This is a genomic window from Flavobacterium aquidurense (assembly GCF_031458035.1).
Taxonomy (GTDB): Bacteria; Bacteroidota; Bacteroidia; order Flavobacteriales; family Flavobacteriaceae; genus Flavobacterium; species Flavobacterium aquidurense_C.
In genome coordinates this window covers 115,343-157,215 of sequence record NZ_JAVDXR010000011.1, presented here as the reverse complement: position 1 = coordinate 157,215, position 41,873 = coordinate 115,343, and the positions used below count along the sequence as shown (strand labels likewise).

At 35.3% G+C, this 41,873-nt stretch carries 36 protein-coding genes, 2 tRNA genes and 1 pseudogene (1 of these 39 cut by a window edge); 29 read left to right on the top strand and 10 right to left on the bottom strand.

The window, feature by feature from the left end:
- A pseudogene (locus tag J2X17_RS16770) lies at positions 1-5,129 on the bottom strand (DUF11 domain-containing protein); the annotation flags it as partial.
- Positions 5,130-5,611: 482 nt separating this feature from the next.
- On the opposite strand from J2X17_RS16770, the gene J2X17_RS16765 reads away from it, so the two are divergent.
- Positions 5,612-6,385, top strand: a complete 774-nt coding sequence (locus tag J2X17_RS16765; protein ID WP_310300538.1) for a DeoR/GlpR family DNA-binding transcription regulator — start codon at positions 5,612-5,614, stop codon at positions 6,383-6,385.
- Between the two features lie 24 nt (positions 6,386-6,409).
- Positions 6,410-7,177, top strand: a complete 768-nt coding sequence (locus tag J2X17_RS16760; RefSeq protein WP_310300536.1) for a nitrilase family protein — start codon at positions 6,410-6,412, stop codon at positions 7,175-7,177.
- Here the strand turns inward: J2X17_RS16760 and J2X17_RS16755 are convergent.
- Positions 7,174-8,865 (bottom strand): Ig-like domain-containing domain, encoded by a 1,692-nt coding sequence (locus J2X17_RS16755; protein ID WP_310300533.1) that lies wholly within the window; start codon positions 8,863-8,865, stop codon positions 7,174-7,176. The two genes, J2X17_RS16760 and J2X17_RS16755, sit on opposite strands and share 4 nt — an antisense overlap.
- A gap of 191 nt (positions 8,866-9,056) precedes the next feature.
- On the opposite strand from J2X17_RS16755, the gene J2X17_RS16750 reads away from it, so the two are divergent.
- From J2X17_RS16750 to J2X17_RS16730, 5 genes are all read left to right on the top strand, one after another.
- Entirely contained in the window at positions 9,057-10,043 is a 987-nt protein-coding gene (locus tag J2X17_RS16750; protein ID WP_310300531.1) for a hypothetical protein, read from the top strand.
- Entirely contained in the window at positions 10,003-12,357 is a 2,355-nt protein-coding gene (locus J2X17_RS16745) for a hypothetical protein (RefSeq protein ID WP_310300529.1), read from the top strand. The genes J2X17_RS16750 and J2X17_RS16745 overlap by 41 nt, the downstream gene beginning before the upstream one ends.
- 36 nt (positions 12,358-12,393) lie before the next feature.
- A complete protein-coding gene (gene mce / locus J2X17_RS16740; RefSeq protein ID WP_310300525.1) occupies positions 12,394-12,798 on the top strand; it encodes a methylmalonyl-CoA epimerase in 405 nt (134 codons plus the stop codon).
- Between the two features lie 147 nt (positions 12,799-12,945).
- A tRNA-Ile gene (locus tag J2X17_RS16735) sits at positions 12,946-13,019 on the top strand.
- A 165-nt stretch (positions 13,020-13,184) separates the two neighbouring features.
- Positions 13,185-13,400 (top strand): hypothetical protein, encoded by a 216-nt coding sequence (locus tag J2X17_RS16730; RefSeq protein WP_310300522.1) that lies wholly within the window; start codon positions 13,185-13,187, stop codon positions 13,398-13,400.
- A 33-nt stretch (positions 13,401-13,433) separates the two neighbouring features.
- On the opposite strand, the gene J2X17_RS16725 is transcribed toward J2X17_RS16730, so the two are convergent.
- Positions 13,434-14,024 carry a riboflavin synthase gene (locus J2X17_RS16725; protein ID WP_310300519.1) on the bottom strand — a complete coding sequence of 197 codons (591 nt, stop codon included), beginning with the start codon at positions 14,022-14,024 and terminating at the stop codon, positions 13,434-13,436.
- Positions 14,025-14,081: 57 nt separating this feature from the next.
- On the opposite strand from J2X17_RS16725, the gene pdxA reads away from it, so the two are divergent.
- The 12 genes from pdxA (at position 14,082) to J2X17_RS16665 (ending at position 22,498) form a co-directional block, all read left to right on the top strand.
- A complete protein-coding gene (pdxA, locus tag J2X17_RS16720) occupies positions 14,082-15,131 on the top strand; it encodes a 4-hydroxythreonine-4-phosphate dehydrogenase PdxA (protein ID WP_310300517.1) in 1,050 nt (349 codons plus the stop codon).
- Positions 15,132-15,237: 106 nt separating this feature from the next.
- Positions 15,238-15,789, top strand: coding sequence for a YceD family protein (locus J2X17_RS16715; RefSeq protein ID WP_074660790.1), 552 nt, complete (start codon positions 15,238-15,240; stop codon positions 15,787-15,789).
- A 9-nt stretch (positions 15,790-15,798) separates the two neighbouring features.
- Positions 15,799-15,993, top strand: a complete 195-nt coding sequence (rpmF, locus tag J2X17_RS16710) for a 50S ribosomal protein L32 (RefSeq protein WP_007137315.1) — start codon at positions 15,799-15,801, stop codon at positions 15,991-15,993.
- A gap of 173 nt (positions 15,994-16,166) precedes the next feature.
- On the top strand, positions 16,167-17,165 hold the full coding sequence (locus tag J2X17_RS16705) for a beta-ketoacyl-ACP synthase III (RefSeq protein WP_310300514.1): 999 nt from the start codon (positions 16,167-16,169) through the stop codon (positions 17,163-17,165).
- Positions 17,166-17,188: 23 nt separating this feature from the next.
- Positions 17,189-17,674: an acetyl-CoA carboxylase biotin carboxyl carrier protein gene (gene accB / locus J2X17_RS16700; protein ID WP_310300511.1), complete on the top strand. Its 486-nt coding sequence runs from the start codon at positions 17,189-17,191 to the stop codon at positions 17,672-17,674.
- A gap of 99 nt (positions 17,675-17,773) precedes the next feature.
- Positions 17,774-19,120 carry an acetyl-CoA carboxylase biotin carboxylase subunit gene (accC, locus tag J2X17_RS16695; RefSeq protein ID WP_072969753.1) on the top strand — a complete coding sequence of 449 codons (1,347 nt, stop codon included), beginning with the start codon at positions 17,774-17,776 and terminating at the stop codon, positions 19,118-19,120.
- Positions 19,121-19,413: 293 nt separating this feature from the next.
- Positions 19,414-19,710 carry a hypothetical protein gene (locus tag J2X17_RS16690; RefSeq protein WP_310300508.1) on the top strand — a complete coding sequence of 99 codons (297 nt, stop codon included), beginning with the start codon at positions 19,414-19,416 and terminating at the stop codon, positions 19,708-19,710.
- A gap of 56 nt (positions 19,711-19,766) precedes the next feature.
- Positions 19,767-20,063 carry a hypothetical protein gene (locus tag J2X17_RS16685; RefSeq protein ID WP_310300505.1) on the top strand — a complete coding sequence of 99 codons (297 nt, stop codon included), beginning with the start codon at positions 19,767-19,769 and terminating at the stop codon, positions 20,061-20,063.
- Between the two features lie 26 nt (positions 20,064-20,089).
- A complete protein-coding gene (locus J2X17_RS16680; RefSeq protein WP_310300503.1) occupies positions 20,090-20,380 on the top strand; it encodes a hypothetical protein in 291 nt (96 codons plus the stop codon).
- A gap of 31 nt (positions 20,381-20,411) precedes the next feature.
- Positions 20,412-20,708, top strand: a complete 297-nt coding sequence (locus tag J2X17_RS16675) for a PepSY-like domain-containing protein (RefSeq protein WP_310300500.1) — start codon at positions 20,412-20,414, stop codon at positions 20,706-20,708.
- A gap of 16 nt (positions 20,709-20,724) precedes the next feature.
- On the top strand, positions 20,725-21,021 hold the full coding sequence (locus tag J2X17_RS16670; protein ID WP_310300497.1) for a hypothetical protein: 297 nt from the start codon (positions 20,725-20,727) through the stop codon (positions 21,019-21,021).
- Between the two features lie 127 nt (positions 21,022-21,148).
- Complete coding sequence (locus J2X17_RS16665; RefSeq protein WP_310300495.1) at positions 21,149-22,498, top strand: sigma-54-dependent transcriptional regulator; 1,350 nt, start codon at positions 21,149-21,151, stop codon at positions 22,496-22,498.
- 29 nt (positions 22,499-22,527) lie between these two features.
- Here the strand turns inward: J2X17_RS16665 and J2X17_RS16660 are convergent, their stop codons facing one another.
- Complete coding sequence (locus J2X17_RS16660) at positions 22,528-24,972, bottom strand: ATP-binding protein (RefSeq protein WP_310300492.1); 2,445 nt, start codon at positions 24,970-24,972, stop codon at positions 22,528-22,530.
- A gap of 352 nt (positions 24,973-25,324) precedes the next feature.
- Entirely contained in the window at positions 25,325-27,226 is a 1,902-nt protein-coding gene (locus J2X17_RS16655; protein ID WP_310300489.1) for a S9 family peptidase, read from the bottom strand.
- A gap of 268 nt (positions 27,227-27,494) precedes the next feature.
- Between J2X17_RS16655 and J2X17_RS16650 the strand changes: the two genes are divergently transcribed.
- The 10 genes from J2X17_RS16650 (at position 27,495) to J2X17_RS16605 (ending at position 37,361) form a co-directional block, all read left to right on the top strand.
- On the top strand, positions 27,495-28,607 hold the full coding sequence (locus J2X17_RS16650) for an NAD(P)/FAD-dependent oxidoreductase (protein ID WP_310300486.1): 1,113 nt from the start codon (positions 27,495-27,497) through the stop codon (positions 28,605-28,607).
- Entirely contained in the window at positions 28,607-29,380 is a 774-nt protein-coding gene (gene mtgA, locus J2X17_RS16645) for a monofunctional biosynthetic peptidoglycan transglycosylase (protein ID WP_310300483.1), read from the top strand. Before J2X17_RS16650 ends, mtgA begins: the two co-directional genes overlap by 1 nt.
- A gap of 13 nt (positions 29,381-29,393) precedes the next feature.
- Positions 29,394-30,317, top strand: coding sequence for a lipid A deacylase LpxR family protein (locus J2X17_RS16640; protein WP_310300481.1), 924 nt, complete (start codon positions 29,394-29,396; stop codon positions 30,315-30,317).
- A 186-nt stretch (positions 30,318-30,503) separates the two neighbouring features.
- Positions 30,504-30,848, top strand: a complete 345-nt coding sequence (locus tag J2X17_RS16635; protein ID WP_310300479.1) for a superinfection immunity protein — start codon at positions 30,504-30,506, stop codon at positions 30,846-30,848.
- Between the two features lie 258 nt (positions 30,849-31,106).
- Complete coding sequence (locus J2X17_RS16630) at positions 31,107-32,057, top strand: HamA C-terminal domain-containing protein (protein ID WP_310300477.1); 951 nt, start codon at positions 31,107-31,109, stop codon at positions 32,055-32,057.
- The gene (locus J2X17_RS16625) at positions 32,054-34,564 is read left to right on the top strand and encodes a DEAD/DEAH box helicase (RefSeq protein WP_310300474.1); all 2,511 of its coding nucleotides are present in this window, start codon (positions 32,054-32,056) and stop codon (positions 34,562-34,564) included. The genes J2X17_RS16630 and J2X17_RS16625 overlap by 4 nt, the downstream gene beginning before the upstream one ends.
- A gap of 398 nt (positions 34,565-34,962) precedes the next feature.
- Positions 34,963-35,036, top strand: a tRNA-Ala gene (locus J2X17_RS16620).
- Positions 35,037-35,145: 109 nt separating this feature from the next.
- On the top strand, positions 35,146-35,910 hold the full coding sequence (locus J2X17_RS16615; protein WP_310300471.1) for an enoyl-CoA hydratase/isomerase family protein: 765 nt from the start codon (positions 35,146-35,148) through the stop codon (positions 35,908-35,910).
- Positions 35,911-36,043: 133 nt separating this feature from the next.
- A complete protein-coding gene (locus J2X17_RS16610) occupies positions 36,044-36,496 on the top strand; it encodes a 6-pyruvoyl trahydropterin synthase family protein (RefSeq protein ID WP_310300468.1) in 453 nt (150 codons plus the stop codon).
- A 121-nt stretch (positions 36,497-36,617) separates the two neighbouring features.
- Positions 36,618-37,361, top strand: coding sequence for a UDP-2,3-diacylglucosamine diphosphatase (locus J2X17_RS16605; RefSeq protein WP_310300465.1), 744 nt, complete (start codon positions 36,618-36,620; stop codon positions 37,359-37,361).
- 5 nt (positions 37,362-37,366) lie between these two features.
- Here the strand turns inward: J2X17_RS16605 and J2X17_RS16600 are convergent, their stop codons facing one another.
- From J2X17_RS16600 to rsmI, 5 genes are all read right to left on the bottom strand, one after another.
- Positions 37,367-37,723 (bottom strand): hypothetical protein, encoded by a 357-nt coding sequence (locus J2X17_RS16600; protein WP_310300462.1) that lies wholly within the window; start codon positions 37,721-37,723, stop codon positions 37,367-37,369.
- A gap of 161 nt (positions 37,724-37,884) precedes the next feature.
- The gene (locus tag J2X17_RS16595) at positions 37,885-39,165 is read right to left on the bottom strand and encodes an MFS transporter (protein WP_310300458.1); all 1,281 of its coding nucleotides are present in this window, start codon (positions 39,163-39,165) and stop codon (positions 37,885-37,887) included.
- On the bottom strand, positions 39,155-40,855 hold the full coding sequence (recJ, locus tag J2X17_RS16590; protein WP_310300455.1) for a single-stranded-DNA-specific exonuclease RecJ: 1,701 nt from the start codon (positions 40,853-40,855) through the stop codon (positions 39,155-39,157). Before recJ ends, J2X17_RS16595 begins: the two co-directional genes overlap by 11 nt.
- Before the next feature lie 82 nt (positions 40,856-40,937).
- On the bottom strand, positions 40,938-41,282 hold the full coding sequence (locus J2X17_RS16585; protein WP_310300452.1) for a HopJ type III effector protein: 345 nt from the start codon (positions 41,280-41,282) through the stop codon (positions 40,938-40,940).
- A gap of 87 nt (positions 41,283-41,369) precedes the next feature.
- On the bottom strand, positions 41,370-41,873 hold the 3' portion of the coding sequence (rsmI, locus tag J2X17_RS16580; RefSeq protein ID WP_310300449.1) for a 16S rRNA (cytidine(1402)-2'-O)-methyltransferase. The gene runs 219 nt beyond the window's last position; the window shows 504 of its 723 coding nt (coding positions 220-723); its start codon lies beyond the right edge, outside the window; it ends in the stop codon at positions 41,370-41,372.

The window sequence follows — 41,873 nt, the reverse complement described above, 5'->3', positions numbered from 1 at the left end:
GACGGGGTAGCGTTATCAACCGTTTTAACAACTCGTAAATCCGTACTTGCCACTGGCACTGGTGTACTTGTAGCGGTATTGTTTGCTGGTGTAGGATCTGGTTCAGTTCCGGTGATTGTAGCCGTGTTGGCATACACTCCGGTAGCTTTAACCGTAGCCACTACCGTTAAGGTTGCGTTGGCTCCGTTTGCCAAACTGCCTATGGTCCAGTTTGGTGATGACCAGGTTCCTTTGCTTGGAGTCGCGCTTACCAATGTATAACCTGATGGCAATGCATCTGCAATGCTTACGCCTGTAGCATCGCTTGGTCCGTTATTGCTGGCTGTTATGGTGAAAGTAACGTTGGTTCCCACTGACGGGGTAGCGTTACTAACAGTTTTCGTAACTCGTAAATCTGCACTTGCTACTGATCCCGGCGTACTTGTACTTGTGTTATTTCCCGGTGTAGGGTCTGGCTCGATTCCCGTGATTGTAGCCGTGTTGGCATACACTCCGGTAGCTTTAACGGTAGCAATCACTGTTAAAGTTGCGTTGGCTCCGTTTGCCAAACTGCCTATGGTCCAGTTTGGTGATGACCAGGTTCCTTTGCTTGGAGTTGCGCTTACTAATGTATATCCTGATGGCAATGCATCTGCAACACTTACTCCCGTGGCATCACTTGGTCCGTTATTGCTTGCTGTTATGGTGAAAGTAACGTTGGTTCCCACTGACGGGGTAGCGTTATCAACCGTTTTAACAACTCGTAAATCCGTACTTGCCACTGGCACTGGTGTACTTGTAGCGGTATTGTTTGCTGGTGTAGGATCTGGTTCAGTTCCGGTGATTGTAGCCGTGTTGGCATACGATCCGGTGGCTTTAACGGTAGCAATCACTGTTAAAGTTGCGTTGGCTCCGTTTGCCAAACTGCCTATGGTCCAGTTTGGTGATGACCAGGTTCCTTTGCTTGGAGTCGCGCTTACCAATGTATATCCTGATGGCAATGCATCGGCAACACTTACTCCAGTGGCATCGCTTGGTCCGTTATTGCTTGCTGTTATGGTGAAAGTAACGTTGGTTCCCACTGATGGGGTAGCGTTACTAACAGTTTTGGTAACTCGTAAATCTGCACTTGCTACTGATCCCGGCGTACTTGTACTTGTGTTATTTCCCGGTGTAGGGTCTGGCTCGATTCCCGTGATTGTAGCCGTGTTGGCATACACTCCGGTGGCTTTAACGGTAGCAATCACTGTTAAAGTTGCGTTGGCTCCGTTTGCCAAACTGCCTATGGTCCAGTTTGGTGATGACCAGGTTCCTTTGCTTGGAGTTGCGCTTACCAATGTATATCCTGATGGCAATGCATCGGCAACACTTACTCCCGTGGCATCACTTGGTCCGTTATTGCTTGCTGTTATGGTGAAAGTAACGTTGGTTCCCACTGACGGGGTAGCATTATCAACCGTTTTAACAACTCGTAAATCCGTACTTGCCACTGGCACTGGTGTACTTGTAGCGGTATTATTTCCCGGTGTAGGGTCTGGCTCGGCTCCCGTGATTGTAGCCGTGTTGGCATACACTCCGGTAGCTTTAACCGTAGCAATCACTGTTAAAGTTGCGTTGGCTCCGTTTGCCAAACTGCCTATGGTCCAGTTTGGTGCACTCCAGGTTCCTTTGTTTGGAATCGCGCTTATCAATGTATATCCTGATGGCAATGCATCGGTAATACTTACTCCCGTGGCATCGCTTGGTCCGTTATTGCTGGCTGTTATGGTGAAAGTAACGTTGGTTCCCACTGACGGGGTAGCGTTATCAACCGTTTTAACAACTCGTAAATCTGCACTTGCCACTGATCCCGGTGTACTTGTACTTGTGTTATTTCCCGGTGTAGGATCTGGCTCTGTCCCCGTGATTGTAGCCGTGTTGGCATACGATCCGGTAGCTTTAACGGTAGCAATCACTGTTAAGGTTGCGTTGGCTCCGTTTGCCAAACTGCCTATGGTCCAGTTTGGTGATGACCAGGTTCCTTTGCTTGGAGTCGCGCTTACTAATGTATATCCTGATGGCAATGCATCGGCAACACTTACTCCCGTGGCATCGCTTGGTCCGTTATTGCTGGCTGTTATGGTGAAAGTAACGTTGGTTCCCACTGACGGGGTAGCGTTATCAACCGTTTTAACAACTCGTAAATCGGTACTTGCCACTGGCACTGGTGTACTTGTACTTGTGTTATTTCCCGGTGTAGGGTCTGGCTCTGTCCCCGTGATTGTAGCCGTGTTGGCATACGATCCGGTGGCTTTAACCGTAGCAACCACTGTTAAAGTTGCGTTTGCTCCGTTTGCCAAACTGCCTATGGTCCAGTTTGGTGCGCTCCAGGTTCCTTTGTTTGGAATCGCGCTTACCAATGTATATCCTGATGGCAATGCATCGGCAATGCTTACTCCCGTGGCATCGCTTGGTCCGTTATTGCTGGCTGTTATGGTAAAAGTAACGTTGGTTCCCACTGATGGGGTAGCGTTATCAACCGTTTTAATAACTCGTAAATCCGTACTTGCCACTGGTACTGGTGTTCTTGTAGCGGTATTGTTTGCTGGTGTAGGATCTGGCTCGGTTCCCGTGATTGTAGCCGTGTTGGCATACGATCCGGTGGCTTTAACCGTAGCCACTACCGTTAAGGTTGCGTTTGTTCCGTTTGCCAAACTGCCTATGGTCCAGTTTGGTGATGACCAGGTTCCTTTGCTTGGAGTTGCGCTTACCAATGTATATCCTGATGGCAATGCATCGGCAACACTTACTCCAGTGGCATCGCTTGGTCCGTTATTGCTTGCCGTTATGGTAAAAGTAACGTTGGTTCCCACTGATGGTGTCGCGTTACTCACAGTTTTGGTAACAGCCAAATCTGTATCCAGTGTACATGTTCCTGTCCCGGCCACAATACCAACTACTGTTGCCGCAGAAACAGGACATGCACCATTAGATGCAGAGTTTACCACTACCGCGTGAGATCCCGGCGACAAATTCGAAAATATATTCGAGCTTTGGAATGATCCTCCATCAATACTATACGTATAATTTGCACTTGGTAACGGATTAGTAACTGTAATAGTACCTTTACCCGTACTGCACGTTGGCTGAACTACTGATAGAACTGGTTCAAGTGGAGATAAATTCTGTACATTAATTGTTACCAGATCAGAACTGCTACAAGGCTCTAAACTCCATTTATAAGTATAAAGTCCAACTTTATCAATACCAGTTAAACCAGTTTTATAATTGTTAGGATCGATTATCGTAGGCGTTGCTGCTCCTGCCGGCATACTTACTAAAGACCATTTTCCTGTACCAAATCCCGGGCTATTTCCTTGTAAGCCAGCAGTAGACGAGCAGGCAAAATTTTGATCTGCACCAGCAGCTGCATTTATTGCTTCTGCAATATGAACCGTAAAAGTAGTTTCTACTGGGGTTGCAATCCCTGAACAGGCATATTCTTGTTGTATTACACCAGCTGCAGCTCCAGTGAGAGTCATTTTAATCTTATAATCTCCCGGTACTGTAAAGTTATTGATTACAGTTGAGGCATCATTTGTGTTAGCAGTAGGAAAAACCAAATCAGCAGCACCTGGAGGATAGGACACTTTAGAAAAATCATAATTTGCGAAAGTGGATTTGTAATAACTAGCATTAACCACTCCTGAAAATACCGCGGGCAGAGTAATAGTAGCAGATGTAGGAATTGACGTAAGACATTTAGAAACATCATCAACTTTAAAAGAAGCTCGCTTCCCGTCAGATATATGTATATAATAAAAAGCATCCACTGGACAACTCGAAGTTACAGTGTTAGTTATCTTAAATCGGTAAGTTCCAATTTTCCAACCGCCTGCCCCTGGGTTTACGGTTACTGTTCTACTCATTGTACCAGCACCCGTTACAGTGATAGTAGGTGTACTTGCTCCAGGAGGAATATCCGTAGCGCTAACGGTACTGATAATTGATGGGGAATCCCCAGTTGCTAAATTAAAATAGAATGATTCCGGAGTAGTCTTATTTTCAAATCCACAGTGAACTTCCTCTCCTGAATTTTCATAACCATCAGTAGTGGTGTCAAATTGTTCAGGTCTGGCATGTCCAGACGGTTCGAATTTAACCCAATTGGCCACGCTTCCTCTATTAACATATGTAACCGGAGGCGTGGTATAACTGCCACAACAAGTGCTTACCGTAATAGTATAAACATACGTTCCTGGAACATCTAATCCGGTCAATTCCAATTCATAACCTCCAAAATCTTCTAGATAAGCTATATCCCCCTTTGCCAAATGACCTCCCACAGGTTGACTAACGACATTAAAAGTCACGGTTGCTCCATATCCCGCAGCTAAAGGATTTGTATTATCAAAAACAGAACCGGTAGTTTGAAGACGCACATAGGTAGAATTACCAGAGATACACTCATCCTTATTAGGTAGGCTTATTTTCGGATCAGGACAAAATTTAATAATAACATCGTCACTGTAAGTACATCCTCCATCTAATGAGGTGATTGTTAACGTAGCTATATAAGCAGGGTCTTCGGTATGGCCAGTCTTTTTAATTAAGGAAAAAACAGGTGTTGCTGAAGTTGTACTACTAAAAGTTGCATTTCCTCCATTCGTATTCTCCGCTATGTTCTTCATCGTCCATTTTCCTGTAAAACCGGACGGTATCACACCTGCCAAAGTAGTTGTTCCAATAGTAGTAGCACATATACCCGTTACATCAGGTCCGGCTGTAAAGCTGGCCGGTTTCGGGTGCGCTGTAATCTTCACTTGAGAGTTTGAAGTTCCTGAACCACAAGGGTAAGAAAGATTAAAGGTATAAACCCCATCTTGCGTCATTCCGCTAACATTTGTAACCAAAGAAGTTGGAGAACTAATTGTTGGTGTGGCACCAGGCCCTGAGACAAATGTCCATGTAGCTCCGCCAGCCCCTAAAGTTCCGTTTACAGAACCATTTAAGGTTGTTGAACTAACGCAAATTGTTTTATCTCCCCCTGAATTGGCAGTACAGTTCTGGGCACTTACTTCCTTAACGCTAAAAAGAAGTAAAAAGAAAACTAAGCATAGCTTTAGTCTTAATCCACTTCTATTAATAAATTTAAGTAAACATTTTTGCATAATAAATTACGATTTAATTATTTTTATTTTTATCCATTATAGGATCACTTATCGGGTTTGTATTAGCCATATCTACCTCTGTCTTTCTGATTATAAAACTTGAACATAATAATTTGTACTTCTTAAAAATGGTTTGCAATTAATTTCGACCTTAAAATAAATTGGCTCTTTTTAATCTATCTGTATAGATGAAAAGGAAACAAATTTTTGGGGCAAAGTAATTAGAACTCTGCGGGTTAAATTGATATTATAAGCTTAAAAAACACCATAAAAAGACTTTTTTGGTTTAGGCTTAAGAAAGAAGTTGAAAGAATTTAAATCTATAGCTGAGTTTTTTACAGCAATATTTTTTTAGTATATCATTATGATAATGAGGACAAAAGAATTTAGAATGAACAATGTTTTAATTCGAAAAAGGCACATTATGTTTCGGAAAAATATTCCGCTAATTGTTTTACATTTGTGTTTAAAAACGAATTGGAATGGCTGATAATGATCTGATAAATTATACTAAAGAAGAACGGAAAAATCACATCTTAAAAGAGATCAATCTGCATACTCGTGTAAGCTTTGAAACACTTTCTGCTAAGCTTGGAGTTTCAGAGGATACGATAAGACGTGATATTAACGAATTAGAATCTGAATCGTTGTTGATTAAAGTGAAAGGCGGCGCCATGACAAAAGGCTATCATTACGCGTCTTCTAATCAGACTTACGAAATTGAGTCGAAACAGATTATTGCTCAGAAAACTGTCAGTTTATTACATGATGGTATGGTGTTATTGCTGGATGGCGGAACTACCATTAGAGAATTTATCCAGTTAATTCCAAATGATCTGAAACTTACTATTTTTACGATTACAGTGGTAACAGCAGTCCAGCTTCTGGATAAACCAAATATTAAAGTGATCATGATTGGGGGAAGCATATCTTCTTACAGTCAAATGTGTGTGAGCGGCGAAGTATTTCATCATTTAGCGAATATCAAAGCAGATTTACTGATTTTAGGTACAAATGCCCTGGATATCGTCGGAGGTTACTCTGACTCGGATTGGGAAACGGTTCAGGTGAAAAAAGCTATGATACAGGCTTCTAAAAAAACGGCAATTATTACGATTACCGAAAAGTTGAATACGGTCTTAAAAATGAAAATTGCAAACTTATCTGAAGTGAATTATGTAATTACAGAAGTTGAACCTAATAATCAAAAAATACAGCCTTATAAAAAGGCTTTCCCGGATTTGGTTCTTATTTAAGTTTTAAACCTATAAATTTAAAAGATGAAAATCGCAGTTGTTCAATCAGACCTTTATTGGGAAAAACCTTCTGAAAACAGAAAGAGTTTTGAGGCGAAGATTAATCAAATTGATTCAGAAGTTAATTTGATTGTTCTGCCTGAAATGTTTTCTACTGGCTTTACAATGAATGCCTCAGCTGTTGCCGAAACAATGCAAGGCGAAACAATTCTTTGGATGCAGACTATTGCAAAACAAAGGAAATGTGCGATTACAGGAAGTTTGATTGTTACTGAAAATAACCAGTTTTATAACCGAATGTTGTTTGTTTTTCCGTCAGGAGAAATGCAGCATTATGATAAACGCCATTTGTTCTCACTTGCCGGCGAAGATAAAATCTATACGCATGGAAACGAAAAAGTAATTGTTGATTATTTAGGCTGGAAAATTTGCCTGCAGGTTTGTTACGATTTAAGATTTCCGGTTTTTGCAAGAAACGTCGAAAATTATGACCTGCTTTTATATGTTGCCAATTGGCCAAAAGTTCGTACAAATGCCTGGGATATTTTATTAAAAGCACGCGCTGTAGAAAACCTGACTTACGTTGTTGGTGTAAACAGAGTTGGTTTCGATGCGCATAATTATGAACACATCGGACATTCGCAAGTGGTTGATTCCCTTGGAAATTATATTTTAGAGCCACAAGAAACGGAAGGTGTTTTTATTGTTGAACTTGATAAAATTACACTGTTGGAAACTCGAAAAAAGCTTAATTTTTTGAGCGATAAAGATGTTTTTGAAATTAAAATTTAAAACGCAGACTTGTTCTTTTTAGCTTCTTTTTGTTTCTTTATCTTGTCTTCTTTTTTCTCCAGTTCAGGATTGTAAGGGATACTCATATCAATACTTTCATCTACATCCCAATTTGTTCTGACATCAATTTCCTTTTGATAATAGAATACTTCTTCGGCATAGGTTTTCTTTAAGAAATTTCCTGAGTCATAGATTTTGTTTTTATTATCATCGTAAATTATTCTAAGCGTAAAAGTGTGGGGTTCTACTAAATCGAATGTAAGTTTGGTTTCGCCTTCAGAGTATTGGCTTTCAAGTACAACATCTCCTTTTTTATCTGTGATCTCGACTATAATAGGAAAGCGTTTTACATTTTTTAAATTCAAAATTAGATTGCCATAATCGGAATATTCTTTAGTGCTTAACTTATAGATTAGCGTATCGTTTGCTTTGTCGTAAAAATCAGTTAGTGCTCCCGGCAAGAAGGTGAACTTGTATTTTTGTAAAGGTTCTTTTTTGAAATCAATATACATTTTTTGGTCAAATTCATCATATTCGGTCGTAAAATCTACAGCGACAGAATCTTTGTTGATTAGTTTGATTTTTGATTTGTCGAATTTAACCAACGGAGTTGCCGTTTCTAATGTGAATCGGTCTCTGAAATTGAGAATTCCATTTTGTAAAGTGGTAATATTTAGCGTGTCTTTTTTCTGGTCTTTTATTTTAAATGTGAACTTTTTGCTGTAGTTTTCTTTGCTGATTTCCATCGATAAAGAATCGACTTTAATCGGTTTGTACCAAACTTGCAATGAATCCTTTTTAGGAAATCTAGTCACGACCGATTCCAGAATTTCATCCTTGTTTTTAAGGACAATTTTAGGTTTAGAATTGGTAAAGTCCTGCTTGCTGTCAAAGGGAAGAAATAATCTATTCCCTGAAGCTTGTATCGGTTTTAATGCTTTAAAAGATTGGGTTTCTTTGAAAAGTTCTAATTCAAAAAGTGTGTCATTTGGTACCGTAATGTAATGTTTGATGAAACCAATTTTGTCATCTTTAGGATTAAATTTGTTATTACTTCCTTTGTCCTTCAATGCAACCAAAAGATATTTCCCAGCCTTTAAGTTCTCTAATTTAAAAGTTTGTAAACTATCTAAAGTGTTTGTAATGTACCTAGGGAATTCCTTATAAACAACAGAATCGTTGAATTTATCATTCACTTCATAAAGCATAACCGAAACAAAATTGTCGACATTTTTTTCATACGCATCTTTTATGCTTCCGCCAATAGAAAGCGAATCGATATAAGACCCTGTCGAAAAAACATATTTGAATTGATTTAACGGGTTACCTTCATTATTATCGGCAATACTCTGCCCAAAATTCATGCTATAAGTAGTATTTGGCTGTAAAGTGTCAATGATTTTTATGGTAATTTCTTTACTTGCAGTTGTTGGCAAAATAACCGGTTCGTGCTTCATTGGCGGCGAAATGATCAATTGCTTGTTGGTGTTTTTAAGCTTTACATATTCATCAAATGTCAAAATAATTTCATTTGCTTTAAAATCGGTGCTGTAATTTTTAGGAGAACTATATTTTAAAACAGGAGCCAGAGTGTCTTTTAACCCGCCGGTAATGCTTCCTCTTTTAGCACAGCTCATCATTAAAAATACCAGTAAAAATGAAATATATTTTAAGTTGTTTTTCAACATAACAGTTTTTGAATTTTATTGCACAAAATAACGATTATATTTGCTTTAATTGAAATTTTTTAGCCATTTATTAGAATGTAGTGCTTTTAAGTTTTTTCTTATTTTGTTAGTCCGGAATTTTAAATTCGATATAATTTCTTACTTTTGAGGTTAAAATATAATTTCTCCTTGTTTTGATAAAAAAATCTTTTTTGGGCATTCTGTTTTTTTTGCTGATTTCCTGCAGTAAAAATGAAAAGCCAATTATTGCTTTTTATTATTGGAAAACAATCTTTAAGCTATCTGAAACCGAGAAGGAGGTTTTAAAAGATAATAACGTTAGTAAGCTTTATATCAGATACTTTGATATTGGTTTAAATGCAAACACTACAGAACCAATTCCAGTTAGTCCAATACATTTTCAGGAGAATATAAATGAATTTGAAATTGTTCCGGTCATTTTTATCCAAAATAAAGTGATGCTGAAGTCTAATCTTGATGTTGATGATCTGGCTGAAAAAACGATTCATTTAGTGAATGAAATTAATAGTGAAAACAAAATAAAATCAAACGAAATTCAAATTGATTGCGATTGGTCGCTTGCCAGTAAAGACAATTATTTGAAATTTATTGAACAATTTAAGAAACTTTCCCATAGAAAACTCTCAGCAACAATTCGACTGCATCAGGTTAAGTATTTTAAAAAAACTAAAATTCCAAATGTAGATTCCGGAGTTTTGATGTTTTATAATATGGGAACTATTTCAAATGATTCCCTGAATTCAATTTACGATAAAAAGATTGCCGGGAAATATCTGAAAAGCCTCAATAAATATCCGTTGCATCTTGATTTTGCTTTGCCAGTTTATTCCTGGGCAATTCATATCCGGAATCAAAAAGTGATAGGTTTACGTTCTAAACTCAATGTAAATGAACTTAAAAAAGATAATAACTTTCAGCAGATTAATACTGTTTTTTTTAAAGTTAACAAACCAAATTATAAAAATGGGATTTTCTATGAAGAAGGTGATGTCTTGAAAATTGAAGCAATTTCTGCTGAAAATTTAAAGGAAATGGCGGAGGAATTGAGCGAAAACGTGGCTCAAGCTCCAAACGAAATTATATTTTACGATTTAGATGAATTCAATTTAAGAAATTATGAAAAGAATATTTTTGAACAAGTTGTTTCTTGTTTCTAGTGTTGCTTTATTTGCTGCTTACGGAATAATTTATGCTTGTGCCGGTGGAGATGAATGGGATTTTTTTGGATATAATTCTAATTTCACGCCGGAAACATTCACCGATAAATCGTATGCGCCGCTTTTTTTGTCAGGAGATGTTTTTTACGGAATAGGATTCGACACGCAGCATAATTCGAGATTCAATGAAGAGATAAAATCGGATTGGCAGAATTATTTAAAAACAAAAATGGATACGGCAACGGTAAGCTATTTTTTGATAGGAGATCTTACTACGATGTATTCTGATAAAAGTAAAGCCTTAAAAAATAAAGCTGAAATTACAGATCTTCATGTTTTCTTTAAAACCAAAAAAGTAAACGCAACTTCCTTAAAATGGGGGAAGAAGCTGAATCTTAAGGATGATAAAATTAAAAGTTTTATTGAGTTTTTATATTTGGCTCAAAAAATAGAAACTGTTTCTATTGGTACAGATTATTGGAGTTATGATCCTGTCGTCGCAAAAACTTTCAATGATTTGAAAATGATTCAATCTATTGAAAATGTTTACAATACAACTTCGGATGCATTTCTGAAAAACAGATATTGGTTTTTAACTGCCAAAGCTTATTTCTATAGCACAAATAAACAAAAGGCTGTTGATTTTTTTAATAAAACAGAAAAATCGGTTCCTAAAAATATTTTGTATTACCGTGCGCTCGCTTATGTGGCGGGAATAAAATATCAGCAGAAAAAATATTCGGAATCGAATTATTTGTATGCACAGGTTTTTGATAAATGTACTGAAATGAGGGTTGTGACAGCGTATAGTTTTCATCCTCAAAACGAAACAGATTGGAGCAAATCTCTGGTTATGGCAAAAGATAATAACGAGAAAGCAGCACTTTGGGCAGTTCATGGTTATTATAAAGACGAGTTACAAGCAATCGAAAAAATTTATGGATTAAATCCTAAAAGTGAACACTTGAATTATTTGCTAACCCGATTGGTGAATAGACAAGAACAGGATATCAATAATTCGTTTGAAGAAAGTGCCAAAGAAAATACACCGATAAAGAAGTTATCGGTTGCTGAGAATAAAGAAATCAACAAAAATAAAATCGATCAAAAAGCTTTTGATTTAGTTCTGAAAATTAGCACTTCAGGAAATACGGAAAAACCATATTTATGGAATATTGCTTTGGGGTATTTACAAACTTTGAAAGGAGATTATGCAACTGCCGATACTAATTTTGATAAGGCAGAAAAAATAATGCCTAAAACAGAGTTGGCGAAATATCAATTACGATTGTTGCGCTTTGTAAATAATATGAGCAAAATAGATGTGCTTACAGATAAAAATGAAAAAACAATTCTGACGGATCTGAATTGGTTATATCAGGAACTTCCGAAAACTTATAAAGGACAGGAGTTTAGGTATCAGAATGCTTCTTCCTGGAGCAGAAGTTATTTGTCAGCACTCTATAAAGCAGAAGGAAATGCGGTTATGGCTGAAATATTTGGTGAATCGCGTTACAGTTATTGGAATGATGGCAATGCTTTTTATGATAATGAAAAGAATTTGTTGGGTATAAAAAGTTTTTTGGCAAAGCCGAATAAAAGTGAAATCGAAAAAATTGGCGCCGGAATTTACAGTCTAAAATTGAAAGATATTAATAATTTTCAGGCAGTTCAGGCAACATTTAAAAATAAAATTCCGGAAGCAATTGCTTTTATTAAAGAAACGGATTCGGTTCAATACTATAATTTCCTGGGTAATCCATTCAATGGAAATATCAAAGATTGCCACGATTGCGAACATGCAGCCTATCAAAAAAAGAAATATTCTCAGCTTGAATTCTTAAATACTATAAAAGCAATGCAGGATAAACTCGCTCAAAAAGAGGATGTTTATACGAATAGTTTACTGTTAGGAAATGCATTTTATAATATTACCCATTTTGGAAACGGCAGGACCTTTTACGAAATTGCTATTGTTGGTTATGGATCAAGTCCGTATTCGTTTCGGGATTCGATGAAAAAAATGATTACGAATTGCAATCTCTCAAAAATGTATTATCAAAAAGCATTTGAGGCGGCAACCACGAAAGAGCAGAAGGCAAAATGTATATACTTGTTGTCAAAATGCGAGCGTAATGACTACTATAATAATAAGTATAATAATGTGCGTAGTTGGTGGGAAATTCAGGATGATAAAATTAATTTTATTACCTGGAATGGATTTAAGACTCTGAAAAAAGACTATTCAGACACTAAATATTATCAAGATGTTATAGCGGAATGCGGTTATTTTAAAACTTACATTAACCAATAAGTTGTAATTGTATCTTTGTTTTTATAATTAAATACGATGGTAAATAAAATTGAACATATCGGAATTGCAGTGAAAAACATGAATGATGCCAATATATTATTCGAAAAATTACTGGGAGTTCCGTCCTATAAAGAAGAATCGGTGGAAAGCGAAGGTGTTTTGACTTCCTTTTTTCAGACGGGTACAAATAAAATCGAACTTTTGATGGCAACTAATGCTGAAAGTCCAATTGCAAAGTTTCTCGAAAAGAAAGGAGAAGGAATTCACCATATTGCTTTTGATGTTGAAGATATTCATGCCGAAATAGAACGCTTGAAAAATGAAGGTTTTGTTTTGATAAATGAAGTTCCTAAAAAAGGCGCTGATAATAAATTGGTGGTTTTTTTACATCCAAAAAACACAAATGGAGTTTTAGTGGAACTTTGTCAGGAAATAAAGTAAAAAAATCTCAATTCGGGATTAGAAATAATGCGTTGAAAATCAATTGCGTTTAAGAGTAGTGAGGTTGTAATTTGAAATTAAGTGGAAATCATCTCTTAAAATATTTGCAGTGAATAAAAAATAGTAGTAATATTGCATCCTCAAACCGGTCCTATAGCTCAGCTGGTTAGAGCACCTGACTCATAATCAGGTGGTCCCTGGTTCGAGCCCAGGTGGGACCACAAGTATAAAAAGCTTCATAAATTTTATGAAGCTTTTTTTATGGATATAAGTTGTAATTATGCAAAAAACTTATACATTTGCTACGGAATTCTAATGAAAAGCTTGTTTTTTGTGAGAATTTTCTATTGAAGAATAAATAAATCCCAGTCTTAACAGGCTATTTTATGAAGACAAAAACTATTCTATTAGCATTTTTTGTGACATTGTTAAGTGTTTCAAATATTTTGGCAGATCCACCAAACCCATGTGTTGGTGATGATTGTCCTCCAGATTTAGTAGAGACGTCTATAGATGAAAATATAACGCTATTTGTAGTCGCTGCTTTAGTTTTAGGAATAATATTAATATATAAAAATAAAATAAAAAAAGCTTCAGTTTAACTGAAGCTTTTTTTATGTAAATGGATTCCCTAATTATTTGTTAATAGAATAAAGTCTTGAAATATATTTTCCTACTACATCAAATTCTAAATTTATTTTGGTTCCCACTTTGAAATTTTTGAAATTCGTGTTTTCAAAAGTATACGGAATTATAGATACACTAAATTCATTTGTTTTAGAATTCACAACCGTAAGACTTACACCGTTCACTGTAATGGAGCCTTTTTCTATAGTGATGTTGTTCAGGTTTTTGTCGTATTCAAAAGTATAGTTCCAGCTTCCGTTTGCTTCTTCAATTTTAATACACGTTCCGGTTTGGTCCACGTGTCCTTGCACAATATGTCCGTCAAGACGATCGCCAAGCTTCATTCCTCTTTCTAAATTCACGATATCGCCAACTTCCCAGTCGCCAATATTGGTTTTTAAAATCGTTTCCTGAATTGCCGTAACAGTATAAAATGTATCTTTTATTGCAACGACAGTTAAGCAGATTCCGTTGTGAGAAACGCTTTGGTCAATCTTTAGTTCATGTGTAATTGATGAATCAACTGTTATGTGTAGATTGTTTTGGTCTTTTTTTATTTCGTGAATCCTTCCTAGGGTTTCTATAATTCCTGTGAACATTGTTGTTTTATTTTACTAAATTTGCACATCAAAATTAGTAATAAATAATCTGAGCTCATGAATAAAAAAGCAGAAAATATAATTGTTGGAATTTCGGTTGGAGATTTAAACGGTATTGGAAGCGAAGTTATATTAAAAACATTCGAAGATTCTCGTATGTTAGAAATGTGTACGCCAGTTATTTTTGCGAACGCTAAAATCCTTTCTTTTGTTAAAAAAAGTATGACCTCTACTGTTCAGTTTCACGGAGTGGACAAATTAGATCAGGTTTTGCCTGGAAAAGTTAATGTTTTCAATCTTTGGAAAGAAGGTGTAGATATTAATTTAGGTGCCAACGATGAAAAAATAGGAGAGTATGCAATAAAATCATTTGTTGCGGCTACAAAAGCTTTAAAAGAAGGTGAGATTGATGTTTTAGTTACGGCGCCAATAAATAAGTATAATATTCAATCAGAAGATTTTAAATTTCCGGGACACACAGATTATCTGGATCAGGAATTGGAAGGAAATGCATTAATGATGATGGTTAAGGATAATTTGAGAGTTGGTTTGCTGACGGATCATGTTCCTTTGAATGAAGTTTCTTCGCATTTGACAGAAGAATTAATTACAAGAAAAATTGAAACAATCAGAAAATCTTTAATTCAGGACTTTAGTATTGTAAGACCAAAAATTGCTGTTTTAAGTTTGAATCCACATGCTGGAGACGGAGGCGTAATTGGAAAAGAAGATGATTTGGTTTTAAAACCGGCTTTAAAGAAAATATTTGAATCCGGAACGATGGTTTTTGGTCCATTTCCTGCCGATGGTTTTTTTGGAAGCGGTCAATATGAGAAATATGATGCAATCGTAGCGACATATCACGATCAGGGATTGATTCCGTTCAAGACGTTGTCTTTTGGTAAAGGAGTAAATTACACAGCTGGTTTAAATAGGATAAGGACGTCACCGGATCATGGTACGGCATACGATATTGCTGGAAAAGACATGGCAGATTATAATTCTTTTAAGGAAGCAGTTTACCTCGCGATTGATATTTTTCATTCGCGTAATCAGTATGAGGAGATTAGCCAAAAACCTCTTAAAATAAAAGAAAAACAGTTATAAACAAAAAAAGGTGAATAAGATTATTAGTTTTATAATAATTTTATATCTTTGCACCCCAATTCAGGTATCTGTGTTTTAGATGCCGATTGGTCAAATTGATGTTAAGATGAGCAAATCAAAAGAATTTTTAATTCCTTTTATGGGATTAAAGCTGGGAAAACACCATTTTGAGTATCAAATAAGTAACGCGTTCTTTGAGAACTTTGATTACGACGAATTTCAAAGTTCGGATATCAAAGTGAGTTTAGTTTTAGATAAGAAAAGCAACATGTTAGAGTTGGAATTCAAACACAAAGGAACTGTAAATGTACCTTGTGATCTGACAGGCGAAGATTTCGATCTTCCTATAAAAGGGAAAATGAAATTAATAGTTCGCTTCGGAGATGAATTCAATAACGATAATGAAGAGTTGTTGATCTTGCCGCACGGAGAACATGAAATAGATGTTGCACAATACATTTATGAAATGATTGCCCTTTCGGTACCGCTAAAACGAGTTCATCCAGGTGTAAAAGACGGAAGTTTACAGACTGAAGCCTTAAAAAAACTGAATGAACTGACTGTAAAAGAAGTCAAAGAAGAAAAAGAAGAGAGTAAAAAAGAAGAAGATATTGACCCGCGTTGGGACAAATTAAAGCAACTATTAACGGATAAATAATATAGTAAAATGGCACATCCTAAGAGAAAAATCTCGAAAACAAGAAGAGATAAGAGAAGAACACATTATAAAGCTACTGTAGCTCAAATCGCTACATGTCCTATTACTGGAGAAGCACATTTATACCACAGAGCTTACTGGCATGAAGGTAAAATGTATTACAGAGGGCAAGTTGTTATTGATAAATCTGTAGCGGTTGCTTAATACGTTTTTGTAAATGATACTAGAACTCTCACATAGTGAGAGTTTTTTTTGTTGGTTATAATTTTCTTTTTTTAAGAAATTATCTACAAATTAATTTCGTTTTTTTTTGTAATTTTCAAGTCTTTTAAAAATTTTTCAAATATGCTGTATTTGAAAAGAAATAATAAAATATAATGAATACAATCACAGCCGCAATTACCGCTGTTGGAGCCTATGTTCCGGACTTTGTACTTTCGAACAAAGTGTTGGAAACTATGGTCGATACTAATGATGAGTGGATTACTACTCGTACCGGAATTAAAGAAAGAAGAATTCTTAAAGATGCTGATAAAGGAACATCGTTTCTTGCCATAAAAGCAGCACAGGATTTAATAGCGAAAGCTAATATTGATCCATTAGAAATTGATATGATTATAATGGCAACAGCTACAGCAGATATGCCGGTAGCCTCTACAGGAGTTTATGTTGCAACAGAAATTGGAGCTACAAATGCATTTGCATACGATTTGCAGGCAGCGTGTTCAAGTTTCTTATACGGAATGTCAACTGCTGCAGCTTACGTGCAATCAGGACGTTACAAAAAAGTTTTATTAATTGGTGCTGATAAAATGTCATCAATTGTAGATTATACAGACAGAGCAACTTGTATTATTTTTGGAGATGGAGCAGGAGCTGTTTTATTCGAACCAAATTATGAAGGCTTAGGCTTACAAGATGAATACTTACGAAGCGATGGTGTAGGTCGCGATTTTCTTAAAATTTCTGCCGGAGGTTCTCTTATTCCAACTTCAGAAGAGACCGTTAAAAACAGACAACACAATATTATTCAGGACGGAAAAACTGTTTTTAAATATGCTGTAACTAATATGGCTGATGCAAGCGAATTGATCGTTCAAAGAAATAATTTGACTAACGAAGATGTAAATTGGTTAGTACCGCATCAGGCAAACAAACGTATTATTGATGCTACTGCAAGCAGAATGAACCTTGAAGAATCAAAAGTATTAATGAATATTGAAAAATACGGTAATACAACTTCAGCAACTTTGCCATTAGTATTAAACGACTTTGAGCACTTATTCAAAAAAGGAGATAATATTATTTTTGCCGCTTTTGGTGGCGGATTCACTTGGGGATCTATTTACCTGAAATGGGCTTACGATAAGAAATAAATTAAAACTAAAAACGAATCATTATGGATTTAAAAGAAATTCAAAACCTAATCAAATTTGTAGCCAATTCGGGAGTTGCAGAAGTAAAGTTAGAAATGGATGATGTAAAAATCACGATTAGAACAACTTTAGAAGGAAACGTAACTGAAACTACTTATGTACAACAATTACCAGCGCAGCAAGCATTGCCGCAAGCTGTCGCTCCTCAGGCTGCTCCAGCTGTTGTTAATGTAACTAGTGAGGCATCTGTTCCGGCTGAAGATTCTAAATTCATTACTATTAAATCTCCAATTATTGGAACTTTCTACAGAAAACCTTCTCCAGACAAACCAGTTTTCACTGAAGTGGGAAGCACTATCGCAAAAGGTGATGTTCTTTGTGTAATTGAAGCAATGAAATTATTCAACGAAATCGAATCAGAAGTTTCAGGTAAAATTGTGAAAATTCTTGTTGACGATATGTCTCCTGTAGAATTTGATCAACCTTTATTCTTAGTTGATCCATCTTAATTTTAGATCGTTAGATTTTTAGATTTTAGACTTTTTTTGAAAGTACTTAAAATCTAATTATCCAATTATCTAATAATCTAATTATCTAATTTTAAAAAGATGTTTAAAAAAATATTAATTGCGAATAGAGGAGAAATTGCACTTCGTGTAATTCGTACATGTAAAGAGATGGGAATTAAAACTGTAGCAGTTTACTCTACAGCCGATGCAGAAAGTCTACATGTAAAGTTTGCTGACGAAGCGGTTTGTATCGGACCTCCTCCGAGTAACTTATCGTATTTGAAAATGTCAAATATCATTGCTGCCGCAGAAATTACAAATGCAGACGCAATTCATCCAGGATATGGATTTCTTTCTGAGAATGCTAAATTCTCAAAAATTTGTCAGGAACACGGAATCAAATTTATCGGTGCCGCTCCTGAAATGATTGACAGAATGGGAGATAAAGCTTCTGCAAAAGCTACAATGAAAGCTGCAGGAGTTCCATGTGTACCAGGTTCAGACGGATTATTAGAATCTTTCGAACAAACACAAAAATTAGCTAAAGAATTTGGTTACCCGGTTATGCTGAAAGCAACTGCAGGTGGTGGTGGAAAAGGAATGCGTGCCGTTTGGAAAGAAGAAGAACTATTGAAAGCATGGGAAAGTGCACGTCAGGAAGCTGCTGCTGCATTTGGAAATGACGGAATGTACATGGAAAAACTTATTGAAGAACCACGTCATATCGAAATTCAGGTTGTTGGAGATTCATACGGAAAAGCATGTCACCTTTCTGAAAGAGACTGTTCTGTTCAACGTCGTCACCAAAAACTTACTGAAGAAACACCTTCACCTTTCATGACTGACGAATTGCGTACTGCAATGGGAGAAGCTGCTGTAAAAGCTGCTGAATTCATTAAATACGAAGGAGCAGGAACTGTAGAATTTCTTGTGGACAAACACAGAAATTTCTATTTCATGGAAATGAATACACGTATTCAGGTAGAACACCCAATTACAGAGCAAGTTATTGATTACGATTTGATTCGTGAGCAAATTATGGTGGCTGCCGGAATTCCAATTTCTGGAAAAAATTATTTACCACAATTACACGCTATCGAATGTCGTATTAATGCTGAAGATCCTTATAACGATTTTCGTCCTTCACCAGGAAAAATTACTACACTTCATATGCCAGGAGGACATGGAGTTCGTTTAGATACTCACGTTTATTCCGGTTACAGTATTCCGCCAAATTATGATTCGATGATTGCTAAGTTGATTACAACTGCACAATCTCGTGAAGAAGCAATCAGCAAAATGCGTAGAGCTTTGGATGAATTCGTAATCGAAGGTGTGAAAACTACAATACCTTTCCACAGACAATTGATGGATGATCCAAGATATATTGCAGGAGATTATACAACTGCATTTATGGATACTTTTAAAATGAATCCAATCGAATAATTATTAAGGCTGTCAATTTTGGGCAGCCTTTTTTTATTTTATTGCATCTTTCTAAACCCGACAGGTTTTAAAACCTGTCGGGTTTTTTGTTCGGTAAACACTTATTGTGTATACTTTTTACACACTTTTTTTTAGAATTACACACTTTTTCATTTTTCATATTTCTGGCACGTTTTTGTTAAGCCCTTAAAAATAAGGGTTTATCCGGTTTGGCGGATGATATTTTAGTTACGGCATAATATTTTCATTACCTAAAGCGTAAAACAACTATTAAATAACTAAATATATACTTTATGAAAAATTTATTCTTATCAGCCGCTATTGTTTTGGGAAGTTTAACTTCATTCGCTTCCACTTCGCCAAAAACAAATTCTATAGTAAAAACAATTTCAATTCAAGATGAATATACTGAGATTAAATTAGAAGAATTACCGGCTCCAATTACTGAAGCTTTGAAAAAAGCATTTCCGGATGCAGTACTTTCAAAAGCATATAAAAATGCAAAATCAGAATACAAACTAGACGTTACAGTAGGAGAAAAAGTAGGTTCTCTTTATGCTAACGCAGATGGATCCTGGATTAAAAAATAATCCAACTTTCAAATTACACTATTAAAAAATTATATACACCAATAAATACTATTATTATGAAAAATTTATTTTTATCAGCCGCAATCGTTTTGGGAAGTTTAACTTCATTTGCTTCAACTTCGCCAATCACAAACACAATCGTAAAAACTATTTCAATTCAAGACGAATATACTGAAATCAAATTAGAAGAAGTACCATCTGCAGTTACAGATGCTCTTAAAAAAGCGTATCCGGATGCTGTTCTTTCTAAAGCATACAAAAATGCAGCCTCACAATATAAATTAGAAGTTGCGGTAGGAGACAAAGTAGGTTCTTTGTATGCTAACGCAGATGGATCTTGGGTTAAAAAATAATCAACTAACTACTAAAAACTATCATTATGAAAAAGTTAATCTTATCGGCAGCCATCTTATTAGGAGGGCTGTCCATGCAAGCGGGAGTTGTTGATGTAGCAAATACAATGACAGAAACTGTAAAATTTCAGGATGAGTATAAAGAAGTTGATGCTGTTCCGGCAGCAATAAAGACAGCTTTAGATAATGCCTATCCGGGAGTTAAACTTGAAAAAGCTTACGTAAACGAAAAGAAGGAATATAAAATTGAGATCACTGTTCGAGGCGAAAAGTCGACTGTTTACACTGATGCTCAGGGAAATGTTCTGAAAAAATAATTATCACTAATTTTTTAAAAATTGTCTCATTATGAAAAAATTAATCTTATCGGCAGCTATCGTTTTAGGGAGTTTGTCAATACATGCCGCAAATAGTATTGTTACAAATGCAATGGTAGTATCAGTAAATATTCAAACGGAATTTACTGAAATCACTTCTGATGCTGTACCAGCCGCTGTGAAATCTACGATTGAAAAGTCTTTTCCGGGAACAAAGCTTGAGAAAGCTTATAAAAACGAAAAGAATGAGTATAAACTGGAGATCGCAACTGGCGATAAAAAGTACACTATATTTACAGATGCTTCCGGTAACATCATTAAAAAATAATTAAAAAAAGAACATTATGAAAAAGTTAATCTTATCAGCCGCAATTATTTTGGGCAGTTTATCAATACATGCAACTACAACTAAACAAGATGCAGCGGTAAAGATTGCTGTAAATGTTCAGGATGCATATAAAGAAGTTGCTAATGATGCAGTTCCAGCTGTTGTTAAAACAGCTTTAGAAACAGCTTATCCTGGCGCGAAGTTAGTGAAAGCTTATGCAAACGAAAAAAAAGAGTACAAACTCGAAATATCAGTTGGTGACCAAAAGGCTACTGTTTACTCAGATGTCAATGGCAATTGGTTGAAAATATAATTAGGTGAATTAGATTTATGTTTTTGGTGAAAAAGAGATTGCGACGTGCAATCTCTTTTTTTTTGCATAATTTTGTGAAAATACAAGTTTAATAGTATTATTTTAGCTAAAAAGTCACTAAAAACAGATGCCACACATATTACTGATAGAAGATGATATTTCGTTTTGTAAATTATTAGAAAAATTTCTAATAAAGAAATCGTACTCTGTAACCGTGGCTTTCTCGGCAGAAGAGGCCCGACTGGCACTGAAGAAAGAATCTTTTGATTTGATTCTTACTGATTTGCGCTTGCCAGATTCTGACGGTATCGGACTTATGTCTGAATTTAAAATCTCAAACCCTGAAATTCCTGTTGTACTGATGACAGGCTATTCTGATGTAAATACTGCAGTAAAAGCCATTAAAAATGGTGCAGCCGACTATATTTCCAAACCTTTTAATCCTGATGAGGTTTTACTGGTAATTACGAACGCTTTGCAAGCTGAGAAAGCTGAAATTCCAACAGAGAAAAAAACTCCAAAAAAGAAAGAAATCACTTCTTCAGAAAATGAATTTGTTAAAGGGATTTCTGTCGCTTCCAAAAAGCTATTAGATCACATTCAATTGGTAAGTCCAACAGACATGTCGGTATTGATTATTGGCGAAAGTGGAACCGGAAAAGAAATTATAGCCAAAAGTATTCATCGCCAGAGTACTCGTAAAAATAATAATTTCATTGCAGTTGATTGCGGAGCGATACCAAAAGAATTGGCGGCAAGTGAATTTTTCGGACATTTGAAAGGATCTTTTACCGGAGCAATCAATGATAAAATAGGGTATTTTGAAGCCGCTAACGGAGGAACTCTTTTCTTAGATGAAATAGGAAACCTTTCTTATGAAAATCAAATCCAGTTATTGAGAGCGCTTCAGGAGCGTAAAATTAAACCTGTTGGAAGCAATAAAGAAATTAACGTCGATATCCGAATCATAACTGCAACAAATGAAGATTTGCGTGAAGCAGTCAAAAACGGTGACTTTAGAGAAGATTTATACCATAGAATCAATGAATTCTCGATTCTTTCTCCTTCATTAAAAGACCGTGAAGAAGATTTAATGGTTTTTGCTGATTATTTTCTTGAAAAAGCCAATCAGCAATTAAATAAGGAAATTATCGGATTTTCTCTAGAAGTGGTCGCTATTTTTCAAAAATACAATTGGCCTGGAAATTTGCGTGAATTGCAAAATTGTGTCAAACGTGCCACATTATTATCGCGTGGAAATTTTATTGAAAGTGATGTTTTACCGGCAGAATTTTTTCAAATTCAGAAGCAGAATTTTCAGAGTTCTAACGAAACTTTTTCATTATCTGAAAATGAAAAAGAAACCATTATTCATGCGTTGTCTAAAACGCAAAATAATAAATCTGAAGCAGCAAAACTTCTTAAAATTACCAGAAAGACACTTTATAATAAATTAAAGCAGTATAATATAGATTAAGCGTTATTGAAGAATAAGGCAAATATTTTTTAAACATTTTCTTCTTTTTGCACTATTCTAAAAAGCGACACTACTTTTGATTGTAGCGCTTTAAAAATATCCTTCAAATCAGAAATTTCAAAATCATTTTTTTCTAAAACTTTTAGGATCTCTCCAATTTCACGTGCTTCTATTTGCTTAAACATGGGAGCAATTCTATGTGCTATTGCATTTATTTCAGCTGTGTTTTCTTCGGCTATGGCAGCTTCCATAGAAGTTAAATTTTCTTCAGTACTTTCCATAAATGATTTTAGAACCTCTTTGAGGGCCTCATTATCATTGCCTAGAAAATCTTTTAAAGAGTCTAATGAATATAAATGTTGCGAGGTTTTTTCTTCGGTATCATGAATAGTAACAACAGGCAATGTGTCATTTTCTAAAATGAGATGAATTGTTTCTAATAATATTTTTGGTGAATACGGTTTTTGAACTACTGTTGTAAAACCTGCCTCAGAGTAGGCAGCGGAAGCTAGATCTGTTCTTCCGGTTAATGCAATTACAGGTTGGTTTTGATAAACATTATTTCCTGCATTTTTTAGCTTTTTCAGAAACATAAAACCATCCATTTCCGGCATTTGAATATCTGTAATCACAAAATCAAATTTGGTATTCTGGAGTGCCTCTAAAGCTTTTGCGGCACTGCTAAAGGATAAAACCTGATGTTTTTCTTGTTTTAAAACACCAGATGTCAGATTCAGAAGATTAATATCATCGTCTATTACAACAAAAGTTTGCGTTTTTGTATGGCGAATTTTCGGTTTTTTTATTTCAACGGTGGGCGTACTGCTAGTATTAAATAATAAAGGAAGTTGGATTTTGAATGTACTTCCTTTTCCAAAAGTACTTTCCAGCGACAAGCTCCCTCCTAAAATTGATATTATTTTTTGGCAAATTGCTAATCCTAAACCAGTTCCTCCATATTTCTTTTCGATGTTTTCGTTTGCCTGAGCAAATTCTTCAAAAACCAATTGCTGATTTCCTTTTTCGATTCCAATTCCTGAATCTTCAATTGTAACATTAAAAAAACGTTCGTCTTCAGCGATTTTTGCTTCTATTTTTATAAAACCTTCTTCGGTGAATTTATAAGCATTTCCGATGATATTACTCAGAATTTGTTTCAATCGAAATGGATCGCCCACAATTTTCGTGTTCAGTTTTTCATCAACATTAATTATTAAATCGATGTTTTTTTGTTTGTATACCGTCTGGATGCTTTTGGCAACTTCATCAATAATCTCAGGGAGGAAAAAAGGCACCTTCTCGATGCTGATTTTTCCGGCTTCAATTTGAGAAAAGTCTAATAAATCCTGAACCAGCTGCGTAATATATTCAGACGAATTTTTAATGTTTTTGATGAAATATGATTGTTTGGTATTGACATCAGAATTGCCCAGAAGCTCTGTGTAGCCTACAATCGTGCTTAAAGGAGTTTTTAAATCATGGCTCACAGTCGAAATAAGCTGTTCACGGCTTTTTAATAAGTTTCGGGTTTTGAAATTGGCAATTTCCAACTGTTTTTTATATAACTGCGATTTCGAATAATCACTGACAATAATAATCGAGAAAACCACTGTCAGCAATAAACCAATAATTGCCGAGGCGGTTACAATTTCATTGACTTTTTTAAGTGATTTTTCCTTGAGTGAATTGTTTTTTATCGAATTAATGATGATTTCCCGTTCGATGATTCGAAGTACTTTTCGGAGTTGATCCGAGATTGCGATTTCGTTTTTCAGTAATTTATTCTCTTCAAAGTTTAGGGATTCCTTCTTCTTTTCAGCACGTAATTTGACAGAACTTAAAAGCTTCTTCGAATTCGCTAAAATGGAATCGGAAGCCTTTTTGCTTAAAGTGTTAGTGCTGTCATCTGGAATATTCTGATTGAGATAATCGACATATTTTTGGAGTACATTTTTTTGATAACTACCTAACTGATTTGGGTTTTTGGTGAAATCCTGAAGTTCTAATTTTCGGAGTTTGAACTCCATTTTGGTGATTTCGTCAATGGCCGAATTTACCGAAACTTCGTCATCACCCTTGTTTTTTATCGTCTTAAGTTGTTTAATGTTATTTGTTTTTTCGCCAAGTAAATAAACGACGCTATCAAGTAATATTTTTTGATATTCTGTAGTTACAATATTTTTTAAAGTATCGATTCTTGCTTTCAGGGAATCCGTTTCTACAAGGTAACTTTTAAAATCTTTTTCAGAATTGGTCTGAATCGTTTTTCGGGCCAAACTCTCCGTTTTATAAACGTTCGAATATAATTTACTGACTTTTAAAATCTTCATTTTTTCTAATGCGATTTTGTCTTCAAGTCTGTTGTAAATCACGTTCTCAGAATATAAAAACCATCCTACAGTCACAACCAAAGCAAGAAGTGCCACATAACTGAAGAGCACTTTCACAGGCATGTAACTTTTTTTGCTTTGCATAGATTGATTTTCTTGGGATTTGGAAGGTTTCAGATTGGAATTCACTGCAATTTATTCAAAAAAATCTGTTTTAAAAAGAGAAATAACACCGAAAGTGTTACATAATTCAAATGTCTTAAAAACAAAATAGCCGCAGATTATATAAAATCTGTGGCTATTAATGTTTTTTTAATCTCTTTATGGTCTAAAAATATTTTAACCACAAATTACACAAATTTCCACAAAATTAGAGAAGATTAATTTGTGAAAATTTGTGTAATTTGTGGTAGATTAAAGTAATGCAATCTTGCAGACTTTAAGTATGTTAAACCAAAATCATCGCTCTTTTAGATCATAATGGTTTATTTTTAAATTATAGCGTTTCGTTCAGCCATTTAAAAAATTCACCCTGCCAAACCTGAGCATTTTGAGGATGCAATACCCAGTGATTTTCGTCAGGGAAATAAACGAATCTACTTTTGATTCCTCTTAATTGAGCCGCCTGAAAAGCTTCTTGTCCTTGCCCAATTGGCACACGGAAATCTTTTCCTCCCTGGAAAATCAAAATAGGTCGGTTCCAATTCTGAACTAAACTTGCAGGGTTAAAAGTTGTGTACGTTTTTTGAGCAACAGCATTGTCTTTTTCCCAATATGCACCACCAAAATCCCAATTATTGAAGAAAACTTCTTCAGTAGTTCCCAACATACTTACGGTATTGAAAACACCATCGTGAGCGATAAAAGTTTTGAAACGGTTGTTGTGTATTCCAGCTAAATAAAATACTGAATATCCTCCGTAACTTGCACCAACACATCCTAAACGGCTTTTGTCAACGTAGTTTTCTTTGGCAACATCATCAATTGCTGAAAGGTAGTCGTCCATAACTTGTCCACCCCAATCTTTACTGATTTTTTCATTCCATTCAACTCCATGTCCGGGCATACCGCGACGGTTTGGCGCAACCACTACATAACCTTTAGCAGCCATTAAGGAGAAATTCCAACGGAAAGAATACGATTGTGTCAACGCGCTTTGAGGTCCTCCTTGGCAAAATAATAAAGTTGGATATTTTTTTGAAGCATCAAAATTTGGAGGTAAAATTACCCAAACCAACATTTTTTTACCGTCAGTAGTGGTAACATAACGTTTTTCAGTTTTGCTTAAAGCTAATGTTTTGTAGGTGTCTGTATTTACATTTGAAAGTTGTTTCCAGATATTTTTCTTCAAATTAAAAGAATAAATTTCCGGAGCGTGATTCATGTCATTTCTCGTAACGATAATGTTATCTCCAGCAAAACCCACTAAATCATTAACATCAAAATCACCATTTGTAATTTGACGAACCTGAATTGCTATTTTTGTCAATCCTGGAAAGTTCACAATAAAAAGTTGTTTTGTCCCATCAACTGGTGCAACAAAATAAACGTTTTTGCCATCTTTACTCCAGATAAAATTATCTACAGTTCCGTCCCAATTTGCCGTAAGGTTGGTTTTGATCCCTTTAAAGTCAACTATAATGTCATTTTTATCAGCTTCGTAACCGTCACGTTTCATTTGCAGCCAGGTCAAATTTCCTGTTGGAGAAAATTGTGGAGCTGTATCATAACCTAAATTATCTTCAGTTCTGTTGATCGTTTTTTGAGTTTCTAAATTGTACTCGTAAATATTGGTGTTTGTAGAAATCGCATAGTCAGTTCCTGCTTTTTTCTTGCACACATACAAGATGCTTTTTCCGTCAGGAGACCAGATATAATCTTCGTCGCCACCAAAAGGTTTTTGAGGAGAATCAAAGTTTTCGCCTTTTAGAATGTCAATTCCGGCTGCACCTTCTTTGTTTTCTTTATAAAAAACGTGGTTGAATTTCCCTTCGTTCCAGGTATCCCAATGACGGTAATCTAAACCATCATAAATTTGAACGTCTGATTTGGTAAGGCTTGGATAATAATCTTTCCCTAAAACTTTTTCCAGTTTAACCTCTTCGTTATACACTAAAAATTTTCCGTCAGGAGAAACATTTTTGTCCGCCAAGACCCCTTTAGTGTCTTTGATTTCAGTTGCAGTTCCGCCATTTACTGGCAAAATATAAAATTTTGAAGATGATTTGTTTTCTTCTACAGAAGGAGTAGAAACTTTAAAAACAACATTTTTTTCATCTTTCGAAAGTCCAAGTGCACTCACTCTTCCTAATTTCCATAACAATTCTGGTGACATCACATTCTGTCCGATAGCGTTTAAACTCATCATTATTAGGGTTGTAAATAAAACTTTTTTCATAATATAATTCTAATATTCGTGGGGCTAAAAATACAACATTTAAATTCCAATAATTTAAAATAAATCCCAAAAAATAAATCCCAAATTCCAATGTTGTCGCCGTGAGCGAAGTGGAATGGCTTGTGTATCAAAAAGAGGCTTCGACTCCGCTCAGCCTGACATGTGAAGAAGATTCAGTCTAAAATAAATAATGATGTTTGGAATTTGGAATTTCAAACTTTAAAATTTATTTCTTACATTGGAATTTATTTTTTAGCATAAAAAATTTATGGAATTAAGTTATTGGGAACTTAAAAACTGGTTCACGAATGTTGATTACACGATTGTAGGAAGCGGAATTGTAGGTTTACACGCTGCATTGCGCTTGCGCGAAAGATTCCCAACGGCGAAAATTCTGGTTTTGGAAAAAGGAATGTTACCACAAGGCGCCAGTACCAAAAATGCCGGTTTTGCCTGTTTTGGGAGTATTTCTGAAATTATGGAAGATCTCAAAACACATACGGAAGAAGATGTGATTGCCTTAATTGAGAAACGCTGGCAGGGTTTGCAATTGCTCCGAAAAAGATTGGGAGATGCTGCAATAGATTTCAGGCCTTATGGCGGATACGAACTTTTTTTGAAAGAAGACGAAAGAGGTTTTGAGGATTGTGTGGCGCGATTGCCTTTTATCAATGAAATTTTAAAACCACTTTTTAAAGCCGATGTTTTTACCAAAGAAATTGACCGATTTGGTTTTGAAAACATTCAGGAATATTTAATTTTTAATCCGTTTGAAGCGCAGATCGATACCGGAAATATAATGCAGGAATTGTTGAAACAAGCCGTTGCTGCAGATATCCTGATTTTGAATCAGCAAACCGTAACCGGATATTCAGATTTAGGAAATCAGGTTGAAATTGTATTGAATGACTTTAATTTTACGTCAAAAAAAATATTGTTCGCAACAAATGGTTTTGCAAATGCGTTGACAAAAGGAGCAGTTCAGCCTGCAAGAGCACAAGTTTTGATTACAGAACCAATCACGAATTTAGATATTAAAGGAACTTTTCATTTAGATAGAGGTTATTATTATTTCAGAAATATTGGCGATAGAATTCTCCTTGGCGGAGGCAGAAATCTTGATTTTGAAACTGAAAATACAACTGAATTCGGGCAAACGAAAATCGTGCAAAATAAGTTGGAAGATTTGCTGAAAAATGTAATTTTACCAAATCAGGATTTTCAGATCGCCCATCGTTGGAGCGGTATAATGGGAGTAGGGAACAGTAAGAAGCCGGTTGTGTCCCAACTTTCTGAAAACGTGTTTTGTGGAGTGCGTTTAGGAGGGATGGGCGTGGCAATAGGAAGTTTAATAGGAACAGAATTAGCAGATTTAATATAATGGCAGCAACCAAAAAACCAGCACCAAAAAAAACAACAGCAAGCAAAGCAAAACCAACAACGAAGAAAAAAACGAATCGTTCATTTGGTGAGAAAGTCAAATGGTTTTTTATTAAACTATGTTTATGGTTTTTCGGATTGTCGATTGCATCGGTTATCATTTTCAAATATGTGCCGGTGCCTTTTACACCGCTAATGGTCATTCGGGCTATTGAAAATAAAATGGCTGGAAAAGAAGTTTATTTTGACCATGATTGGGAACCAATTGAAAAGATTTCAATGAATCTTCAAAAAGCCGTTATTGCGAGTGAAGACGGAACTTTTTTATATCATAATGGTTTTGATTTCAAAGCGCTTCAGAAAGCCTATAAAAGCAACGAACGTGGCCGCCGTATTCGAGGAGGAAGTACGATTTCGCAGCAAACCGCCAAAAATGTTTTTTTATGGCAGGGAAAAAGTTATTTGCGTAAAGGATTGGAAGCTTACTTCACCGTTTTAATCGAAATTATTTGGGGCAAAGAACGTATCATGGAAGTTTATTTGAATAGTATCGAAATGGGGGATGGTGTTTATGGTGCATACGCTGCAACGGAACATTGGTACCGTCGCGACGCTTCGAGTTTAACCGCAATGCAAGCCGCAGGAATAGCCGCTATTTTACCAAATCCGAGAAAGTTTAAAGCAACAGGATCTTCAAGTTATATTAACAGACGCAAAGAAAGGATTGTTCGCGAAATGCGTGCTGTTGGAAAAATAAATTATAATGCGAAGTAAAAAGAGCTTTTTGATGCTCCTGATCTTAACGTCGGCTTTGAGTTTTGGACAGGCGAAATCTATGGAATTTGGTTTTATTTCGGATAATGATTTATACACATCGTCAAAAAATGATATGTATTATACGAATGGTTTAGAACTTTTTGCCCGATTTTTATCGAAGAATAACAACGAAAAAATCAACAAAAAAATAACCGAATTTCGTTTAGGACAATACATTTACAATCCGAGATATATTAATGAAGCAGCTGCGAATAATAACAATCGCCCATTCACCGGTTATCTTTTTGCCGAGGCCGGACGCAGTTTTTTCTACAACAGCGAATCGGTTTTGAAGACTGATTTTCAATTGGGTTTCATGGGGCCAAATGCCTTTGGACGAGAAACGCAGGAAAGTTTCCACCATCTTATTGGCTATAAAAATGTATATGGTTGGGGAAATCAGTTGCATAATGCTTTAGGTCTTCAGGCGCATGCATTATATTCAAAGAAATTATTTCCGAATAAACATAACGATTTTATCGATCTTCATTTTCAGTCGGAAGGAAATCTGGGGACTATTTTTACCGGACTTTCCACAGGACTCTTAACCCGAATTGGATTTAAAAGATTGCTACCAATTTACGATTCTAATTTGCACGATGCTTCGGTGAGTGCACAGCCGCAATACAATGTGCGTGAGTTTTATTTCTACGCAATTCCGAGTGTCAACTACCAGTTTTACGACGCTACAATTCAGGGAAGCATGTTTAACGACACGAGTCCGGTAACGTTTGATTTAGTGCCGTGGCGTTTTAATGCCGAGGCTGGTTTGAAATTCCGCCACAACAGTTTTAATATGTCTTATTCTTTTATTTATCACGGTAAAGAATTGGAAAGCCATGATGTTACGGGATCTTTTTATGGGTCGATTCGATTAGGGTTTTTGATTAAGTAATTTTATTGCAGGACGTTTTTTTAACCGCAAAGTTCGCTAAGGGATTACGCAAAGAACGCGAAGTTTCTTTGTCGGTGAGGTCGCAAAGCTGCAAAGTTCTGCCACAATCTTGTCATTTCGATCCCGAGGCTTCGGGAGAGAAATCCCCGCAAGTAGCTCGACAAAGTTTTTTAATTCAATCAAATTATGAAAAAAAATTACTCTTTTACTCTCCTCGCCTCACTAACCTCAAGCCTCATCCAAGCCCAAACAAAAATCAACCTTCCATTTGAAAATCGTGAGCTAACTATTGAAAAAGTAATGGCAGGAGCAGTCGTGTTATTTGTTTATTTTATACCAACCATCATTTTATGGAATAAAAGAAACAGCAAATACTTATTCGTGTTCAATCTTCTTACCGCATGGACAGTGCTTTGCTGGTTTATTTCTTTTGTTTGGGCGTTACAAATAAACAGGCAACATGTAAGAATTTTGGCTGAAGAGAGGAAAATTAGGAAAAGAGATAAAAATCTTAAATCTTCTACAACTTAAGTTTAAATCTCAGATTGTTTTTCAGGTAAAAGTACGTAGTCGATTGGATTGATAAAAGGTTACTTTTGATTTAGATTTTGTTAATATGGTTTTCCGTAATGGGATGGTGAAATAAATAAAGATATTTGTTTTTGTTTTAGAACGATGATTTTTTAAAACTCAGTAATTAGTTGTTTTTATTAGCTTAGTTTTAATTCACAAATTTTTGAAATTTATAGTAAAATTAAATGAGAAATAATTAAGAAATATGAAAACAATATGAGTTGGATTGACGATTCTATTAAAAACTTACTCATTAAAGGAGAAGGAGAAATATTTTCCCGTATTGAAACTATAGGTGTTAATCTTGATATTACAGGCACCCAAGCAAAAGCTTATTGCTACGGTCTAAAACTAGATGCCCAAGGCAATCCAAGAGTTAATGATTTAATTGAATTCGTAACTACAAAATTAATTGATTATTCTATACCAAAGAAATTACAAGATGAAGCTAAAGAACAATTGATTAAAACTGGCTCGTCTGCAAAAATCTTAGAACTTGCAAAAAGAGCAAAGCTATTATTTACCGATTTAGAAAAAACGGGTGAATTTGGAGAGATGTTGCTATATATATTAGTGCAAGAAATTTTGGAATTGCCTCAACTAATAAGTAAAATGTCCTTAAAAACATCTGGGCAATTGCATTATCAAGGAGCTGATGGGATTCATGTTAAATATGACAAATTTGATGACTCTCTTTCTTTGTATTGGGGAGAGTCCAAAATGGAACAAACAATATATTCAGGTTTAAGAAATTGTTTCATAAGTTTAAAATCATTTTTACTAGACACTTATGGCCATGATTCAACCCAAACGAGAGATTTGCATTTAATAACGAGTAATATTTCCGAGAATATTAATAATCCGGACCTTGAAGATATTTTGGTCAGATACTTTGATTTGAATGATGATTTATCTAATAAACTCAAATATAAAGGCGTTTGCTTTGTTGGATTCGATTCTTCTCATTACCCAGCTTCTCCTTTGGAGAAAACAACAGAAGATATAATTAAAGCATTTGAAAAAGAAGTTAGCAGTTGGTTAAATAGTTCAGCAACTCAAATTAAAAATCATGTGAATTTGGAAAAATTTGAAATTCATCTATTCTTAATTCCATTTCCATCGGTGCAGGATTTTAGAACTCATTTCCTAAAAGCGATAGCTAAATGATAGCCCACAAAATTTTTAATCTTGAAAGCTTTAAAAAGCAATATAGAGCCGTTTTAGCTTTGTCAGTTTGTAATACGATAAAAAATCTAAAATGGGAGGAAGATGTTGAAGTATTAACTCAACAAATAAATTGGAATAACTTATTAGGTATAGCCAGTGTTTTGAGCTATTCAGATTCAAGTGAGCACCTAGAGGCAGCATTACGAATAGCGCAAACAAGTTTATATACTAATCCAAATGAAAATCAAAAAACGGCATCCGTAATAATCTTAGAAAACTTAACAAATATTCCAGCATTAAAACTTGCAGTAAAAAGAGGCTTAATTAAAAGTAACTATGAAGATGATTTACCTCTCCCTTTTAAATTACAAACCAACAAAATAAAAATTGAGCATTCAATTTTAATAGACGAAAATGTTATTTCTTTAAATAGATTTCAGAAAAAAGTTTTCGATTCATCAAAAATTAATAATTCAATCAGTATATCGGCACCTACATCTTCTGGGAAATCCTTCATTTTATATCAATTGTTGCTTGAAGAACTCAAAAGAAAGGGAGTAAATATTGTATATATTGTGCCTACTAGAGCATTAATTAGTCAGGTAGAGGATGATTTGAGAATTCTTTTAAAAAAGAATAACATTGAAAATGTAAATCTAACCACCGTTCCTCTACAATCGGTTGAGAATGGAGAAACAAATCTCTATGTTTTTACACAAGAACGCCTTCATTGGTATCTTTTGCAATCTGAAAATTCGAAAATTGATTTTTTGCTTGTAGATGAGGCTCATAAAATTGATAATAGCAATAGAGGTATTCTATTGCAAAGAAAAATTGAAGAAGTAATTGATTTGAATCCCGATGTAAGATTATTTTTTTCTAGTCCATTCACTTCAAATCCTGAAATTCTTCTAGAAAATATTGGGATAACTCAATCAAAATCTACTATCAATACTGAATTTGTAGCTGTTAATCAAAATTTACTTTATGTAACTCAAGTAAAAGGAAAACCTAAAGAATGGGAAATTGAGTTGATTTTAAAAGATGGCAAAATTAAGATAGGTATTATAGAATTAGAAGATAGGCCAACAAATGAGGCAAAGAAAATAGCATTGATTACTGCTGCGATTTCTAGTGGAAACAGCGGTAATTTAATTTATTCAAATGGTGCTGCAGAATCAGAAAAATTTGCAAAAATATTAACTGAGCTTGTACCAAAAGACTCTAGTGATACAGAAATCAAAGAGTTGATAAAACTCGTTAAAACTACAATTCATAAAGATTATGTTCTAAGTAAGGTACTTGAATATAAGATAGCTTTTCATTATGGAAATATGCCTTTATTGGTTCGCCAAGAGATAGAGAGACTTTTTAAGGATAATAAAATAGAATATCTTGTTTGCACCTCAACTTTACTTGAAGGAGTTAATTTGCCTGCAACAGCAGTTTTTATTAGAAAGCCAACAAGAGGAAAAGGTAAGCCATTAAATGAAAATGACTTTTGGAATTTAGCAGGACGAGCAGGAAGATGGGGTAAAGAATTCAGTGGTAATATTATATGTATTGAACCTAATGAATGGGGGATAAGACCTTCACCCGACAAAAAGAAGCAAAAAATTGAAAAGGCTCTAGAATTCTTGGAACAGCATAAAGCAACAGAATTATTAAAATATATTAAGGATGGTAGCCCAAGAGATGAAGCTGAAAATAATCAAGAATTTGAATTTGCATTTAGTTATTATTATTCGAAATATTTGAAAGGTAAATTAATTGCTGATACGAATTTTAACTCAGAATTGATTTCTCAATTTGATATAATTAGACAGTCCATAGAAATTCCGAACCAAATAATTTTCAGAAATCCTGGGATTTCACCAATTGCTCAACAAGAATTATTAGATTATTTCGAAACAAAAATTAATGAATTAGAAGACTTAATTCCAGTTTATCCCGAAGATGTTAATAGTTATGAAGAATATATTAAACTCATTGGTAGAATTGGAAAAACGTTAGCAGCATTCCCTCCTATATTAAATCCTTCAAGGGCTATTTTACTAATTAATTGGATGTCTGGAAAACCACTTTCATATCTAATAAATAGCTCCTACAATTCTTATAGAAAAAAACAGCCAAATATTTCTATTGATAAAGTTTGTCGGGACACAATGGAAGAAGTCGAAAATTTTGCTAGATTCAGATTTGCAAAAGAGTCAAGTTGTTATATTGATATTTTGAAATATTTTTTAAATTTTATTAATAGAAATGATTTAGTCGAAAGAATTCCTGATTTGAATTTATGGTTAGAATTTGGTGTCTCGCAAACGACTCAATTATCTCTTCTTTCACTAGGACTTAGCAGGAATACAGTAATTGCATTAACGGAATTTATTACTAAAACTAATTTAAGTAAATCGGAAAGTATGGAGTGGTTAAAAAATGCCGACTTAAATAAGTTAGATTTATCCTCAATTATGATTCAGGATATTGAAAAGGTATTAACTAAATAAAATTAGACATATAAACTGTTGATAATTAATGGTTCAATTGTATTCCGATAGAGCAGATTTACAATCCGTATACAGAAATTAAATTCAGAACCTAAAGAAATCCCGAAACTAAAATTTCCGGATTTGTTATTTAAGGAATTTAGTCAAGTCGTTTAAGTTGAGAACCTCAAACTAAATCCACAACCCAACTCAAACATCTTACAAAAACAAAACCCTCTAATCTAGCCCCGATGGAAGCGGTATCCTTTTTCTTCCGCCCGTAGCGGAAGAAAAAGATATAGCGGACAGCGGGACAGGTCGTCTTTTGAAAACGAAACTTCTGCTCCTGAATATTTATAGAAAATTCGATATTAAATTTTGTTTTTTGAAAATTAATTGACTTTATTTGCTAACGCTTTGGGGGATTAGCTCATTTGGCTAGAGCGCTTGCCTGGCAGGCAAGAGGTGATCGGTTCGAATCCGATATTCTCCACAAAAAAACCGTATCACTTTATTGTGGTACGGTTTTTTTTATTTAATTAGAAAAGGCTTCAGGTGAAAATAGTTGCCAAAACCGTAACTTTACGTTCAAATCTATTTTTATGAGTTTAGAAAATCAAAACGGTTCTTTATATACGAGTTTTCAAAATGCCGTTGCGACGGTGCAATTTGGGCATCCGGCGAGTAATTCTTTTCCGCGTGAATTGTTGAATCGTTTGACATTAGAAATTAATGAGTTAAGCCGAAATGAAGCGGTTTCGGTAATTGTTTTGCAGAGCGAAGGTTCGAAAGCGTTTTGTTCCGGTGCTTCGTTTGATGAGCTTTTGCAAGTGGAAAATGAGGAGCAGGGAACAGAATTTTTCTCGGGTTTTGCCCATTTGTTAAATGCCATGCGAAATTGTTCTAAATTAATTGTGGGCCGCGTTCAGGGAAAAGCAGTTGGAGGTGGAGTCGGAATTATTGCAACCTGCGATTATGTTTTGGCTACGACTGAAAGTGCCATTAAATTATCTGAACTGGCGATCGGTATTGGCCCGTTTGTTATCGAACCGGCGGTTTCTCGTAAAATTGGTAAAACGGCTATGACCGAAATGACATTGGCAGCAACGGATTGGAAATCGGCTGAATGGGCTTTAGAGAAAGGACTTTATGCGTCGCTTCATACTGCAGATGAATTGGATGCTGCGGTTGAAAATTTTGCTCAAAAACTAAGTTCATACAATCCGGAAGCTTTATTCGAAATGAAGAAAATCATTTGGGAAGGAACTGAGCAATGGGAATCGATATTGATTGAGCGCGCTGCAATTACGGGTAAATTAGTTTTGTCTGATTTTGCCAGGGAAGCTTTGACACAGTTTAAGAAGTAAAAAAAGAAATCCCAATTAAAAAATTCCAAATTCCAATATGAACTCAATGCTTGGAATTTGGAATTTTTCTTTATTTGGAATTTATCATTAAACGGTTATTAATTCGTAAATTTGCAACCTAAAATTCAAATCGATGAGTAATATCAGAATTACAAAACAATTTAATTTCGAAACCGGGCACGCTTTATACGGTTACGACGGAAAATGCAAAAACGTTCACGGGCACAGTTATAAATTGTCGGTAACAGTTATTGGTTCGCCAATTACGGACCGGTCAAATGTGAAATTCGGAATGGTAATTGATTTTTCAGATCTAAAGAAAATTGTAAAAGAAGAAATCGTCGATCAGTTCGATCATGCGACTGTTTTTAACGAAACTACACCGCATATCGAATTGGCAAATGAATTAAAAAATCGTGGTCATCATGTGATTTTGGTTGACTATCAGCCTACAAGTGAAAATATGGTGGTTGATTTTTCTAAAAGAATCATCGCTCGTCTTCCTGCCGGAATTGCACTATTTTCCCTTAAACTTCAGGAAACAGAATCGTCGTTTGCTGAATGGTATGCAAGTGATAATCAGTAGAAATTCCAAGTTTTAAATTCCAAATTCCAATCCTTAGATTTCGCTCAGGATGACAATAGGACTAAAGTCTAAAATTCTAAGAAGTCTAAGAAGTCTAAGATCTAACAATCTAAAAATCTAAATGAAAAAAATATATTTCGCTTCTGATCAGCATTTTGGTGCTCCAACTCCCGAATCGAGTTTACCGCGCGAAAAGAAATTTGTCGCCTGGCTGGATGAGGTTAAAGAAGATGCGGAAGCTATTTTTTTATTGGGTGATTTGTTTGATTTCTGGTTTGAATATAAAACAGTTGTTCCAAAAGGTTTTGTACGCATTTTAGGCAAACTGGCCGAAATTCGCGACAGCGGAATTCCGATTTACTTTTTCGTTGGAAATCATGATCTATGGATGGACGATTATTTTGAAACCGAATTGAATATTCCGGTTTATCATGATAACAAAGAATTCACTTTTAACGGAAAAACTTTTTTAATTGGTCACGGTGACGGAAAAGGTCCTGGTGACAAAGGCTATAAAAGAATGAAAAAGGTATTTACGAATCCGTTTTCAAAATGGCTTTTTCGTTGGCTGCATCCTGATGTTGGCGTTAGTTTAGCACAATATTTATCGGTTAAAAACAAACTGATTTCGGGAGACGAAGATGTGAAATTTTTAGGAGAAGAGAATGAATGGCTAGTTTTATACGCCAAACGCAAACTCGAAACCAAACACTACAATTATTTTATTTTCGGACATCGTCATTTACCAATGATTATTCCGGTTGGAGAAGAATCTAAATATGTGAATCTTGGCGACTGGATTGGTTATTTTACTTACGGCGTTTTTGATGGCGAAACTTTTGAGCTTAAGAAATTCGAAAAGTAATTCGTCTAATTCATTCCAGGTCCATAGACATATTCGTCAAGTTCTATTCTGAATAAAGAACCTTCGACTAAATCTTTAATCGATTTTAATTCTTTAATGGAAACTGCTAAATCTATTTGAGCGCAAGGCGTTTTGAGTAGAAATTTATGGCAGGAATTTTTTAATTCGCAAGCTTCACAACAAGCATTTTCAATCATGCTGTCTTCGATTAAATCGCAAAAATGATTTAATTCCTGAACCGTAAAATAGAATCCGGTTTCTTTAAAAACCAATTGAACTTTATCTGTAATGGTTTCGTTTTCCTTTTTCCAGTAAAAGGCAATTCCAAAATTGTTGTGGTATAATTGTTCGATTTCTTTCATTGCAAATCCTTTTGTTGCAACAAATATAAATATTATTTAAATTAATTCTAAATAAACATTCTTAAAATTTTGGAAAAAAAACTCACCATATAAGTCATATAAGCAAATTTAAGTTTCGCCTATAAATGTACTTATATGACTTATATGGTGGAAAAAAATAATTACTCCATATTCTGATGATCGTCCATATCTTTTTGAAGATCTAAATTTCTAAAAGTAGGCGATGCTACTCCGAAGCCTAAAACAGTCAATAGTGTAATGCTTCCTCCAAAAACAACAGATGTTACAGTTCCCATTAATTTAGCTGTTGCGCCACTTTCAAAGGCACCTAATTCATTAGAAGATCCAACAAAAATTGAATTTACAGCACCAACACGTCCACGCATATGATCGGGAGTTTTAAGCTGTAAAATCGTTTGGCGAATTACTACCGAAATTCCGTCGGCAAGTCCGCTCAAAAATAAAGCAAAAACAGAAAGCCAGAAATAGGTAGATATTCCAAATAAGATGATCGATAATCCGAAAACAAATATGGCAACTAAAAGTTTTTTACCTGCATTTTTATATAATGGCACATAGGCAGAAACGAGCATTGTAATAAATGATCCAACAGCCGGTGCGGCTCTTAATATTCCAAATCCTTCAGAACCAACTTTTAAAATGTCTTGAGCGAAAACTGGTAATAACGCCACTGCACCTCCAAAAAGTACAGCAATCATGTCAAGAGATAAGGCACCTAAAACGATTTGGTTTTTAAAAACAAAAGTTAAACCTTCTGTAAGACTGTCTTTTATCGATTCTCCAATCTTCGGATTTACGATTGGTTTTTTACTAATTTGTGATAAAGCAATTAAGGAGAGAATTGAGAATCCGAAAACCATGCACATTGACCAGTGAACCCCAATCCAGTTAATTGAAAATCCAGCAAGTGCTGGTCCCATTACCGCTCCAATCTGCCAAACCGAACTGCTCCAAGTAGAAGCATTTGGATATACTTTTTTAGGAATAATAAGCGACTGAAGAGAGAAAGTAGTTGGGCCAAGAAAAGCTCTAACTAATCCGCCTAAAAAGACTAACGTGTAAATGGAGTATAAAATAACAGTTTGAGATAAATCGCCAACAACTTTTGGCCAAGTCACTAAAAACAATCCAAAACTAATTACAGAAAATCCCAGAATGCATTTTACGAGTAATCCTTTCTTTTCACTTTGATCGACAATATGTCCGGCAAATAATGCCATTCCTACAGCCGGAATAACTTCCATTAAGCCAATAATGCCTAACGAAAGCGGATTTTTAGTTAAACTGTAAACTTCCCATTCGATTACAATAAATTGCATTGCCCAAGCAAAAACCATGCAGAAGCGCAGTAATAAAAACACGTTGAATTCTCTATAACGAAGTGCCTGATAGGGGTCGTTTTTCTTTTCTTTATCTTTCATTTTTTCTGATATCTTTTAGCATAAGTTGAGTAGACACATTTCCGTTCCACTCGTTTTCAGCGATAGTGTAGGCTAGCTGAAAAGCATTTTGATTTTTTGTAATATCTAATTTTTTTCCAAGTCCGAAGCCAATTGCCGCGATTCCTTCTGAGTTGAACTGCTTGGCGAAAAGCCTCAAATGTTCGTCTTCGGCTCCTAAAGTTTTGGCGTAACCTGTATCTTTTACATCCGAAGTCATAAAAACCGGTGTCATATTTTGCGGACCAAAAGGCTCGAATTGTTTTAAAATCCGGATTAGTTTTGGAGTAATTTCTGAAAAATTAATTTCAGCATCAATTTCGATTTCCGGAGTCCGCATTTCCGGTAAAATAGTTTCCGAAACTTGTCTTTCAAAAGCCTCTTTAAAAGTCGTATAATTCTCCGCTTTCAATGTCATTCCGGCAGCGTACATATGCCCTCCGAATTGCTCCAAATGATGCGCACAGGCATCCAAAGCATTGTAAACATCAAAGCCTTTTACCGATCTTGCCGAAGCTGCGTATTTATCACCGCTTTTAGTAAAAACCAAAGTCGGACGATAATAGGTTTCGATTAATCTCGAAGCAACAATTCCGATAACGCCTTTGTGCCAGTCTTCCTGAAAAACAACGGTTGAAAAACGTTCTTCTTCCTGATTTTCTATAATTTGCTGAAATGCTTCTTTGGTAATTTTTTTATCTAAATCTTTTCGGTCTGCATTGTATTGTTCAATTTCTGAAGCAAATTGCTGTGCCTGATCAAAATCAAATTCGGTTAACAGTTCCACAGCATGATTGCCATGTTTGATTCTTCCCGCTGCATTTATTCGCGGCGATATAATAAAGACAACATCCGTAATATCTAAAACTTTCTTTTTGACCTGATGCACCAAAGCTTTAATTCCCGGTCTTGGATCGCTGTTGATTACCTGCAATCCGAAGTAAGCCAAAACACGGTTTTCGCCCGTTATCGGAACAATATCTGCCGCAATCGCTGTGGCAACTAAATCCAGATAGGGAACGAGATCTTCGATAGTTTCGTCTCGATTTTGACCTAAAGCCTGAATCAATTTAAAACCGACTCCGCAACCACACAATTCATCGTAAGGGTAGGAGCAGTCCTCTCGTTTCGGATCTAAAATCGCAACCGCATCCGGCAACGAATTTCCAGGTCTGTGGTGATCGCAAATAATAAAGTCGATGTTTTTTTCTTTCGCGTAGGCGATATGATCAATGGATTTTATTCCGCAATCGAGAGCAATAATTAATGAGAAACCGTTGTCATCGGCAAAGTCAATTCCTTTAAAAGAAATTCCGTAGCCTTCGTCATAACGATCCGGAATATAGGTGGCAATATTAGGATAATGAGATTTTAAATACGATGAAACCAAAGAAACTGCTGTCGTACCGTCAACATCGTAATCTCCAAAAACCAAGATATTTTCCTGATTTTCAATCGCCGATTCGATTCGGGCAACCGCTTTATCCATATCTTTCATTAGATAAGGATCATGAAGATGTTCTAATGAAGGACGAAAGAAATTTTTGGCATCTTCAAAAGTTTCAATGCCACGCTGAATCAAAAGTGTTGCTACAAAATCTTCTACATTTAAGGCCTGTGCCAAATGTTTGATTTTATCTTCAGAAGGTTTTGGTTTTAATGTCCAACGCATGGTTGATTTTAGATTTAAGAATGAAGATTTTAGATTTTAGATTTCTGAAATCAAAAATCGTTAATCAGAAATCTTAAATAGATTATTTTTGCTCCAAAGCATTTCCTTCAAACTGAATTCCATCCCAGCCTAGGTTGATGAAATTTCTAATATTTTGATGGTTTGTTCCATTTGGATCGCCTAAAACTTCTTCGAAATAAAAAGCACCAAAACAGGCTAAAGTTTCTTCTTTGCTTAAGTTTTGTAATTTGGCGAAAGAAAATAATTTGCAAGAACCTGAGTTTTCTCCGGCTGCGTTGTGCTGTGTTCCGTTTTGAAAAGCAGTTGGAGTAAAATTGTAGTTTTCCTCAATTACTGCGATAGTTTCAGGGAATGTTATTTTGTTTGGAGTTTGTTTTACTTTTTGTAAAAAGGCTTGTATGCTCATGATTATGATTTAATTTTTTTTGCCACAGATTAAAAGATTTAAAAGGATTTAATCTGTGAGAATCTGTGAAATCTGTGGCAAAACTATTTATTCTTCTTCTTCGTTCTTAGAAAATTTACTTTTCTTAGGTTCTTTTACTATTGTTTTTCCGGCAACTACAACGACAATTTCGCCGCGTGGCGCTGTTTTTTCAAAATGCGTTAAAACTTCTCTTGCAGTTCCGCGTACATTTTCTTCGTGCATTTTTGATAATTCTCTCGAAACACAAACTTGTCTGTCTTCGCCAAAATACTGAATAAACTCCGCTAAAGTTTTAACGAGTTTGTGTGGAGAAACGTATAAAATCATCGTTCTGGTTTCTTCGGTTAAAGCCAAAAATCGGGTTTGGCGTCCTTTTTTGTCAGGCAGGAAACCTTCAAAAACAAATTTATCATTTGGTAATCCACTGTTAACCAAAGCAGGAACAAAAGCTGTTGCACCAGGCAAACATTCCACTTCAATTTTATTTTCGACACAAGCTCGTGTCAATAAAAAACCAGGATCAGAAATTGCCGGAGTTCCCGCATCTGAAATCAAAGCGATGGTTTCGCC

What these genes read in the sequence shown, in the direction of transcription:
- J2X17_RS16765 (WP_310300538.1), top strand. Translation starts at nt 5,612, where the DNA reads ATGGCTGATAATGATCTGATAAATTATACTAAAGAAGAACGGAAAAAT.
- J2X17_RS16760 (WP_310300536.1), top strand. Translation starts at nt 6,410, where the DNA reads ATGAAAATCGCAGTTGTTCAATCAGACCTTTATTGGGAAAAACCTTCT.
- J2X17_RS16755 (WP_310300533.1), bottom strand. Translation starts at nt 8,865, where the DNA reads ATGTTGAAAAACAACTTAAAATATATTTCATTTTTACTGGTATTTTTA.
- J2X17_RS16745 (WP_310300529.1), top strand. Translation starts at nt 10,003, where the DNA reads ATGAAAAGAATATTTTTGAACAAGTTGTTTCTTGTTTCTAGTGTTGCT.
- mce (WP_310300525.1), top strand. Translation starts at nt 12,394, where the DNA reads ATGGTAAATAAAATTGAACATATCGGAATTGCAGTGAAAAACATGAAT.
- J2X17_RS16730 (WP_310300522.1), top strand. Translation starts at nt 13,185, where the DNA reads ATGAAGACAAAAACTATTCTATTAGCATTTTTTGTGACATTGTTAAGT.
- J2X17_RS16725 (WP_310300519.1), bottom strand. Translation starts at nt 14,024, where the DNA reads ATGTTCACAGGAATTATAGAAACCCTAGGAAGGATTCACGAAATAAAA.
- pdxA (WP_310300517.1), top strand. Translation starts at nt 14,082, where the DNA reads ATGAATAAAAAAGCAGAAAATATAATTGTTGGAATTTCGGTTGGAGAT.
- J2X17_RS16715 (WP_074660790.1), top strand. Translation starts at nt 15,238, where the DNA reads ATGAGCAAATCAAAAGAATTTTTAATTCCTTTTATGGGATTAAAGCTG.
- rpmF (WP_007137315.1), top strand. Translation starts at nt 15,799, where the DNA reads ATGGCACATCCTAAGAGAAAAATCTCGAAAACAAGAAGAGATAAGAGA.
- J2X17_RS16705 (WP_310300514.1), top strand. Translation starts at nt 16,167, where the DNA reads ATGAATACAATCACAGCCGCAATTACCGCTGTTGGAGCCTATGTTCCG.
- accB (WP_310300511.1), top strand. Translation starts at nt 17,189, where the DNA reads ATGGATTTAAAAGAAATTCAAAACCTAATCAAATTTGTAGCCAATTCG.
- accC (WP_072969753.1), top strand. Translation starts at nt 17,774, where the DNA reads ATGTTTAAAAAAATATTAATTGCGAATAGAGGAGAAATTGCACTTCGT.
- J2X17_RS16690 (WP_310300508.1), top strand. Translation starts at nt 19,414, where the DNA reads ATGAAAAATTTATTCTTATCAGCCGCTATTGTTTTGGGAAGTTTAACT.
- J2X17_RS16685 (WP_310300505.1), top strand. Translation starts at nt 19,767, where the DNA reads ATGAAAAATTTATTTTTATCAGCCGCAATCGTTTTGGGAAGTTTAACT.
- J2X17_RS16680 (WP_310300503.1), top strand. Translation starts at nt 20,090, where the DNA reads ATGAAAAAGTTAATCTTATCGGCAGCCATCTTATTAGGAGGGCTGTCC.
- J2X17_RS16675 (WP_310300500.1), top strand. Translation starts at nt 20,412, where the DNA reads ATGAAAAAATTAATCTTATCGGCAGCTATCGTTTTAGGGAGTTTGTCA.
- J2X17_RS16670 (WP_310300497.1), top strand. Translation starts at nt 20,725, where the DNA reads ATGAAAAAGTTAATCTTATCAGCCGCAATTATTTTGGGCAGTTTATCA.
- J2X17_RS16665 (WP_310300495.1), top strand. Translation starts at nt 21,149, where the DNA reads ATGCCACACATATTACTGATAGAAGATGATATTTCGTTTTGTAAATTA.
- J2X17_RS16660 (WP_310300492.1), bottom strand. Translation starts at nt 24,972, where the DNA reads ATGCAAAGCAAAAAAAGTTACATGCCTGTGAAAGTGCTCTTCAGTTAT.
- J2X17_RS16655 (WP_310300489.1), bottom strand. Translation starts at nt 27,226, where the DNA reads ATGAAAAAAGTTTTATTTACAACCCTAATAATGATGAGTTTAAACGCT.
- J2X17_RS16650 (WP_310300486.1), top strand. Translation starts at nt 27,495, where the DNA reads ATGGAATTAAGTTATTGGGAACTTAAAAACTGGTTCACGAATGTTGAT.
- mtgA (WP_310300483.1), top strand. Translation starts at nt 28,607, where the DNA reads ATGGCAGCAACCAAAAAACCAGCACCAAAAAAAACAACAGCAAGCAAA.
- J2X17_RS16640 (WP_310300481.1), top strand. Translation starts at nt 29,394, where the DNA reads ATGCTCCTGATCTTAACGTCGGCTTTGAGTTTTGGACAGGCGAAATCT.
- J2X17_RS16635 (WP_310300479.1), top strand. Translation starts at nt 30,504, where the DNA reads ATGAAAAAAAATTACTCTTTTACTCTCCTCGCCTCACTAACCTCAAGC.
- J2X17_RS16630 (WP_310300477.1), top strand. Translation starts at nt 31,107, where the DNA reads ATGAGTTGGATTGACGATTCTATTAAAAACTTACTCATTAAAGGAGAA.
- J2X17_RS16625 (WP_310300474.1), top strand. Translation starts at nt 32,054, where the DNA reads ATGATAGCCCACAAAATTTTTAATCTTGAAAGCTTTAAAAAGCAATAT.
- J2X17_RS16615 (WP_310300471.1), top strand. Translation starts at nt 35,146, where the DNA reads ATGAGTTTAGAAAATCAAAACGGTTCTTTATATACGAGTTTTCAAAAT.
- J2X17_RS16610 (WP_310300468.1), top strand. Translation starts at nt 36,044, where the DNA reads ATGAGTAATATCAGAATTACAAAACAATTTAATTTCGAAACCGGGCAC.
- J2X17_RS16605 (WP_310300465.1), top strand. Translation starts at nt 36,618, where the DNA reads ATGAAAAAAATATATTTCGCTTCTGATCAGCATTTTGGTGCTCCAACT.
- J2X17_RS16600 (WP_310300462.1), bottom strand. Translation starts at nt 37,723, where the DNA reads ATGAAAGAAATCGAACAATTATACCACAACAATTTTGGAATTGCCTTT.
- J2X17_RS16595 (WP_310300458.1), bottom strand. Translation starts at nt 39,165, where the DNA reads ATGAAAGATAAAGAAAAGAAAAACGACCCCTATCAGGCACTTCGTTAT.
- recJ (WP_310300455.1), bottom strand. Translation starts at nt 40,855, where the DNA reads ATGCGTTGGACATTAAAACCAAAACCTTCTGAAGATAAAATCAAACAT.
- J2X17_RS16585 (WP_310300452.1), bottom strand. Translation starts at nt 41,282, where the DNA reads ATGAGCATACAAGCCTTTTTACAAAAAGTAAAACAAACTCCAAACAAA.